Source organism: Candidatus Babeliales bacterium (assembly GCA_036260945.1).
Lineage (GTDB): Bacteria > Babelota > Babeliae > Babelales > JACPOV01 > JACPOV01.
In genome coordinates this window covers 748,364-806,034 of the sequence record DATALT010000002.1, presented here as the reverse complement: position 1 = coordinate 806,034, position 57,671 = coordinate 748,364, and the positions used below count along the sequence as shown (strand labels likewise).

General features: G+C 39.4%; 55 protein-coding genes (2 of these 55 running past the window's edge). 15 read left to right on the top strand and 40 right to left on the bottom strand.

The annotated features are described in order from the left end of the window. On the bottom strand, nt 1–51 hold the beginning of the coding sequence (locus VHO47_04665; protein ID HEX2978384.1) for a hypothetical protein. Its footprint begins 195 nt before the window's first position; the window shows 51 of its 246 coding nt (coding positions 1–51); the start codon lies at nt 49–51; the stop codon falls past the left edge of the window. A 150-nt stretch (nt 52–201) separates the two neighbouring features. Between VHO47_04665 and VHO47_04660 the strand changes: the two genes are divergently transcribed. Genes VHO47_04660 through VHO47_04650 form a run of 3 tightly spaced genes read left to right on the top strand, consistent with a single transcriptional unit; the run spans nt 202 to nt 4,772 of the window. Next, a complete protein-coding gene (locus VHO47_04660) occupies nt 202–576 on the top strand; it encodes a VOC family protein (GenBank protein ID HEX2978383.1) in 375 nt (124 codons plus the stop codon). A 14-nt stretch (nt 577–590) separates the two neighbouring features. Further along, a complete protein-coding gene (locus VHO47_04655; protein ID HEX2978382.1) occupies nt 591–2,672 on the top strand; it encodes a M3 family metallopeptidase in 2,082 nt (693 codons plus the stop codon). A 15-nt stretch (nt 2,673–2,687) separates the two neighbouring features. Then, nucleotides 2,688–4,772, top strand: coding sequence for a M3 family metallopeptidase (locus VHO47_04650; GenBank protein ID HEX2978381.1), 2,085 nt, complete (start codon nt 2,688–2,690; stop codon nt 4,770–4,772). Nucleotides 4,773–4,825: 53 nt separating this feature from the next. Here the strand turns inward: VHO47_04650 and VHO47_04645 are convergent, their stop codons facing one another. The 7 genes from VHO47_04645 to VHO47_04615 all read right to left on the bottom strand — a co-directional run bounded on the left by VHO47_04645 (nt 4,826) and on the right by VHO47_04615 (nt 8,724). After that, complete coding sequence (locus VHO47_04645; GenBank protein HEX2978380.1) at nt 4,826–5,320, bottom strand: hypothetical protein; 495 nt, start codon at nt 5,318–5,320, stop codon at nt 4,826–4,828. 29 nt (nt 5,321–5,349) lie between these two features. After that, nucleotides 5,350–5,826 carry a hypothetical protein gene (locus VHO47_04640; protein HEX2978379.1) on the bottom strand — a complete coding sequence of 159 codons (477 nt, stop codon included), beginning with the start codon at nt 5,824–5,826 and terminating at the stop codon, nt 5,350–5,352. Continuing rightward, entirely contained in the window at nt 5,823–6,218 is a 396-nt protein-coding gene (locus tag VHO47_04635; GenBank protein HEX2978378.1) for a hypothetical protein, read from the bottom strand. Before VHO47_04635 ends, VHO47_04640 begins: the two co-directional genes overlap by 4 nt. A 29-nt stretch (nt 6,219–6,247) precedes the next feature. Next, a complete protein-coding gene (locus VHO47_04630; GenBank protein ID HEX2978377.1) occupies nt 6,248–6,790 on the bottom strand; it encodes a hypothetical protein in 543 nt (180 codons plus the stop codon). Next, complete coding sequence (locus tag VHO47_04625; protein HEX2978376.1) at nt 6,790–7,287, bottom strand: hypothetical protein; 498 nt, start codon at nt 7,285–7,287, stop codon at nt 6,790–6,792. The genes VHO47_04630 and VHO47_04625 overlap by 1 nt, the downstream gene beginning before the upstream one ends. Nucleotides 7,288–7,408: 121 nt before the next feature. Beyond that, complete coding sequence (locus VHO47_04620; protein ID HEX2978375.1) at nt 7,409–8,134, bottom strand: hypothetical protein; 726 nt, start codon at nt 8,132–8,134, stop codon at nt 7,409–7,411. Nucleotides 8,135–8,142: 8 nt separating this feature from the next. Then, nucleotides 8,143–8,724 carry a hypothetical protein gene (locus VHO47_04615; GenBank protein HEX2978374.1) on the bottom strand — a complete coding sequence of 194 codons (582 nt, stop codon included), beginning with the start codon at nt 8,722–8,724 and terminating at the stop codon, nt 8,143–8,145. A gap of 637 nt (nt 8,725–9,361) precedes the next feature. Here VHO47_04615 and VHO47_04610 point away from each other — a divergent pair. Together VHO47_04610 and VHO47_04605 are read left to right on the top strand one after the other, a co-directional pair. Next, nucleotides 9,362–9,955 (top strand): hypothetical protein, encoded by a 594-nt coding sequence (locus tag VHO47_04610; GenBank protein HEX2978373.1) that lies wholly within the window; start codon nt 9,362–9,364, stop codon nt 9,953–9,955. Continuing rightward, nucleotides 9,939–13,505, top strand: coding sequence for a mechanosensitive ion channel domain-containing protein (locus VHO47_04605; GenBank protein HEX2978372.1), 3,567 nt, complete (start codon nt 9,939–9,941; stop codon nt 13,503–13,505). Before VHO47_04610 ends, VHO47_04605 begins: the two co-directional genes overlap by 17 nt. A gap of 133 nt (nt 13,506–13,638) precedes the next feature. On the opposite strand, the gene VHO47_04600 is transcribed toward VHO47_04605, so the two are convergent. Next, nucleotides 13,639–13,848 (bottom strand): hypothetical protein, encoded by a 210-nt coding sequence (locus VHO47_04600; protein HEX2978371.1) that lies wholly within the window; start codon nt 13,846–13,848, stop codon nt 13,639–13,641. A gap of 218 nt (nt 13,849–14,066) precedes the next feature. Here VHO47_04600 and VHO47_04595 point away from each other — a divergent pair, with 218 nt between their 5' ends. Further along, complete coding sequence (locus tag VHO47_04595; GenBank protein ID HEX2978370.1) at nt 14,067–14,726, top strand: transaldolase family protein; 660 nt, start codon at nt 14,067–14,069, stop codon at nt 14,724–14,726. A gap of 46 nt (nt 14,727–14,772) precedes the next feature. Here the strand turns inward: VHO47_04595 and VHO47_04590 are convergent, their stop codons facing one another. The 5 genes from VHO47_04590 to VHO47_04570 form a co-directional block, all read right to left on the bottom strand. After that, nucleotides 14,773–15,438, bottom strand: coding sequence for a hypothetical protein (locus VHO47_04590; GenBank protein HEX2978369.1), 666 nt, complete (start codon nt 15,436–15,438; stop codon nt 14,773–14,775). A 186-nt stretch (nt 15,439–15,624) separates the two neighbouring features. Then, nucleotides 15,625–16,173, bottom strand: coding sequence for a hypothetical protein (locus VHO47_04585; GenBank protein HEX2978368.1), 549 nt, complete (start codon nt 16,171–16,173; stop codon nt 15,625–15,627). Nucleotides 16,174–16,183: 10 nt separating this feature from the next. Further along, nucleotides 16,184–16,738 carry a hypothetical protein gene (locus VHO47_04580; GenBank protein HEX2978367.1) on the bottom strand — a complete coding sequence of 185 codons (555 nt, stop codon included), beginning with the start codon at nt 16,736–16,738 and terminating at the stop codon, nt 16,184–16,186. Nucleotides 16,739–16,804: 66 nt separating this feature from the next. After that, the gene (locus tag VHO47_04575) at nt 16,805–17,275 is read right to left on the bottom strand and encodes a hypothetical protein (protein ID HEX2978366.1); all 471 of its coding nucleotides are present in this window, start codon (nt 17,273–17,275) and stop codon (nt 16,805–16,807) included. A 112-nt stretch (nt 17,276–17,387) separates the two neighbouring features. After that, nucleotides 17,388–18,017 (bottom strand): hypothetical protein, encoded by a 630-nt coding sequence (locus VHO47_04570; protein ID HEX2978365.1) that lies wholly within the window; start codon nt 18,015–18,017, stop codon nt 17,388–17,390. A 244-nt stretch (nt 18,018–18,261) separates the two neighbouring features. On the opposite strand from VHO47_04570, the gene VHO47_04565 reads away from it, so the two are divergent. Together VHO47_04565 and VHO47_04560 are read left to right on the top strand one after the other, a co-directional pair. Next, nucleotides 18,262–19,266 carry a hypothetical protein gene (locus VHO47_04565; GenBank protein ID HEX2978364.1) on the top strand — a complete coding sequence of 335 codons (1,005 nt, stop codon included), beginning with the start codon at nt 18,262–18,264 and terminating at the stop codon, nt 19,264–19,266. 207 nt (nt 19,267–19,473) lie between these two features. Continuing rightward, on the top strand, nt 19,474–20,622 hold the full coding sequence (locus VHO47_04560; protein ID HEX2978363.1) for a glycosyltransferase: 1,149 nt from the start codon (nt 19,474–19,476) through the stop codon (nt 20,620–20,622). On the opposite strand, the gene VHO47_04555 is transcribed toward VHO47_04560, so the two are convergent. Then, the gene (locus VHO47_04555; GenBank protein HEX2978362.1) at nt 20,582–21,346 is read right to left on the bottom strand and encodes an RsmE family RNA methyltransferase; all 765 of its coding nucleotides are present in this window, start codon (nt 21,344–21,346) and stop codon (nt 20,582–20,584) included. The genes VHO47_04560 and VHO47_04555 overlap by 41 nt on opposite strands. Further along, entirely contained in the window at nt 21,324–22,049 is a 726-nt protein-coding gene (locus tag VHO47_04550) for a hypothetical protein (GenBank protein HEX2978361.1), read from the bottom strand. Before VHO47_04550 ends, VHO47_04555 begins: the two co-directional genes overlap by 23 nt. A 159-nt stretch (nt 22,050–22,208) precedes the next feature. On the opposite strand from VHO47_04550, the gene gpmI reads away from it, so the two are divergent. After that, the gene (gpmI, locus tag VHO47_04545) at nt 22,209–23,729 is read left to right on the top strand and encodes a 2,3-bisphosphoglycerate-independent phosphoglycerate mutase (protein ID HEX2978360.1); all 1,521 of its coding nucleotides are present in this window, start codon (nt 22,209–22,211) and stop codon (nt 23,727–23,729) included. Next, nucleotides 23,719–24,915, top strand: a complete 1,197-nt coding sequence (locus VHO47_04540; GenBank protein ID HEX2978359.1) for an MFS transporter — start codon at nt 23,719–23,721, stop codon at nt 24,913–24,915. Before gpmI ends, VHO47_04540 begins: the two co-directional genes overlap by 11 nt. Before the next feature lie 31 nt (nt 24,916–24,946). Here the strand turns inward: VHO47_04540 and VHO47_04535 are convergent, their stop codons facing one another. The 11 genes from VHO47_04535 to VHO47_04485 form a co-directional block, all read right to left on the bottom strand. Beyond that, nucleotides 24,947–25,675, bottom strand: coding sequence for an HAD-IA family hydrolase (locus VHO47_04535; protein HEX2978358.1), 729 nt, complete (start codon nt 25,673–25,675; stop codon nt 24,947–24,949). Nucleotides 25,676–25,694: 19 nt separating this feature from the next. Beyond that, on the bottom strand, nt 25,695–26,579 hold the full coding sequence (locus tag VHO47_04530) for a hypothetical protein (protein ID HEX2978357.1): 885 nt from the start codon (nt 26,577–26,579) through the stop codon (nt 25,695–25,697). A 54-nt stretch (nt 26,580–26,633) separates the two neighbouring features. Then, complete coding sequence (locus tag VHO47_04525) at nt 26,634–27,200, bottom strand: GNAT family N-acetyltransferase (GenBank protein ID HEX2978356.1); 567 nt, start codon at nt 27,198–27,200, stop codon at nt 26,634–26,636. After that, the gene (truA, locus tag VHO47_04520) at nt 27,193–27,945 is read right to left on the bottom strand and encodes a tRNA pseudouridine(38-40) synthase TruA (GenBank protein ID HEX2978355.1); all 753 of its coding nucleotides are present in this window, start codon (nt 27,943–27,945) and stop codon (nt 27,193–27,195) included. Before truA ends, VHO47_04525 begins: the two co-directional genes overlap by 8 nt. Nucleotides 27,946–27,961: 16 nt before the next feature. Next, nucleotides 27,962–29,752 carry a translational GTPase TypA gene (gene typA, locus VHO47_04515; GenBank protein ID HEX2978354.1) on the bottom strand — a complete coding sequence of 597 codons (1,791 nt, stop codon included), beginning with the start codon at nt 29,750–29,752 and terminating at the stop codon, nt 27,962–27,964. Nucleotides 29,753–29,932: 180 nt separating this feature from the next. After that, complete coding sequence (locus tag VHO47_04510) at nt 29,933–30,697, bottom strand: hypothetical protein (protein HEX2978353.1); 765 nt, start codon at nt 30,695–30,697, stop codon at nt 29,933–29,935. Continuing rightward, nucleotides 30,682–31,140, bottom strand: coding sequence for a hypothetical protein (locus VHO47_04505; protein ID HEX2978352.1), 459 nt, complete (start codon nt 31,138–31,140; stop codon nt 30,682–30,684). Before VHO47_04505 ends, VHO47_04510 begins: the two co-directional genes overlap by 16 nt. 93 nt (nt 31,141–31,233) lie before the next feature. Then, a complete protein-coding gene (locus VHO47_04500) occupies nt 31,234–32,544 on the bottom strand; it encodes a hemolysin family protein (GenBank protein HEX2978351.1) in 1,311 nt (436 codons plus the stop codon). 56 nt (nt 32,545–32,600) lie between these two features. Then, entirely contained in the window at nt 32,601–34,850 is a 2,250-nt protein-coding gene (rpoD, locus tag VHO47_04495; protein HEX2978350.1) for an RNA polymerase sigma factor RpoD, read from the bottom strand. After that, on the bottom strand, nt 34,847–36,643 hold the full coding sequence (dnaG, locus tag VHO47_04490; GenBank protein HEX2978349.1) for a DNA primase: 1,797 nt from the start codon (nt 36,641–36,643) through the stop codon (nt 34,847–34,849). The genes rpoD and dnaG overlap by 4 nt, the downstream gene beginning before the upstream one ends. After that, nucleotides 36,621–37,406, bottom strand: a complete 786-nt coding sequence (locus tag VHO47_04485; GenBank protein HEX2978348.1) for a prolipoprotein diacylglyceryl transferase family protein — start codon at nt 37,404–37,406, stop codon at nt 36,621–36,623. Before VHO47_04485 ends, dnaG begins: the two co-directional genes overlap by 23 nt. Nucleotides 37,407–37,495: 89 nt before the next feature. Here VHO47_04485 and VHO47_04480 point away from each other — a divergent pair, with 89 nt between their 5' ends. Next, nucleotides 37,496–39,361 carry a transketolase gene (locus VHO47_04480; protein ID HEX2978347.1) on the top strand — a complete coding sequence of 622 codons (1,866 nt, stop codon included), beginning with the start codon at nt 37,496–37,498 and terminating at the stop codon, nt 39,359–39,361. 57 nt (nt 39,362–39,418) lie between these two features. Further along, nucleotides 39,419–40,309, top strand: a complete 891-nt coding sequence (locus tag VHO47_04475; protein HEX2978346.1) for a hypothetical protein — start codon at nt 39,419–39,421, stop codon at nt 40,307–40,309. Here the strand turns inward: VHO47_04475 and VHO47_04470 are convergent. Next, nucleotides 40,306–41,298, bottom strand: coding sequence for a hypothetical protein (locus tag VHO47_04470; protein ID HEX2978345.1), 993 nt, complete (start codon nt 41,296–41,298; stop codon nt 40,306–40,308). The two genes, VHO47_04475 and VHO47_04470, sit on opposite strands and share 4 nt — an antisense overlap. A gap of 290 nt (nt 41,299–41,588) precedes the next feature. On the opposite strand from VHO47_04470, the gene VHO47_04465 reads away from it, so the two are divergent. After that, nucleotides 41,589–42,605, top strand: a complete 1,017-nt coding sequence (locus VHO47_04465) for an SPFH domain-containing protein (protein HEX2978344.1) — start codon at nt 41,589–41,591, stop codon at nt 42,603–42,605. Here VHO47_04465 and VHO47_04460 read toward each other — a convergent pair. The 4 genes from VHO47_04460 to VHO47_04445 form a co-directional block, all read right to left on the bottom strand. After that, entirely contained in the window at nt 42,577–42,744 is a 168-nt protein-coding gene (locus VHO47_04460) for a hypothetical protein (protein HEX2978343.1), read from the bottom strand. The genes VHO47_04465 and VHO47_04460 overlap by 29 nt on opposite strands. A 276-nt stretch (nt 42,745–43,020) precedes the next feature. Continuing rightward, nucleotides 43,021–45,054, bottom strand: a complete 2,034-nt coding sequence (locus VHO47_04455; protein HEX2978342.1) for a hypothetical protein — start codon at nt 45,052–45,054, stop codon at nt 43,021–43,023. A gap of 158 nt (nt 45,055–45,212) precedes the next feature. After that, entirely contained in the window at nt 45,213–45,752 is a 540-nt protein-coding gene (locus tag VHO47_04450; protein ID HEX2978341.1) for a hypothetical protein, read from the bottom strand. 53 nt (nt 45,753–45,805) lie between these two features. After that, a complete protein-coding gene (locus VHO47_04445; GenBank protein ID HEX2978340.1) occupies nt 45,806–46,336 on the bottom strand; it encodes a hypothetical protein in 531 nt (176 codons plus the stop codon). A gap of 151 nt (nt 46,337–46,487) precedes the next feature. On the opposite strand from VHO47_04445, the gene VHO47_04440 reads away from it, so the two are divergent. Then, nucleotides 46,488–47,777: an APC family permease gene (locus tag VHO47_04440; GenBank protein ID HEX2978339.1), complete on the top strand. Its 1,290-nt coding sequence runs from the start codon at nt 46,488–46,490 to the stop codon at nt 47,775–47,777. Nucleotides 47,778–47,832: 55 nt separating this feature from the next. On the opposite strand, the gene VHO47_04435 is transcribed toward VHO47_04440, so the two are convergent. The 5 genes from VHO47_04435 to VHO47_04415 all read right to left on the bottom strand — a co-directional run bounded on the left by VHO47_04435 (nt 47,833) and on the right by VHO47_04415 (nt 53,321). Next, complete coding sequence (locus VHO47_04435; protein HEX2978338.1) at nt 47,833–48,555, bottom strand: hypothetical protein; 723 nt, start codon at nt 48,553–48,555, stop codon at nt 47,833–47,835. Further along, nucleotides 48,552–50,405, bottom strand: coding sequence for a tRNA uridine-5-carboxymethylaminomethyl(34) synthesis enzyme MnmG (mnmG, locus tag VHO47_04430; GenBank protein ID HEX2978337.1), 1,854 nt, complete (start codon nt 50,403–50,405; stop codon nt 48,552–48,554). Before mnmG ends, VHO47_04435 begins: the two co-directional genes overlap by 4 nt. 201 nt (nt 50,406–50,606) lie before the next feature. Further along, a complete protein-coding gene (locus tag VHO47_04425) occupies nt 50,607–51,020 on the bottom strand; it encodes a hypothetical protein (GenBank protein ID HEX2978336.1) in 414 nt (137 codons plus the stop codon). Nucleotides 51,021–51,351: 331 nt separating this feature from the next. Beyond that, nucleotides 51,352–51,954, bottom strand: coding sequence for a hypothetical protein (locus VHO47_04420; GenBank protein HEX2978335.1), 603 nt, complete (start codon nt 51,952–51,954; stop codon nt 51,352–51,354). A 38-nt stretch (nt 51,955–51,992) separates the two neighbouring features. After that, a complete protein-coding gene (locus VHO47_04415; GenBank protein ID HEX2978334.1) occupies nt 51,993–53,321 on the bottom strand; it encodes a hypothetical protein in 1,329 nt (442 codons plus the stop codon). A gap of 105 nt (nt 53,322–53,426) precedes the next feature. Between VHO47_04415 and mraY the strand changes: the two genes are divergently transcribed. Then, entirely contained in the window at nt 53,427–54,488 is a 1,062-nt protein-coding gene (gene mraY / locus VHO47_04410) for a phospho-N-acetylmuramoyl-pentapeptide-transferase (protein HEX2978333.1), read from the top strand. Here the strand turns inward: mraY and VHO47_04405 are convergent. The 3 genes from VHO47_04405 to tgt form a co-directional block, all read right to left on the bottom strand. Continuing rightward, on the bottom strand, nt 54,465–55,781 hold the full coding sequence (locus tag VHO47_04405; GenBank protein ID HEX2978332.1) for an amino acid permease: 1,317 nt from the start codon (nt 55,779–55,781) through the stop codon (nt 54,465–54,467). The genes mraY and VHO47_04405 overlap by 24 nt on opposite strands. Before the next feature lie 146 nt (nt 55,782–55,927). After that, the gene (locus VHO47_04400) at nt 55,928–56,668 is read right to left on the bottom strand and encodes an RNA methyltransferase (protein HEX2978331.1); all 741 of its coding nucleotides are present in this window, start codon (nt 56,666–56,668) and stop codon (nt 55,928–55,930) included. A gap of 5 nt (nt 56,669–56,673) precedes the next feature. Then, nucleotides 56,674–57,671: the 3' portion of a tRNA guanosine(34) transglycosylase Tgt gene (gene tgt / locus VHO47_04395; GenBank protein HEX2978330.1), read on the bottom strand. It continues 136 nt past the right edge of the window; 998 of the gene's 1,134 nt are visible here — the last part of the coding sequence; the start codon falls outside the window, past its right edge; the stop codon is at nt 56,674–56,676.

The following is a 57,671-nucleotide window of genomic DNA, read 5'->3' as shown; positions in this document are numbered from 1 at the left end:
TCCAGATGTCCATTCGAGAGTGAGTACTAGGAATAGAAATAACTTCTTCATTAAAGCCTCCTTGTTATTTTTAATATAAGGAATTACGCTCATTGCTTAGATGTGTTTTTCCTTACCATGTATCGTAGCAATTGAGTATGTATGAATAAAATAGTTTTAAGCGCTGGCAACATTGCGGTAATTATTCTTTAGGAGAATCGGATGCTCAAGATATCACCAAAGCCAAACCTTCAGCTCATATATGTGTCTGATATCAAGCGCTCAACAGATTTTTATAAAAAAATTTTTAATTCTGAGCCGATATTTTCTAGCCCTCGTTACGTGGCATTCTCTGCAGGTGGCCCAGCTATATTTGCCATTTGGACTGGGGGAACAACACCAGATGCGTCAGTGCCCCGATTTTCTGAAATAGGAATTATGCTGCCATCAAGCGAAGATGTAGATCGTCTATTTGAGGAATGGCAAAAAAATCATGATATTAAAATTGTCAAAGAACCGTACACAGAAGTTTTTGGGCGTACTTTTCTCGTGAGCGATCCCGATGGCCACATTATTCGAGTGTGTCCTGCTGGTTAAAAAAGGTGATGTTTATGAATAAATTAGTTTTGAGTATTGTTGGTGTTGCAGGAATTATTGGTACTGGGTTATATGCAAAACGCCTTTTTGGAAAATCAGTTGATTACACAAATTTTAGCGCAGAAGATATCCCGACTATTTTTCCGCAAACCGTTGCTTCTTTGGATGAAATGGCCGCATACGCAATACAGAATGCGCATCAAGCGGTTGCCAGAATTTTAGCCATTCCTGATAATAAACGCACTTTTGAAAATACGATCAAAGCACTCGATCGTGCTTCTCGCTACGATTTTTCAATTCCGATGAACATCATGTATGTGGTTAAGTCTACCTACGACGACGCGGCAATGCGTGAAGCATCGCAAAAGCAACTTCTTGAGATGGCAAACATTTCTTTGGATTTATTTGACCAGAATGTGGATCTCTATCGAGCGTGCAAAGCATACTATGATGGTGCTGCTAAATCTGAAAATCTAACAACCGAAGAGCGTTATCTCCTTGATGAATTGATGAAAAGCTTTTCACGAAGTGGCCTTGATAAATCTGAAGAAATACGTAGTCAGATAAAAACTCTCAATAAAGAACTGACGGCGCTTGAGCTTGAATTTGATAAACATATAAATGAAGATAATCGCTTTATCGAAGTTTCGCGCGAAGAACTTGCGGGAATGGATGAAAAATTTATTGATCAGCTGGAAAAGACAGCGCAGGGTAATTATAAATTAACGGTCGATTATCCGATCTATTTTCCCGTTATGGATCATTGTACCGTTGCAACAACAAGAAAAAAATTATGGCGCGAATTCGTAAACCGCGCGCACCCTAAAAATAATCAGGTGCTTCAAACAATAATTCTCAAGCGGCATCAACTTGCCAATTTGCTCGGGTATCAAAGCTATGCTGCATACAATATTGATAATGAAATGGCTCAAACACCAGAGCGTGTTCAGGATTTTTTAAATGACGTTGTTCGGCGCGCGCATCAAAAAGAACAACAAGAATTTGAGCTACTTCGTTCAGATTTACCATCATCTGTAACGCTCAGTAGTAACCAGAAATTTTACCCTTGGGATCGTGCACATTGTCTTGCGACGTTCCAAAAAAAGCATTTCAATCTTGATAAGCGAGAAATAGCTCATTATTTTCCAATGGCCGAAACACTCAAAGGTTTGCTGGATATTTATCGGGCGTTCTTGGGGGTGGAATTCAAGGAATTACCGGCAACAGGTTTATGGTGCACAGATGTACAGCTGATTCAAGTATCATCAAAAGAAGATGGAAGCATATTGGGTTATTTAATCTTGGATTTGTACCCACGGCCCAATAAATATTCTCATGCGTGCGAAATAACGGTTGTGCCAACGCTCAAAAAAAATGATGGCCAGCAACCTGCGCTTGCCGTCGTTCTTGCAAATTTCCCCAAACCATCTAATGATCGGCCGTCATTGCTGGAGCATGGAGATGTTCAAACATTCTTTCATGAGTTTGGTCACGCGATTCACGAAATAATAGGATCAACCAATTTTGCCTCAACGGCGGGAACAAATGTAAAACGAGATTTTGTTGAGCTGCCATCTCAAATGCTTGAGCATTGGTTGTGGGATAAAGATATTTTGAAACAACTCAGTAAGCATTATCAAACGGGTGCGCCACTGCCCGACGAACTCATTGATGCGTTGATTGAGCAAAAGAATTTTGCAAGCGGTCATCATGTTCAGCGGCAAATTTATCTAGCAAATCTTTCTCTAAGTTTATATAATGCAGGCGCTAATGCTGATATTCAGGGACTCACAAAAAGTCTTTCAGAATCAATTCGAAAAAATATTGAATTCGACGATGAAGATAATTTTTGCAGTGCATTCGGCCATCTGACCGGGTATGGAGCACGATATTATGGCTACATGTGGTCCAACGTTTTTGCGCTCGATATGTTTTATCATATTAAAGAACGCGGACTTTTAAATCCTGAAATAGGAAAAAGATATATTCAATGCGTGATTGGTAAAGGTGGGAGCGCAGATCCAAATGAATTATTGCGCGATTTTCTAGGCCGCGAGCCAAACAGCGATGCTTTTTTTAAAGATTTAGGGTTATAGACCGGAGAGGGAAAGATGAAGAAATTATTATTAACCGCTTTAAGCATTGCGCTCATTGCAGGCTCGTATATATTTTTCAGCAAGCATGCGCAAGCGCGTACCGTCGATTATACGAATTTCACAGTCGAAGACATCCCCTATATTTTTCCAAAAACGCCCGGTGAGTTGAACAGCTTAATTAATGATTCTATGCCGAAAATGAAACAAGCAGTTGCCACAATTTTGGCGATTCCTGATAATGATCGTACTTGGGAAAATACCATTTATGCGCTGGAAAAAGCGGGCTATTTTTTTTCAATACCCTCAGCTATTGCTAGCGTTATTAAGTCGACTTCAAGTGATGAAAAAATGCGTGAAACAGCGCGGGAAAAATTGCTTGAGGTGAGCGATTTTTCTATTGATTTACTCGGGCAGAATGTAGAACTTTATAATGCTATAAAGGCGTACTACGAAGGTAATGCAAAAAAAGAGAACTTATCTAAAGATCAGCAGTACTTTCTTGATGAAATGATGAAGGACTATAAACGATCAGGTATTGATAAGCCGTTGGAAATACGTGAGCAAATAAAAAAGATTAATAAAGAGCTGAGCGAGATCTCATTGGCGTTCAGCAAAAACGTTGATGGCTCACAGCGCTCGATAGAAGTGACGCGCGAAGAGCTTGCAGGGTTGGATGATCGATTTATTGAGGGGCTAGAAAAAACTGGGGATAATACGTATAAGTTAACCACCGCTTATCCGATTTATTTTCCTGTTATTGAAAATGCTACGTTAGCTGCTACCAGAGAAAAATTATGGAGAGAGTTTGTTCAGCGTGCATATCCGGAAAATATGGAAGTGCTCAAAAAACTTATCGCTAAACGTGATGAGCTTGCAAAATTACTTGGCTATCAGACGTATGCAGCACTCAACATCGACGGAGAAATGGCAGAAACTCCTGAGCGTGCGCAAGCATTTTTAGATGATCTTGGTAAGCGTGCGCAAGTAAAAGAGGACAAGGAATTTAAACAGCTGAGTTCAGATTTACCAGAATTGGTAAAATTGAGCCCAAACAATAAATTCTATCCTTGGGATCGGGCACACGCGCAAGCTGTGTACGAAAAAAAGCATTTTAATATTGATCAGCGAAAAATTGCGGAATATTTTCCACTCGAAAGCACTATTAAGGGATTGCTAGATATTTATCGAGCATTTTTAGGGGTTGATTTTAAAGAATTGCCAGCAGGAGAGTATTGGGATCCTGAAATTAAGCTTGTTGAAGTTTCTTCAAGAGAAACTGGCGCTATTTTGGGATATTTGCTTTTAGATTTGCATCCCAGATTTAATAAATATTGCCACGCTTGCCAAATGACCGTTATACCAGGATTGATAAGCCCTGAAGGAAAACGTCAACCAGCATTGGCGGTTGTTCTTTCGAATTTTCCAAAAGCAACAGCAACCGAACCATCGCTTTTGGAACTGGATGATGTGCGGACCTTCTTTCATGAGTTTGGCCACGCGCTGCACACTATTTTGGGTGCAACTAAATTACCCTCAACATCTGGCACAAACGTAAAAACCGATTTTGTAGAAATGCCATCGCAAATGCTTGAAGAATGGCTTTGGGATCCAGCAATTCTCAAGCAACTCAGCAAGCATTATAAAACAGGGGCGCCACTACCTGATGAACTTATCAAGACGCTTGTTGAACAAAAGAATTTTTCGTCTGGTGCGGCAAACATGCGCCAAATTTATATAGCAAATCTTGCGCTAAAACTTTTTAGTTCTGGCCCGGATCCTGATATTGAGAACGTAACCAAATCTCTTTTTGAAAAAATGCGCAAATATAGCGAATATTCTCCTGACGATCATTTTGTTGCTGCATTTGGGCATTTAACCGGATACGGTGCCCGCTATTACGGCTATTTATGGTCTAAAGTATTTGCGCTCGACCTATTTAATTATATAAAAGAACGTGGGTTACTCGATTCTGAAGTTGGAAAACGTTACGTTGATAAAGTTTTAGGCAAGGGCGGCAGCGCGGATCCAAATGAATTGCTGAAAGATTTTCTCGGCCGCGAACCGAACAGTAATGCGTTCTTTAAAGATTTGGGATTATAAATAAAAAAAGAGCGTTCTTTTTTGCGAAAGGACGCTCTTTTTTCAAATGGAGGTTATTTTTTTATGAGAATAATCTCGACGGTTTTATCTTCACCGCCCATAAGAGTTTTTTTGGGATCATATTTTGGGTTTTCATAGATCGCAATAACATCACCGCCGGTCGTTCTTGTTGCTTTTCTACGGATCTGAAGATTTGGATCTTTAAGTGAAATAAAATGATAATCAATTTCGCCCAAAATTTTAGATTTTAGTTTTTCCTGTTTTGGATCTAAATAAATTTGCATACTTACTTGAGTGCCAGATTTAAGATTTGATACTTTTGTTGGCAAAATATATTGATATGCGGCAATTGAGTTTGCTTTGGCATCCAATTGTGCTTCCTGCGTTGCTTGGTTTGAAAAGCCGGTACCGAGGAATGCCGAATACTTGTTTGTCAGATCCGTAAAGAACGAATCAAGATCTTTTAAATAATTATTTCTTTCGTTTGCCATGCAATTGAACGATCCAATAAGTGCAAGTGCGAAAAATATTCGAATTTTATTCTTCATAATTATCTCCCCTAGTTTTTTTATTATTTTTAAGGAACAAAACGTACTTCAACAATTTTCCCTTGACCGCCAATCAATTTTGGCGATTGTTCAAACTTAGGATTTTGGTATTGTGCTATTACATCGCCAACTGGTGTCGTTGTTTGGCTGCGCAGCTGAATATGAGAATCTTTTTCTTTCAACTTATTAAAATGTTCATCGATCTCTTTAAGCAACTGAGTTTTAATTTCTGGTGACGAAGTATCCAGGGTTACTGTTGCCAAGAAAACTTGTGCGTCATTGATCCCATAAATGTTCCAATGGTAGGTCGCGATTTTTTCTCCACCCGTTGCCTTTTCTTTTTCTGCTTGCTTAAGCGGTATGCTTCTTTTGCATATTGAAAGGGCGTAACGATTTGAAAGCGACGAGAAAAACTCGTCCGTTTCTTTAAAATAATCGGTATCGTATTTTGCATTCAACATTAAAATACTTGAACTAAGAGCTAATAACGTAATAATTTTCTTCATCTTCCCTGCGCTTGGCCAGGTATTCCGACCGGCCTTTCTTGGTTAATAAGATAAATTGACGCGTATTCTGAACTTCCAGCAGAACTCATATAACCAGGGTTTTTATATTTATCAAGAACCGTTGAACCTGCGGGTGGGTTGCCTCTCGTTGTAAGCCCTAAAACGCCAGGGTATTTTGGCAATAAAGATCTATATGCACGGTGCAGTAAACGCAGATCGTGGCCGTATCTAAAATTGTAATCAAGCACCTCCGCTTGTGCGCGGCCAGCTTCGCTATCTGCCGCTTGAAGTGGAACTCCGGCACCAACCATTGCAGATAATTTAGTACGATAAGAGATTATCGCGAACAAAGATGCTGCCGCGAATAAAGTGACGAGTGCAATGCGCTTCATACTATCCCCTTTTTATCCCCTCTAAAACTTTATTTTCGCGGCGTTACGCTCTGAGTTTGGCCAGCGAGTGTTTTGGTTTTTTCCGCGTTTGGTACAAAATAAATATGCGCGGTTTGCTTATCAGCAGTTTGTAATATTCCTATTTGGCGACCATCTTTTGGTGTGTTATCAATAATCGATCCAGTAGTGATTACGACACCATTAATTTTTTCTAATTTTTCAAAAACTTCTTTTAAAATCGCAGAAGTTACTGGAGGATTGGTGTACACAATCACTTGTGGTAGCCAATTGTTTACCAGCATGTTGATACTTTTTTTATTAATTTTTCCGTTGTCATAATTCGGTTTATCGTATTGCGCTACCCAGGCATAATGCGATACTGTCTTGTTGTTTTCATCTTTTGTTTTCACCGTTTTTACATTTGCAATTGATGAAATTGTTTTATCGATTTCTTCAAGCACTTCATTTCTTGTGCGTTCACGCTCAATGGCGCTTAAAGAAATGTTTAATGTGCAGAGGGCTATAAAAATTATGGTTGATTGGAATACTTTAATGAGCGTTTTGTTATTCATTATTTACTCCATTGCAGATAATATTTATTTTTTCCGTACGGAGATATGAACCAACCGATTGTTTCGGCAGCGGGATTTTCCTGCTTAACTATTTTAAAATGAATGCCGTCTTGTAGTTCTTTGAGGTTGCCCCAAATAACCTGAAGAGCCGCTTCAGCTCTATCTAATTCGGTTCTTGTTATTTGGCCACCACCATTCCAACGTAGCTGTTGGTATTTGTATTTAGGATCGGTAGTTCCTATTTGCATGCTTTGGGGCGTTATAATTTGTCCTAATAACTCCCCCGAATTGTTATTAACGAATGAAAAAGAATAGCGGCCGGGAAATTGTGCTTGCGCGGCTGCAAAAAGATTGTTTACTGCATCAATCAGCTTAGTTCTTTTTTCCGCTAGCGCTTGTTCAGCTATCGATTGCTGTGCGGGTATACCAACTGGTTTAAATAATGCATGCATTGAAAGTGGCATAAGCATTAAAAGTAAAAGAGCTATTTTCTTCATACCATTTCCCCTAGAGAAAGAGGGATTCACTTGCTCGCAAACAGAAGGGCTATCTTTTATGACCTCCCGTCCTAGAGTGCTTGCATTTGAATCCCTTATTTTTCAATTAACCAACAAATGATTAAAAGTTACCTGAGCGTTGGTTGTTAATTATTTCTCTTTTTGCTAGATCAGCATCAAGCGCTTCTTTAGTTGCGCCTTTTTGCTGATTGTTAAGTTCGTCTACTTCTTGTTGAGTTAAGGGACCTTGGTAGGCTTGTGTTGGTCTAGATGCTCTTTTTGCCTTGATCAATCCCATAAGCTTACCTTTTTTCGCTTTTTCACTCGGTGCGAACTCAACTGATATCATATCTAGAGAGCTTCCAGCTTTACCTTTTTTCGAAACCGCTAGATTTTTGAACGATGCAAATTCGGTTCCTAATTGGCGAGTTCCTGCAGACTTACGTACGTTTACGAACTCTGGGTTCTCTTTTTTAAGGTCATTAAAGAACGTCTGTATCTTTTTTATAATTATTTCTTCATCTGAGCCCGGCAATGCAGATTTTCCTTGTTTAAAGCCAACTTCAACTGTTTCTAATTGAGAACCAGCTGCAGCTTTGTTAGCGTTATATTTCGGGTTTTCATACGTAGCTATAATGTTTTTAACTGGTGCTGTACCCGCGCTGCTATGAATAATAATTGTGTTTGGATGTTCTGCTTTTAGACCCTCAAAGAACGTATGTGCACGATTCAAGAAATACGTTTTGTCTCGTGGAATAATTACATTCGTTCTTGCAGGTGCTGCATCAACTAATGCGGTACCGATAACTGCGCTAAAAAGGACAAGCGCCAATAATTGTTTCTTCATTGTTTCTCCTACTTATAATTAATATTAATTGCATGTGGTATATAATATACGTCTACATTACGAGTAATATACGGTGCATCCTGCTCTCCCGCTGTTGCTCGTAAGCCGCCAAGTTTTCCATAAATGTTGTATGCGGGGCTTTCATAGGTTGCCACTTTGTATTGCGCATACGCGGTTGGATTTTGGTAGATTTTGAGCAGATTTGCTGAAATATTTGCTTTAGTGATATCAAAGCCGGACCAACCTGGAAGTGTTGAATAATCAAATTTTCTTAGGTAAATACCATGATCTTCAGATCCTAATTTGCTGAAAAAATTGTCTATGTACGTAAGTACTTCGTTGTAATTAGGATTCAGACCGGTATAGCGAATATCACCGCCGCCGCCAGCTGCAGTGAAAAATTGTGCAGGTCGCGCAACTTCTCCAATGCCACCAACTGAGTTGAGCGGTTCAACTCTTACGAGCGCGCCAAATTTTGCTGGTAATTGTTTCGTAAAGAACTCCTTTACTTGGCCGTCAACCGTAATATCTTTAGCCATTAATGGCATTGCTATTAAAAACGCCACAATTAACATGATAAATTTCTTCATGTCAATCTCCTTTTTTTATCAAAACTTTCTAATTATAGGCATAATACAATTTAATATTACAACTAATAATAATTACAAAGCAATCATTTCCCTAAATTATTTTCTATTTGAAAACCTATCGGGCGGACTATTTTTTATAGCGGTGCGAAAATTGCTGTGAAAGAAATCGTTTAATCTGCTGGTTTGTTACTTTTTTTGCTTTTATAGTCTGAAAGTAGGTTTATTGAAGGATGTTTATTAACGAAGAATTATTAAATTGGCGCTCGTCCCCGAGAGAACGCTTTCCGTTTGTATCAAGGGATGGCGCAACTTGAGTTTATAATTATTTGTAAGCGCCATTTATCCGAAGTCCACAATAAAATTATTTATAAATAGCTTTTTTTATCTTTTTTATCTATTAATGGTGCGATGAAAAATTTTGATTTCTGATGCTTCTATCAAAAACGACCCAGTTGCCGTGATATATTTCTTAATAAGAATAGGATTGTTTTTTTAATTACGCATAATACATGTATTATATTTTATAATATTACAGATAAAAATAATTAATGATTGATAAATTTTACTATTTTTTGCTAGCCATGAATTAACGCCTTAGATAAACTAGAGGGCGTGCAATTACAAGTAAGGCAAACAAATGGGAAAGCACCGTGGAATTATTCTTAAGGCGCATCTGCCAAATGTGCACAAGTGTGTTATCTTTGATCGATTGATTGGCAAATTGGATGGTACTGCTCCAAAAGGGTTGCAGAATTTGGCGCCAGGTTTTTTGATAAGTTATTATCGAACTGCTCAAGGCCCTCTTTATAAACTCGAAGAGATCGAATTAGTTGTGGTTCCGGTTTCTATGTCCCACGAAACAATCTTTTTTTTGCATCATGTACTGGAACTTTGTTACTACTTTATGCCACACGAATCGAGTAACGAATCTCTTTTTTGCTTGCTGGAATTTTTATTGCATGCTGCCGATTATATAACGTATTCTTGGTTTAAAAAAATATTTTTATTAAGATTTTTTATCAGTGTTGGAATGTATCCTGAGGACGAAATGTTGCATACTGAACGCATTCAGGAGTTGATAAACGGGCCCATCATACTCCAAGACCATATGCTTGATTCCCATACTAACCAAGCATTAACCGAGTGGTTGCGTGATTGTGTTGCGTTGCATCCTCAGAGGCATCTTTTTAAAACTTTAGCCATAGGAAGTAAATATGCGCTTTTGGAATAATCAAAAAAAAGGACGAGATGGAGCTCCCTACGCTCTGTTGATATTGGTAACGAGTGTTTCAATAATTAATGCTAGTTTATTGGATAGCCCTGCGGGAAAATTTTTCAGTGCGGGTCGCGATGAACAAGAGCAGCTTCTTGAGCATGTAAAAGGAGAAGATAAAAAGTGGAAGCCTGCAAATCAAGAGCAGCAAAAAAAGATAGCGAATCAGTTAGAGCTGACCGATCGCGCTTTGGTAGAGGTAAAGAACGCTCAGCGTGCAGCTCAAGGTAAAGATGCGGATTTCTTTAATAAAAAGATTTCATCGCTCAATGAAATCCATCAAGCTCTTTTTAACATGCAGCTTGTACGTAAAGAAATTACCGCCGATCTTGAAGCGCATATCAAAGCGCTTGAAGATCATAAAAAAGACCCAGCCTTTAAATCTTTAATTATTGAGCCGCGCGCATTTTATAATTTTGATGCACTGCGCAGTGCAAACCAAAAAGTGGTGTATCAAGAAGATGCGGTTGCTCAGCTTGCCACGCAGAAAAACGATGCGCTCGTAGAGCTTGATAACCGCAAAAAGAAAGCGGCTCTTGCGCAAAAGGAGTACCAAGAAAAGAAGCGAGCCCAAGAAGATTTTGGCAGCAAGACGGTTACTCTTTATAAAGAGTTTAATTTTGCGCAGCGTGGCGAGCTCCTTGATTTAACTGAGCGTTTTGCGAACTATGAAAAGCAGGTAGCAGACCTTAAAGTTATTGAAATGGTGCGCAAAATTTCTCTCATTAATACGAAAATTTTTCTTGAAAATGAAAAATTAAAAATATTAAAAGAGAACCTTAATAAAATAAAAGGTGCATTTCGTGTCTCCGATACGGAAGTGATTGCGGCTCGGGAAAAAATTGAAAAAAGCAAAACCGAAGCGCTCGAAGCAAAAGATAAACTGTATCAAGAAATTAAATCGCTGACTGCAGAGCGTGAACGGTTAAAAAGAGAACTTGATTTATTAAGTCGTCGCTATGCGGTGAGCGAACGGGATATTGCTTCGTGGAGTATTACCAATAAAACGCCAGAAGGGTATAGTGCGATTACTGAGATAGGCTCCAAAAACGCACAAATCCAGCTTATTGATAGAAAAATAGAATATTTGCATGCGCAGATCGATCTAGAAGACGCAAATTTTAAGCGGCAAGAGATCAGCTCCGCTATTCTTTCCATGTGGCAACAAGTAACCCAGCGTCGTTTCAAATCGAGTGACGAAATTGGAGCGTTTGTTAAACGCTTTAAGGAACAAAGTGCTGAAACGCAGCGTGAATTAGCGTTACTTAACGATAAACGAAATGCTACGACGAATTTATTGAATTTGCAAAACAAAGAAGCTGCAAATCTCAAAGCATTTATTCAAGAAGTACAAAACGAGCAAGATCTGGTTTTCAAGCGTTATCCAACGCGCTATACCGCCATTGTTGAACGTCTTGCAGATTCTGAAAAAGTAATTGCAGAGCAGATAGAAAACACGAGCAGATTGATTGAAGTTGAATCAAATCTTATTGCAACGCTTGATGAAACAAACAAAGAATTAAACTTTGTACTCGGAGAGTTGGAAGCAAAAAGTATTTGGCAGCGATCTGAATACGCGATTTCTTGGCGCGGGCTGACTAATTTCTTTCCCGATCTGAATGTTTTTTTCAAAGATGTTCAGCAGTTGGCGCAAAATGCGATGAGTAAAGTTGGGTGGAAATCGTTTGTCGCTTCGTTTACCGATTTATTGCAGCGCCCACTTTTAGTGCTGATGCTGATTGGTTGCGCATTTTTACTCGTACTTCTCTATAATTACTTGCGTCGTTTGATCGCAATCATTCGCGGATGGCTTTTGGCCGCAACGCCAATTCATAAAATTGTTTTTTATTTAGCACGTATTTCTGGGATGATTCTTTTTTGCATAGAAAAGCATTTCCTGCCGCTTTTTATATGGTCGGTGTTCTTTGTCGCTTTCTCTCAGGATTTTATTACCGATCTTTTCTTGAAGGTTATTTTTTATTTAGTTTCTATCCCATTCTTTTTGTATGTTGCCACGCGCTCAGTTCGTTTTGTTATCGGATTAAATCGTACGCAAAACTATCCGCTTTTTGGTAAGTCTTTTGAGCCTCGCTTTGCATCGGTTGCCTATATTTTTTCATACGTTTCAATTATTGTACTTTTATTTCGTGAAGCATTTATTGCGGCAACCATCCATAAATCTGAATTGCCTACGATTCTTTTAGCCACCTACTCTCTCTTTTTGCGTATTTTAGTAATTTTTGCGATTGGCAGAAAAGAGGTGGTAACGTTTATTTCGCGCCAAGGTACTATTGGTGCTTGGATCTCGAAATATATAAATACGTATTATTATTTATTGCTCGCGGCTATCGTGGGGATCATGATTATTAGTGATCCGTATGTTGGGGGTTATGGCAATTTGATCTCCTATATTTTATGGGGCGCGATCGGAACGGTTGTACTTGCAAAGCTCGTGATGATTGCAAATCTTTACATTAGACGCTTTTTATCTGCCGCCTATTTTGCAGCGGATGATGAATCGACTCATGAACGGTTTGCCTATGCAAAAACGTTGTATGGTCTTTCTGTGATTGCGCTTTTTATTGTGACGCTTTGTTTTGCAGTTGTTGTTGCAACGCGCATTTGGATGATTCCATTTTCATGGAACGATGTTTCTCAAGCACTTAATTTTCAACTTTTTGATACCGGTGTGGATAAAACAACGGGGCAACTCATTTATTTCACGCCTCTTAAATTATTCGTGGTGCTTTCATTTATCGCTGGTGGATTTGTACTCGCGCTTCTCATTAATCGATTTGTGCTCAAATTAATTTTTGATCTATTGCCGGTTGATTTGGGAGTGCAAAATACGGTTACAAGTATTTTACGCTATCTTATTATTGTTATAGCGATTTATTTTGGTTTTCAATGGGGCGGCCTTGGCACGCTACTTCTAGCAATTGGTGTTGTAATCGGTTCGATTGGTTACATTGTTAAAGAACCAATTGGTGACTTTATTTCGTATTTCATTATTTTAGTACAGCGCCCGATTCAGGTGGGCGATTATATTATGATCGATGCCGATTATGAAGGTGTGGTACGAAAAATTACCCCTCGTTCAATTATTATGCGTCGACGCGATAGTTATACGATCATCGTTCCTAATTCTATGATTTTAAGTAGGCCAATTAATAATTGGAACTATGCGCGCAATTTCATAGGGTTTGATGATATCGATTTTACGGTACCGTTCGATACCGATCCGGTAAAAGTTAAATCGTTAATTTTGCATGTTCTGGAAAATAATCCTGATGTACTCAAAAGCCCGCGCCCGGTAGTGCGCTTGAACGATTTTGATGAAAACGGTTTTAGATTCAAAGTACGCGGATTTGTGAGCGATGTGAATATTATGCGTAAATGGGATATTGCCAGTGATGTTCGATTGGGGCTGACAAAACTATTTAGAGAGCACAATATTAAGATGGCCGTGCCAACACGCGTTATTATTACTAAACAAGAAACGAACTAAATTAACTTCTGCTGCTTGTACTCAAGTGAAAGGTACAAGCAGCAGATTGGTTGAGCGTCTAGATTATCTCTAGCTATAGATATAGAAAAATGAAGAGATCTAGGAGCGAAGTGCGTTAGAGCAATTGTCCCCGTTAGCGTTTTTTGAATAATTTTTTCAAGCGCTCAGGTAATTCTAATTTTATTGCGCCGATTACGAGCATCGCAAATGCGCTGATGATGAGAATTGCATTGAACCAAGCGGTGAAAATGTTAAGTGTATAGAGTAAAAGTACGACGCCGAGGGTAAATAAAATAATACCTTGGGTAGTGGTATCCAGTTTACTGAATTTGAATTGTGCCATGGAAGTTGTCTCCTTTTTTTGACAAATAAATGACCTATAAATGTTACCATAAACAAGGCACTTGAAGCTCTGCAAGAATTTTTAATCTGCTCACATGACTTTCAGTCATGATTGTGGGGGAAAAAGAGATCTAGCTTTCTTGACGTCAATAATAATCTGGGGCGATACTGTTGATAGATCAGTTGGAATTTGTGGGGATAAAACAGGAAAAAAAATATATGAAGATATTTCTCGATACGGCTGATATAGGATTAATTCGCCAATGGGCAACAACTGGCCTTATTGATGGCGTTACCACTAATCCATCGCATTTATCAAAAGCTGGCGGTAATCCGCGGCAAACAGTGAATGAGATTTGTGCATTGCTTCCTGCTGGGGAAATTTCGGTAGAAATTACCGAAAAAGAACCAAAAAAAGTTTATGAACAAGCTCATCAAATCGCAAAATTGCATAAAAATATTCTTGTAAAAGTGCCTTGCCACAAAGATTATTATGCGGTCATCAAAAAATTAGTGGAAGATAGATTGCGTGTGAATGTAACGCTTGTTTTCACCCTTGAGCAAGCTCTTTTTATGTGCAAACTTGGCGTTGCCTATATTTCGCCGTTTATCGGAAGATGGGATGATATCGATGTACGCGGAAGCGATCTTCTTTTTGAAATTGGCGATATGCTTGATTGCTACGATTATCAAACCGGTTTGCTTGCAGCATCGCTTCGTTCTGTGCGGCATCTTCATGAAGCAATTGCGGCCGGCTCAGATGCAGCGACACTCCCTGTTGTAGTGCTAGAACAAGCGAGCAGTCATTTACTTACAGATCGCGGCATTCAACTATTTGATGCGGATTGGAAAAAGCTAAATATTGATAAGTTTCCATAAAAAAAGAGGCATCTTTTCTTAGATGCCTCATACCGTAATGATAAATTTATCGTGTAAAATATTCAATTGCTTTTTTTGTCCCAAGAGCCATTAATCCTGATACGCAGCAAACACCAAACGTTTTCAAATAAGCGTGAGAACTTACGCCAACTTGAGCGGTGTGCGATGTTACGGCGGTGGGAGTTGAATAAATATACTTATCATCATTATTTACTGAGTAAGATATATTTAAGTGTGAATCAGCTTTAAAAATATAAGGGAAGAAAGAGGTCACTCTATCTTCAGGCACCGTTAACGAGACGGGATTTTTCATTTCCTGAGCTTTAAACTGTTGTGAGTGCTCATTGTGACCGATATAGAATTGATTTGCGATTGTTGTTTTTTGTGTATTAATCTGATCTAGGGTAATAGCGCTTAAGTGTATTGGCGTTTTTTTTACATCCTGCTCGAAAGCTTGATAATTATTGCTTGCAGTACGTCTTATTTGTTCTTGTATATCTTGTGGTGCTAGGGGAGCATTTTCTTGGTTGTATTTGTTAATCAAATAAGAATAAACGTTAGTTTGAAGCCAGTTAAAGCCAACTAGAGCTGCTCCCACGCCAGTTCCTAAAGCGAATGTTGATACATCGCTGGCCGCATTAGATTTCGAGCTTATTGCTAGGTGCAACGTTAGCAGCATAAGCATTATCGCTAATTTTTTAGATTTAAACATAAATTTCTCCTCGATAACTATTGATTTTTGGTGTTATATTAACTAGTTTGCCATAATTGATTTAAATGTCAATCTGAAAAAATAAACCAAAGGGGTAATTTTTTATACATAGGTAGCAATATTGTCGAAGATAAAAAGATTGATTGGTGAACACCGGTTCTTCAGGTGAGTTGAATAAATATAATTCTAGATTTTTTTTGGATGCGATTGCGTTATTCGTGCGCCCATCCATCCGGCAAAAAAACTCAATAATGGAACCGTATAAAAAACAGGTTTTACTTGTGCGGTATGCTTTTTAATCTTTCCCAGATCGATTTTATTCTCCGAAAATAGATTTTCCGCACCTTGAATGGTGTACTCCAAAGTGAGATTATTTTCTATGTAAAACAAAAAAGGGAATTTATATTTTTTGAAGATAATTGTTGATTCAATTGTTTCGCCATTCTTTTTTTTATTTAACTCCTCTGGCTCAATTTGATTTTTAAGCGTGCTTGAAAAGATAGGGCAATATGGTTGTAAATAATCTTTTAATGAATCTTCTTTTTCCAAGATAAAAGGGATTCTTTTTTCATGAACTATTTTTTTTGAAACTTGATGCAAATAACACCATTGCACTCCTACTAAAGTGAGTGCACCGATTCCAGCTGCAGCATACAAATTTTTTTGATCAAATGACTGAATAGCATTTTGAGAAAATAATAAGAGCAATACTAAGATGCCAGAAGAATAATTCATTGTGGTCGATTTATTTTTTATTTAAAAGCGTGAATGCATAACCAGTGCCAAGGGTTATGAGTGCGGTTCCAAAGATGTAAGGATAAATGCTGCCAACTTCAACTGTATGAAAACTCGTATGAGTTTTAATTGCAAATTTTTTACCTCTCTTATCTTTTTTAACTAAATAATCGTTAGTTACTGTATGGCGAGTCGACATGAGGGTTGGAAAGTGAACTCTATCACTGATTAAGTTGTATTGAAATTGCTCTTCCACGCGAGTTTCTTCTGAAGATTTCGCGAATGGTTTGCCCATTACCGTATCATCGATCCCGTTAAACGAGAATGGACTCCAAAGCGTCGAATCGCATAAATCACCAGAGCCGTGCATCTGATTAATTTGTGCGACTTTATCAAGCACCCAATCGCGATGAAAAAGCGAGATAAGCAAGCCGGTCGCTGCCCCGACTGAAAAAAGGCTTATTGTCTTTGAGTCGATCGCATTAATGACCGGTGCACTAATAACTGATGCTGGAATGCAGTAAAGCGACATTATTAAAACTATACGCAATGTACGAATTTTCACTTTGAGGTCTCCTTAAAAGGAAGGGACCGCAATTGAGCGATCCCTTAAATAAAACTCTTAGAAAAATTATTTACCAGGAGAGCGCAGCATTTGCGATCCGATTAGTGCAAATGCGCCAACCGTAAAGAGTGCTTTTGGCAGAGATCCCACTAACGGACCAAATTGTGGCGTAAGTACGTGAATTTCGTCTTCCGAGCCATTTTTACATACAATAAATTTTGACGTTTGAACTTGCCAGGGGAAGAATGAATGATCTTTCGTGGCGCTGGTGACGCTGCCGAGAGTTGCGTAGATAGTTTTAAGTGTGTGCGATCTATCGACATTCTTATTATTTTTTTCACTTTGTATAAATTGTTTTGCTCTATGGCGCTGATATGCAGTAAATCCAATTCCAAAAACGATGCCAGCGGTGGCAGCAATTTTTTTTGCATTCGAGAAAGAATCAGCGCTAAACCCATATTGTTGCTCTGCGATCGATTCGTGTATCGGCAAAGTAAGAACCATTAAGAGCGCCGAGATGCGCATAAAGTTTTTCATAAAAATCTCTCATTAAAAATTGTTAAAGCCGATTCAGTATAGCAATCTGTAACAATTTTTAAATAAATACATGCGTTTACTAGAAACTGTTAAACAAGCGTTAGCTTTTCATTTATTTACCCATTAAACGTACCGCTTGTTGGCATAATAATCCCAATCCAATAGATGCTTGAATTAAAACCGCCGCTTTCCATCCGTTGACTTTGAATTTTGAATCGTGCAATGAAACGCGGTTTTGTCCATAATCTTCTATGGCGCTTGCATCACTGTCTTCACCCTGTGAATTTGACTTTATTAATAGTTGCGCGGGATCTTTTTCACTTACTGTAATGTATAGATTTTCAACAACAAATGGATGACATAGCGATCTTGTTATATGAGTGAGGCAACCCGGAACGAACTTGCGTTTTTCTGTTTGGATTCGTTCCACTTGAGGTTTCCAGCGGTATTCGCGGTTAGGATTTTTTGCTAATGATGCTAAGTTCTTCGCTTCAAACATTTCTTCAATTTTTTTTGGTACAGGAACTGTGCCTTTTCCTTCATGTTGTTTAATAAGGTGTTTATTTTCTGCGACTTCTTTTTTGCAAGAATAATATTTATATCCCAGATATCCTAAATAGCCCAAAGTTCCAGCACCCAATGCAATTTTTTGTGCTGTAGTTTGGTTTTCAAAATTGAGAAGTTTTGCTTGCAATGGTTGTGCAATGAGCGCAATTACCAAAAAAGCTTTAATTGTACGCATTTTTTTTCTCCTTCATTTGTTTTTCGCTATTCAAACTACATCATTTTTATTCATTATAGCGATAGAAGAATTTTTGTTTTTCCTGTTTCTCTTTTACAGATAAATTTTTCACGCATACCTTAAAAAATGCGGAAAAATAAGGTTAATAAGCACAAATGATAAAATTAATTGCGTTGTTTTAATTGCAAATAGTAAAATAATCATAAGTATACATGCGCGAAGTGCGCAAAAAAAGGAGAGTAGGATGAAGAAATTTTTGGCGATAGTGCTCGTAGCAATCATCAGCGTAATGGCTGTTGATATGCTTGATGCTCGCGGTGGTGGTGGCCACGGTGGTGGTGGCCGCGGAGGCGGTGGACGTGGCGGCGGTGGTAGAGGCATGAGTCGCGGTGGCGGTGGTAGATCAATGAGCCGTGGCGGTATGGGGCGCGGTGGCGGACGAGGTATGGCTCGCACTGGTGGAGGCCGCGGGATGGCGCGAACCGGTGGCGGACGCGGAATATCGCGAACTGGCGCTCGAGGTATGGGTCGCGGGGGGGCTCGCGGAATGGGCAGAGGAGCTGCAGGTAGAGGTGCAGGGCGTGGCGCGCGTGGAATGGGTAGAGGCAGGGGTGCTGGTCGTGGCGCACGAGGAAATCGTTCATTTGCGCATCATGGAAATCATGGCTGGCGTAACCACGGTTGGGGCAACGGCTGGTGGGGCGGCTGGGGCTGGGGTTGGGGCCTTTCTCCATGGGCATGGGGATGGGGCGCAGGACTTCTCGGTTTAGGCGCATTAGCACTTTGGTATGATTACGCAATTCCTCAACAAGCGGTTAGTGTTGTGTACAACGATTACTATCCATATTGGGGATACGATTTAGTTGATGAAGAAATAGAGCCAGGAATGGATCCAATGGCGTTGGATCAGCTTGCACAAGATAAAAAATGGGATGACGTTCAAACACAATTGAAAAAACTTCGTGATGATTATGGTCAGCATATGGATGCTTTACATACTCAATATGATGCAATTGCAGATAAAAACAGTGCGCAAGCGCAAAAACTCAAAGGCCAAATAGATAAGCTTGATGACCGAATTTCAAAAGTACAATTGCACTTATCAGGTTTACAAAAAAATATGCCTGCTGATATATCAAGCCAAATAGATCAGAGTGGCATGATGAATGTATCGCAGCCGGCACAAAGAGATAATCCAGCAATGACGATCAAGCAACCCGTAGCAACAACAAGCGGTAGAGCATATTAAAAGAACACACTCTACTCCATCATAAGGGCGAGGCGGGACACTCCACTCGCCCTTCTTTTTACCCCAGAAAAACTTGATCAAGTTTTTCCAGGGACCCCAGTATTTAAAAGAGAGATTTGATTTGTTATTAATTTTTTCTAATTGGCGGTAGAGCGTATTCTAGATACACTGAAATTATATTCGTACATAACCGTACTGGAATAATGCATGCTCGAAGATCAGAGACAATTAAAAATTCTTTTTGTTTCAAATAATTTTAAGCCGTATAGCGGCGGTGTTGTGAGTGCGCTTACAATATTAATTGAAGAATTGATGGGGCGAGGCCATGAAGTTCGGCTCATAACGCTCGATTTTGGTGTTCCATGCAAAGATGAATCGTATGTGATCAGAATTCCATCGGCGATCACTTTCTTACACAAAGGCAATCATATGGCGGTTCCCTGGAGAATTAACGCCTTTATGAAAAAGCTGATAGCAGAATTTCGCCCCGATATAATCCACGTGCATCATCCGTTTCTCTTGGGGGATGTTGCGCAACAATTAGCTTATAAAAATAAGATACCGCTTATATTTACTTATCACACGCAATACGAAGAGTATGCGCATTACGTACCACTTCTACCGCAACCGGTAACGACAAAAACTATCACCTATTTAGTGCAGCGTTTTTGTGCGCGTACCGATCTTCTTATTGCGCCCAGTTCGTCTATAAAAAAACAATTGGAAGATGTCGGCATTAGAAAATCGATCACCGTTATTCCGACTCCAATAAGGGATCATTTCTTTTCAAGCGAGCATGTAAAAAACAATAAAAGGTTTCGAATGCTCACAGTTTCTCGATTTGTTACTGAAAAAAATTTATTTTTCTTGCTCGATACAATGCGATTGCTTGATATCAATAAATTTGAATTAACCTTGATAGGCTACGGATCTTTGTATAATGAATTGCAAAAATATGCATACGGATTTTGTAAATTTAGTCCAAATGAAGTGCGATTTATAGAAAAGCCGGCGCAAGAAATTCTTTCGCATGAATATCGCTCAGCAGATGCGTTTATATTTGCATCAAAAACAGAAACGCAGGGCCTCGTGCTAGCAGAAGCGATGGCAAATGGGTTGCCGGTTATTGCGGTTGATGCTCCCGGCTCGCGCGATATTGTACAATCGATGGTTAATGGATTTTTAGTTGCAAATATCGATGAAATGAAAACAAAACTAGAAACCTTAGCGTCCGATAACCATTTGCATCAAAAACTATCGCAAGGAGCAGTTCAAACTGCACAAAATTATCGTGCAGAAAAATGCATTGCTCAGCTTATTGAGCACTATCATCATGTGTTAAAAGGGAACGAATAGCGCCAACTCCAACGGCAACCGCTTGGGGTGCACGCAAAATGGTAGATGTGAGTTTAGTACAAAAAGCGTTATGTTTTTTGAGTGTTTCTTTTTCAGCTAAAGAAAGATCTGCCTCAGGCCCAAACATTAAACGCAAATGGGTGTGCTTTTGCCCATGCAATGTTTTTATCGTTTGAGAAAGGTGCTCTCCTTGGGCGTCAAAAAAAATAAACGGTTCTTTTTTTGTGCTTTGCAAAAGTTCATTGAACGCTTTTGGCGCTTTGAGACCAGCAAGCGTAAAATGTTTTGCTTGCTCAGATGCAGCGATAATAATTTTTTCTAATCGCTCTTGTTCTTTTGCACCGCCCCATGCCCGCTGCGTTTTTTCGGTTATCATTAATTGGATTTCATTTGCTCCACATTCCACAGCATTGTATATCGCTTCTTCGAGCGCTTCTCGCTTTAAGACGGGAATAAGCACCGTAATCGTTGGGGTGAGTTGAATGTTTTCTTGAGTATCTAAAACTTGTACGGTAATGGAATGTTTATCTACAGCGGTAAGTATAACGATGCTACGAAGTTCTTTATCAAATAAGATAAATTCATCATTCTTTTCAAAGCGAAGAACGCGAACAACTCGATGAATCATCAATTCATCGGTAATGATGAATGAAGATTTTGCATGCCGCTGTGCATGGGGATAATAAAGAGCAAAAAAATGTTTATCGGTTGTAATTTTTTTCATATGAACGATTTGGCGAAAAATAAGCTTTTACATTGTTGAGAGAGCTATCCAGAAAATCAGCTAATAAATAATAATGGTAAAGTGCGAGCGCGTATGCTTGCCGAGCATAATCGGTATAGGTAGCTCCGCTGCGTTTAATAACTGCCGGAATTTCATCCGGATACGCTTCAAATTCTGAGTATGGGGCTTGGATTTGTCCAGTGCCCGTGCCGGTTTCGGTTGGCTCTGGATCTTCAGGGTCTTGAGCGGCATTTGTTGATTGGCTTTGCATAGCAAGAGTCACTGCATCATCAATTAAAGAAGCGATAGTTTCCAACGATACAATGATCGCGTCTTCAAATTCCAAAGAATTATCAAGAGAAACCGCTATATTCGCTGTATTTTTGGAAAATTCTATAGAAAGAATGATCTGATTGGATTCATTATCGGATCGGTGCGTTAGGCGATTGCATGTATTTTCCCGAGGTGAACGAGCATAGAAATCCCACAATGCACAACTTGTTGAGCATTGCTCACGCGCAATGTTAACGCTTTCTGTGTTTAATGCATTAGGCTCAAGTACGCAGATGCATGGTTCTTGCGTTGCACGATCTTTAAGGCGAATAATACAAATGTTATCGCGATCCAGTTCATCGAACTCCATCACATCGTTTGCAGCGCATGCGGTAAAAAAAGATAAAGCAATAAACAAGAGGTGCATCATCGTATATCCTTCCACAGTTTATTATTTCAAAATTGGCTTGAATAAAAAAAGAATTAATAGCTTCCAAACTTCCGACTATTGGCATTAGATTTAATCGGAAAGTACGCTATCGGTTGAGCGGAGTGTACCATATATAAAAAAAAGAAACGAGAGCTTGATATGGAAAAAAAAACCTTAGTTTTAGTGATACTGGATGGATTTGGGCGCAGTGAACAAACAAACGGAAATGCGATAGCGCATGCAGAAAAACCTTTTTTTCAAATGGCTCTCGAAAAGTATCCGCATACATTGCTTGCCGCATCGGGAAACGCGGTTGGTTTGGCCAAAGGTCGGATTGGTAACTCGGAAGTTGGGCATCTTACGATCGGAGCCGGTAGACGTATTGAAAGCGATGCGGTGCGGATCGATACTGCAATCAAGAACGGTAAGTTTTTTTCAAATAAAATGCTCGTTAAGGCACTCAGAAAAATCAATAAAAAAAATAAGCTCCATATAATTGGATTAGTTTCAAATGGCAGAGTTCATAGCGATATTAAGCATCTTTATGCGCTTCTAAAAGCAGCAAAAGAAAATAATATTGAGCGAGTAGTTATTCATGCAATTCTTGATGGCCGCGATGTTCCCCAACGATCTGCTGAATATTTTTTAAATGAATTAGAGATATGGTGCAAAAAAAATGGCATTGGAACGATAGGTTCTCTGCATGGCAGATTTTATGCGATGGATAGAGATCAGCATTGGGATAGAACCGAGCAAAGTTATAAAATATTAACGGAGCCTCAAGAGATTCAATTTGAATCATGGCGCGCGGCTCTTGAATATTATTACGCAGAAAATATTTCTGATGAATTTGTACCGCCCACGCAACTCAAAGCGATGCGTACTATTGAACCGGATGATGGTCTTATTTTTTTCAATTTTAGGCCAGATCGCGCGCGCCAATTAACAGAACCTTTTGTTGCTCAATCGTTTTCTCATTTTTCTCGATCACGCGTATCACTTTCATTTTTTATAACGATGACGCAGTATGATAAACATAATGATACGCCATTTTTGTTTGAGCAGCTCGAAGTAAAAAACACCTTAAAAGAAGTATTGAGCGCGAGCGGAAAAAAGACGTGTGCATTAGCAGAAACTGAAAAATATGCGCACATTACCTATTTTTTTAATGGGCTCAAAGAAGAAAAATTAACCAACGAAATGCGCGTGCTCATCCCATCGCTGGGTTATCGCAGTTACGCTGACGCTCCGTGTATGTCCGCACCCGAAATTACAAAAAGAGCTTTGGAAGTATTGCAAGAAAACAAGTACGACTTTTTTTTAATAAATTATGCAAATGCTGATATGGTGGGTCATTCAGGAGATTTTAACGCGACGGTTAAAGCGATCGAGTGCCTCGATGATCAATTAAAAAAACTATGGGAAGGTGTGAAAAAGGCTCATGGAATTCTTTGCATCACTGGCGACCACGGGAATGCAGAGCAAATGATCGATCCCGAAACAGGCCATGAACAAACATCGCATACAACAAATCCTGTTTACTTTATTGCAATGAACGCTGAAAAAGAAAAAATAGATGTTTCTTGCCTTAAAGAATTAGCAGACATTGCGCCATGGATACTTAATCAAATGCACATTCGATTACCAAAAGAGATGGAGAGGAAAAAGATTGAAGATTAAGCACTCTTGGTTGAATAGAACTATTGTTGGATTTGGATTAACAAGCTTTTTTAGTGATTTTTGTTTCGAAATGACGACCCCCATTTTGCCGTTGTTTATTGAGCAACTCGTTGGTCCCGGTTATGGAGCGTTCGCGTTAGGAATTATAGAAGGGTTGTCAAACGGCTTGGCATCGATTACAAGAGTGTTATCTGGGCGCCTTGCAGATACAGTTGCTCATTACAAACCCTATCTGATTGCTGGTTACGGCATCATGCCTATTTTTGTAGGTTTGATCGGAACAGCATCGTCCGTGTGGAATGTTCTATTTTATAAAACGATTGCGTGGCTCTTTAAGGCTATGCGTGAGCCAATTCGAGATACATGGCTTTCAAAAATCGTCACATCGAAATATTATGGGCGAGCGTTTGGTTTTAATAGGGCCCTCGATAGCGCTGGGGCGATTGTAGGGCCACTACTGACATATTTTATCGTGAACAAAGTTTCATTCAGAACGATTTTTTTTATTGCAATTATTCCAGGTATTTTTTCATTATTTGCGCTCCTCGTTTTTACACGCGAAATAAAAGAGAACGAGCGAATGCGTAAATCTCCTCAACCGTGGCTGAAAGAAATAGATCAACTGCCGCCAGATTTTAAATATTTCCTTTGGGTTGTGCTTCTTTTTGGTCTTGGTAATTTTAACCAAACGCTTTTAATTTATCGCGTTCAAAAGCAGTATATGGTGATGAAAAGTTCATCAATTATTGCAAGTGGTTGGGTAATTCTATTCTATGTTTTTTTTAACATTATTCGATCATTATGCGAGTTCAGTATTGGGTCATTAAGCGATTTTGTGAATCGAAAAAAGTTATTGGCTATTTTTGGGTTCGGCGCATTCGGCCTAACAAGCATGTGCCTTATTTTTGAGCCGACGCAGGTATCACTATGGTTTCTTCTTTTTGGAATTGCGGGATTGAGCTCAGGAACGGTTAAAGCACTTAAAAAGGCGCATGCAGCAACCCTACTTCCAGAAGATGTGCGCGGAACTGGTTTCGGTATTCTGCAAGCGATAGATGGCGTTGGCGATTTTATTTCAAGTGCACTTGTTGGGGGTCTTTGGAATTTATTTTCGCCAGCAATTGGTTTTACGTATGCTGCGTGCTTAAGTTTTTGTGCGATGATTCTGTTATTGGCAAAAAAATAGCAACTACTTATAAATTATTAATTGCATAGTTCTAAATTAGTTGCGCCAGAGCTAATAATTCAGATTTTTCACTTATCATAAAATCTGGTTTTTTAATTGTGAGTTTTTCTGCGGTGCATAATCCCCAGGTGACAGCGGCACATCTAATGCTATTTTCTTTTGCCGCATCTATATCGCGGGTTTCATCCCCGATGTAAATAATATCAGACGCTTTCAGATTATGATCTTTTAATAGTTGATGGAGAATTTTTCCTTTGCCGAACAAGCTATTGCCGCCATGAATTAAATCAAAATAATCAAGATTGTGGTGCGCAAGAAATTGTTTAACATTTTCTGTTGAATTTGTGGTTACAATCCCTAGTTTTATTCCTTGAGAATGTAATTGCGAAAAAATTGAAAGGAGGTTATCAAACGGTTTAATAGATGTCATTTGGGTGCTTATTTCTTTACGAATTGCGTTAACAACAAGCGGTAATTTAATAAAGGAAATCTCAAAAGCTTGAAGCAATTCTGCACTATCTTTGCCGATTAAAGAATTAAGATTGTCTATTTTTTTGTAACCATAGTAAGAAGCATTATTATTAAGAGCTTGAAAGAGAGCTGGGAGAGAATCTGCGATGGTTCCATCGAAATCAAAAATAAGCATTTTTGTTCCCTCGGCAAATTTTGGGCCTGTTTGCTTATGATTAAAATAAAAAATACAACCAATTGTGCTCAGAATAACGACTGTAGAAAGAATCATTTTTTTAATCGAGTACATAACCGTACAAGCTCCCTATTTAATGTAAAGCTGGCCCTGCAAATTTCCACACAAGATTGACCGCTCCAAAATAGGTGAATTTATTTTGTATTCCGTTTTGATTCTGAGCTGGCACGAACCCGCAGCCGACTTGTAAAATGAAGCGCTGGTTAGAAAACCAGAGCGAGGGAATAATTGAAATTACGTTTCCGCCAGTATTTGGATCTATCATACGGTGAATTTTATCTTTGAATGAATAAAGCCCAAAAAATTCGACCAACCAATTTAGAATCCATTTATCAGATCTATATGCAATATTTTTTCCCAATCCAAACTGATATACAATCTCGTTCCCAATTTTTGTGCCTTTGTGACTTGTTGTTATAAGTGCACCGTGAGAAGTGTAGATGTACCATTGCTCGCGGACTGTTCCCACTGTCGCGCCAAAAAAGAATGACGGCGAGCCAAATGCGCGAGGTAGTTTTAACACAGGGCCGGTGGGCATAAAGAGAGTTGCAACGACAGTAAAATAATCGCTTGATCTATAGTTTCGTTTAAAATAGGGGGCATATTCATATTGAATGAACATATCTTCAATACCCGATGCGCGATTATTATTGACTTTATATTGAGGTGAAGATTCAATTAGCACAAAAATTGATGAACTATTATTAATTCCGTAAAGAATTCCTGAATTAATTTCGGTGAATTGTTCATGTTTCTTTCCAATGAACGGAATGAACATTAATCCGAGCAAATCACCACGCTGAAAAACATTTTGGCCAAATCCATAGAGTGGACCTGGGCGCTGCGAAGTTGGAAGTGCAAGATTTCCTTGCTTAATTTGGTCATTTGCTTGAAGAGCACTTACTGTTGCCCATAAAAAATAAGAACTGAGAAAACAAAAAAAAATATTTTTTTTCATCTTATGAATGCTTTTCATTACCGCTACCATTTTTTTGTGATTTACGCCGATAGTTTATACCTCATATTGGAAATAAACAAATCCATCTTCATCCCGACTTGTTTCTTTAAACCCGAAACGTGTGTAAAGCTTGATTCCAGGTGCATTGTTCGTACGTGTTACGAGGCGAATTTTTTGTGCGCCGCGTGATTTTAGATCATCAACCGCCAATTGTAGCAATTTATATCCATATCCTTTGGAACGGAAATTTTTATCTACAGCTACGAAGATAATACGTCCAATATAGAGCGATAATTTATGGTATGCAGTAAATCCAACAGGTTTTCCGTTTTCATAAATTACTTTTATCGTAAGATCACCAATATTCTCTGCGCTTTTTGATGATGCGCGATAATGCATCATATATTCGGGAGAAAAATCGGTTGAATATTCACTTACCAGCCAGTACCAATCGTTCTTGAAAATATCTAGAATGAACGATTTATCTCTATTTTCATCAAAATCTAAAATTTCAATTTTTGATTTTGCAACATAGTGATGAACTGCAATTATGCCGCCGCCAACCATAACTGAAATTGCTAGAGCAAAAGCGAGCAGGCGACTACGAGTGAATTTACTCATGAGATCCTTCATTATATTCAATGTGAGCGAGCATTAATCCATGAGCCGGCGCATTTGGAAGCGTATGCTCAGGGTTTTTCGCATTCAATATTTCTTCGATATATCTTATTGATAACTCAGGTCGCGATGAAACTTCAAGTGCTGCGCCAACCATTCTACGAATCATATACCGCAAAAATTTAGGGCCACGAACTTTAATCCGATAAACACCGAATCTTTTTATATAGTCGACCGAAATCTCATCTACTGTGCGTATGGTTGTTGGTTGTTCACCGCTGCAAAATGAACGGAAATCATGCGTCCCTACAAAAATTTGCAAAGCATCGTTTAACTTTTTTAGATCGATTTCATGCCGCATCCAAAATCCATAGCGCGCAGCAAATGGCAGTGGACGATGCAGAAAAAAATGATACCAATATTCTTTTTGTTTAACGTTTGCCTGAGGGTGGAATGATGTTGGCGCATATTCGATTGAACGAATAAGCAAATCGTTGGGCAACTTGTTATTCCAAGCCCGTTCAAGCGCATAAGGTTCTATTGAAAGTTCAGAATCAAAAATAACAACTTGCCCAAGTGCATGCACTCCAGCATCAGTGCGCGATGCGCCGATGACAGAAATTGGCCGAAAAAAAACTTCTTTAAATTTTTTTTCAAGCACATTACTAACGGCAGAGTTATTAGGCTGCTGTTGCCAACCTGAATACGCAGTGCCATCATATGCTAAAATAAATTTGTAGCGTGCCATGAAAAAATGATAAACGTTATTTTCGCATTGAAGCGCGTAATGCTTTTTTGCGCAATCTAATATGATGCGGTGTTACTTCGATCAATTCATCAGGTTGAATCCATTCCATGCAGCGTTCAAGCTCCATGAAGCGCGCTGGAGTAATCTTAATAAGATCATCAGATCCTGATGCGCGCATGTTTGTTAACTTTTTCGCTTTACATGGATTGACATCCATATCATTATCGCGGCTGTTTTCACCAACGATCATGCCTTCATAAATTTCGTCAGTAGGGCTGACAAAAAGCGTGCCCCGATCTTGTAAGTTATCGAGTGCATACGCAGTTGCAACGCCGTTATCCATCGAAACCATTGCACCTTTAGTGCGGCCAGGGATATCACCCTTGTACGGTTGATAGCCATGGAATTGAGTTGTGAATAAGCCGGTTCCGCGCGTATCGGTTAAGAACTGCGAACGGAATCCAAGAAGCCCGCGTGCTGGAATTTCAAACTCCATACGCAAGCGGCCGTTGTGCTGCTGAATAAGATTTTTAAGCTCAGCTTTCTTTTTGCCCAAGCGTTCCATAATGATCCCCTGGTATTCAGGATCAATATCGATAACAACGTATTCGATCGGTTCGCATTTTTCGCCATCGATCGTTTTATAGATAACTTCAGGCGCAGAAAGTTGGAATTCGAAGCCTTCGCGGCGCATATTTTCAAATAAAATGCCCAAGTGCAGTTGGCCGCGTCCTGAAACTTTAAAGGTTTCGGGCGAATCTGTTGGCTCAACGCGCAATGCGACGTTAATTTTTAGCTCTTTTTCAAGGCGATCTTTGATTTGGCGAGAGGTTAGAAGTTTTCCATCTCTGCCGCTAAATGGGGAATCGTTTACCGAAACGAAGACAGATAAGGTCGGTTCATCGATAGAAACGTATGGGTATGGGTGCGGCTGATCAAGCTGGCAAAGAGTCATACCAATAGTTACGGGTTCGTTAAATCCAGTTACTGCCACGATTTGGCCGTAGCTTACTTCCGGTGTTTCTTTTCTTTGAAGACCATGGAATGTATAAATTTTTGTAATTCTTGTTGGCTTGCTGATCGTAGTATCTTTGCAGCAAACAATATCTTGGCCAACTTTCATCGAACCACTGAAAACCCGCCCGATAGCAACAATTCCCAGGAAGTCTGAATAATCTAAGCTGGTAACAAGCATTTGCAAGTAATCGGCATACGGTTTTGGAGCCGGAACGTTTTTGATAATTGCATCAAAAAGAGGGTTCATATCGCCTGAGCGAGCCGATTTGTCGTAACCAGCAAAACCGAGCTTAGATGAACCATAAAGCAATGGAAAATCAAGTTGGGAAGAATCGGTGGCTAAATCGAGAAACAGATCGTGCACCGCATTTTCGGTGTGATCAATATTTGCATCGGGACGGTCAATTTTATTGATAAGAACGATCGGCTTCAGGTTCAGTTCAAGCGCTTTACGCAAAACGAAACGGGTTCCTGGAAGAACACCCTCAGCTGCATCTACGAGAAGTAAAAAGCCTTCAACCATTTGCAATGTACGCTCAACCTCACCACCAAAGTCGGTATGTCCTGGGGTATCAACGATATTGATATTGTAATCGTTATAATAGATACCGGTTTGTTTTGCCAAAATGGTAATACCACGTTCTTTTTCAATGGCGTTTGAGTCCATAACGCGGTCCGTTTGCATGTCGGTCAAAGTGCCCGATTGGCGCAAGAGTTTATCAACCAGGGTAGTTTTACCATGGTCAACGTGAGCAATAATTGCAATATTACGAATTTTTGAAGCTGACATAATCGTTGTGTTCTTATGTAAAAAAAGGGTAAAAAATGAGTTTTTTGATTCTATTTATAATTGTAAATTGATCTTAAGAAATTGTCTAGCGGGCGTTTTTCGGCCAACCCGTAAAGTGGCAATTTTTAGATAGTTTTTAATTCTGAAGTTTGAAATAGTGGGATTGCGCAAGTATTTTGATCATAGATTCTTTTTTTGAAAGACTGTGACCGTTCCTATTAGCAACAGAGCACAATAGCAGAGAATGTAGGTTGTAGCAAAAAATAATTGTGAATAATTTATTGGTAGCTCATACATCACGTTCGATTGAATGTTAAGAAGATCCAAATCTGGCATTAAATAATAAAATGCAAAGCAAGCAGCGCGCGCAATCCCAGTTGTTTTTTGTTCGATTATCACGATCCAAGAATGATTAAGAAGGCAAATCAGATATGATCCCAGAAGTGCTGCATAGCACCAATAAAGTGAAAGAAGTGTGCTCCAAAAATATGCAAAAGAAATAAGAAATACTCCTTCAAGAGCGTGTGCACAAAATACGGGCCATAAGTAAAAAAACCAAACATTCGTTTGATGATGTAAAAAAAGAATTGATGCCAAAAAAAATAGAAACGCAGTGGCAATCATCAGCATACATAATGCGCCAAAAGCACCAATGATGAATTCAGCCCGCGAGCATCCACTCGTTAAAAACCAATGATAAAAATGAGTGTGCTCTAGCCGGTGCAAATAATTCAATACAAAAATAAGAACAAACAAGATTGAAAAAAGATGATAAGCGCCGCAGCAAAAATCTATAAGCACTTTCGTATGCCCGCTCACAATAAGCGTTGTTAAAAAATAACCTATCAAATATAGTGATGTGCATACGGCAGATGCAAATGAAGTAATTCTATGGTGCCACATATCGTTGAGCGTGTACTGAATACTTACTAACGTTGGATGCATACGATATTTTTTTTGCCGCAAACAACAACCGGCTCGGGGAGCGTTTGTGCAAGATCCTCGATTTGCTCAATTAATTGTTCTATTGCTTTTTTTCTATCGTGAGCCGATAGTGATCGTGTGGAAAATTCATGGGCAAGCGAAGCGACATTATTAAAAATATTGCCCACATGAAGATGCATTTGATCTTTATTTTCTCGTTCAAGAATCGCTCTTCCAATATTTGCTATAATGCACAGTAAGTGCCGAAGCCAATTGGGCTTTGGTTTTTGCACCATTTGATCATCGATGTGTTCGATAATTTCGCGCTGTTCATTTTCATTATAAAGTGGAACGGGAAAATACATCACTGGCCGTTCACTGAGTGAATGAGAAGCGCGCGAGGCGGTATAATTTTTTGAAGAGAAAAAGCAGCAAGCGATCAATACAACGTAATGTATCTTCATTCTCCAGCTCCTGAGCCAAAACTATTTTATGCTGCAGAAAGACTAAAAAAATGATCGCAAAACAGTCAACTTTTTTAAATATACACCAGCAAATTATTTTTTTGGGGCGTTCGTTTTTTCGTGCGTTACCAGAACTTGAGAAACTCGTCGAGGGCTCGCTTTCTGAACTTGGAAAGTATACGATTTATAAACAATCGATTCACCTTTTTTAGGTAAATGCTGTAATTGGTAAGTTAAAAACCCGCCGAGTGTAACGACATCTTCTTCATATTCAAAAGTGATATGCAAAACTTTTGCGAGCGATTCAAGATCGACTGCGCCATCAACAATCCAGCCGCCTTTTTCGTGCGGAATAATTTTTTCTGTAATTGGTTCGTATTCATCGCTAATATCGCCGACGATTTCTTCAAGCACGTCTTCAAGCGTCACCAAGCCGGTAATAATGCCGTGCTCATTAAGAACGATTGCAATATGTTTGCGTTGCTCTCTAAATTCGCGCAGCAATTGATTAATGCGCATCGTATCAGGAACAAAAAGAATTGGGCGAACAAGCTCGGTTAGTGATTTTTCTTCACCTTTGGACATTACCACAAAAACATCTTTTTGGTGAATCATGCCAATAATATTATCTGCTGTCCCATCATAAATAGGAAAGCGAGAGAACTGATATTTTGAAAACGTTTCTACCGCTTTTTTGAGTGGAGTATCTGCGTTGATCATTACGATATCGCTTGCAGGAACCATAATTTCGCGTACCGATTTACTGCCAAGCTTAAAAATACTTTGAAGCATTTCAGTTTTTTCACGCTCCATCAATCCTTTTTCATTAATATAATCGATCAAAAAGCGTACTTCATGTTCAGAAGTAACCGATTCACTCGGCTCCGAAGATCCACCAAAGAAAGCAATGATGCTCGATGAAAATTTAAGGAGAAAAGTTACCAGCGGATAGAAAAGATAGAAAATAAAGTTAGTGAACCACATGGTGGATGGGAGCAATGCTGCACCATGAACTTTGGCCATGTTTTTAGGAATAACTTCCCCAAAAATTAAAATGGCGATCGTAGCAATACCAATTCCAAGCGAAAAGCCAAGGCTACCAGAAAGATTAAGGTGCGCAAAAATCCGCTCCATAACGTTTGTAATTAATGCGGCGGCAGTGACGTTTGCGATATTATTTGCAATTAATATGGTAATAAGAACCTGATGTGGATTCTCTTCGAGTGTTGCCATGAGTGTTCTGTAGCGAGATGAAGTACTGCTTGCAAGTTCTTTAAGCTTAAAAAGACGCAGTGCCGTAATACTCGTTTCAAGGAAAGAAAATATTGCACAAAAAATGAGCGCAATAATAAAACCGATTATTTCGGTATACATTAGATGATCAAAGAGCGAAGGAGGTTCCATAAATCAAAAGGTCCTTAAATTAATACAATTGTTTTCATTACTAAATATGTTGTTTTCTAGTCATTGGGCATATTATCAAAATCTTTATCCAAATTCTCAAACTCTTTATCGAAAAATGTTTGGAGCTTTTTGCTACGAGATGGATGGCGGAGTTTGCGCAATGCCTTGACCTCGATTTGGCGAATACGTTCACGAGTAACGGAAAAATCCTTACCTACTTCTTCGAGCGTATGCTCAGAAGCTACATCGATACCAAAACGCATTTTAATGACTTTTTCTTCACGTGGTGTAAGTGTTTTGAGAACTTCGCGCACACGCTCTTTTAAATCATTACTTGCGACCGTATCTGCAGGAGAGAAATCGTTTTCGTTTTCAATAAAGTCTTTAATGAACGCATCTTCACTATCACCAACGGGTGTTTCAAGAGAGATAGGTTCCTTAGAGATTTTGATAATGTTTTTAATTTTCTTTTCATCAATATTGAGTTCTTTAGCAAGTTCGGCGTGAGATGGTTCGCGGCCGTGTTCTTGGATAAAGACGCGCTTGATTTTATTAATTTTATTAAGCGTTTCAACCATATGTACCGGTACGCGAATTGTACGCGACTGATCTGCTATTGCACGAGTAATTGCTTGGCGAATCCACCAAGTTGCATAGGTAGAAAATTTAAATCCGCGCTCAAAGTCGAATTTTTCAACCGCGCGCATTAAACCGATGTTTCCCTCTTGGATTAAATCTAAGAATGGGAGGCCTTTATTGATATATTTCTTTGCGATGTTTACAACGAGGCGCAAGTTTGCTTTTGCAAGATCATCTTTTGCTCGTTTATCTTTATCAAGGCCGGCTTGGAGCTGATTATAATTTTTCTCAATTTGCTCCTGGCTGATACCCATTTCGCCTTCAACTTTTTTAATCGTTTTAAATCCGCCGCGGATGATGCGCTCAATTTCTTCTCTTTGCGCAATTTGTTCAGCAGAAGGATGTTCAGGATGAGCAAGCGATTTTAAATCGTTTTCAGCGAGCGCTATTTCAGCTTTTTTCTCTTCGATTTTGAGCATCGCTTTTTCAATCCGTTTTGCGAGCTTGCGAATGAGCTTATTAGAGATCTTGATCGTTTGAATGGTTTTGCTGATCTCTTCTTTGTTTTCTTTTACCTTATCAAGCATCTCTTTTTTTTGTGCAGGGTCGGCAAGTTTAGCTCGATAACTGCGATAGATTTGCTCTTCGTTGCCTATTAAGTTTTTTACTTCAAGCAAAATAGAAAGAAGTGCCATTTTTTCTTCTTCAATTTTGGGAAGATTTTCTTGGTCAAACTCAGAGAACTGAATAATATCTTTGAGTGGAAGCGTATTGCGTTGTAATTTATCCGCGATATTTACCAACTCTTTATGAATAAACGGAAATTTTGAAATAGAGGCGATCGCTTCACTTTTGCCAAGCGCAATCTGATCCGCAATTACTTTCTCTGTTTTTTTGTTGAGCAACGGAATTTTACCAATATCACGTAAATAACATTTTACGCCATCGGTCAATTGTGCTGAAGAGGCTGTTTCTTTAACAACTAATTTATCTTCCTCTTCTTCTGCTTCGTCTTCATCTTCTTGGCCAGATTCTTCTTCTTCGGTGTCAATTTCTATTTGTGCATCAAAGGTACCTGGAAGCGCAGCAGGAACAAGTTCATCTTTTGGAAGATCTTCAATATAAGCGTCCGAAACTTCTTCTTGCATGATAAGTTCTACGCCCTCTTGAGGAAGAACGCGCATAAGTTCTGAAAGCTCTTTATCAGAAAGTTGGTAGCGCTGTCTGAACTCAATCAGTTCTTCATAGGTAAGAGCACCAATTTTCTTCCCTTTTTCAAGGATGGTAGAAAATATTTCATCTTTCAGATCAATTTCCGGAGCTGAACTTGGCTTTGCAGGAGCTTTTTTTGTCGGCTTCGCAGGTTGTTTTGCTACCGGTTTAGTTGGCGCGGGAGGAGTTGCTGCAAGGACCGGTTTGACTGCTGGAGCAGTAGGTTTTTTTTCTTGTGGTTTTGCAACTGGAGCTGGCGCAGGTTTTTTTTGAGTAACGGGTGCAGCAGCTTTTTTAATTTTAGGGGCAACGGCAGGTTTTGCTATTTGTTTCTTTTTAGCTTGCGGCTTTTTAGGAGCGGGAGCCGATTTTTTTGCCGGGGCAAGTTTGCTGAGCGCTCGTGCAATAGTACTTGTAGCCGCGCGCAATACTTTTGCGGCAACCGAGCTTTTTTTAACTTGTACGATCTTCTTAGATTTAGAAGATGTTGTCTTTTTGACTGCTTTTTTAATCATATAAGGCCCCTGCTGACAAGTTTTTGTTTCAGCTCTTGAAAATGAGTTAAAATTTTTTGAACGCCCGGTTCGTCGTTTTCTTGCTTTGCTCGATTTAATTTGATTTTAGTATCTGTTACGAACGATTTCCAGTTTTTCTTTTGAAATTGTGTGAGCAAATAATCAAAATTCTCTGGTCCGTCGTATTCATGACACTCAAGAAGCAGCTGACTCATTAATACTTTCTCCTGATCAGATAAATGTTCAAAAAAAAGTGAAAAATCCACCGGTTCGCTTTCTTTTCTTAATAATTGCAGTTTTATCAGAAGATCGCGCACGGGTGGCGTTGCATATTCGGTCAGGTACTCTTCATCTTCGTTTTTTAACAAATTCATGTTATTTATTATAACAGAAAATAATTTTTTTTCCAAGAGAGGTACTTCTTTAAGTGCGATTGCCAGCGAGGATGGGCTATGCCGAGGGGTATCAGATTCTGGCAGACCGTTTGGGGCGCTGGTGCTAGAAAAATTGCCCTGCCGCTGGGCTTCGCTTGCCAATGCTTGAAATGGTATGTCGCAGGTCTTTGCAACCCTCTGGAGCAGAATGTCCTTTTTGAGGGGATCTTCCACTGTTCCTATAATCTGAATAAGCTCGCGAATCGTGTCCATTTTTTCATGGAGGGTTTTGTTAATAAACCCGGAGCCGACCGTATCTACAAAGAAAATGAAAATATCGTGCGCTGCAGCAGCCAACGGGGCTAAGTTCCCGCCCTTGCGCAGGAACGAATCAGGATCTTCTTTTTTAGGCAATTCAATGACGCGCAGCTCCAAATTTACCTGCCAACAAAGCTGGGTTAGGCGCAGCATTGCTTTTTTACCCGCATCATCACCATCGTAAAGAACGAAAACTTGTTGAGCGTATCGAGAAAGCAGCTTTAGTTGTTCTGGGGTGCAGGCGGTTCCAAGCGTAGCTACCGTATTAAGAAAACCGTACTGCGCCATCATGAGGCAGTCCATGTACCCTTCAACTAAATAAACACCATTGTGAGCTTGAATCTCTTTTTTTGCTAAATCGAATCCAAAAAGAAGGGAGCCTTTTGAAAAATAGGGGCTTTCCTTACAATTATAATATTTTGGTCGTTCGTCATTCTGTCTAAAAATTCTTCCGCCAAAACCGCAGCGGCGCCCCATCGGGTCCGCAATAGGGAAAATTATCCGATCTGCAAGCGGAGAATAATACATTCCTTTACTTTCGGAGACGACGTTTGTTGTCAGAAGATCTTGCGCCATAAAATGATGCTGGCGGATCACGTCGATTAAATCTTTAATAGCTTGTGGTGATTGAGGAAAATAACCAATTTTAAATCGCTCAATTGTTTCATCATTTATTGAACGTTGTTTGATGTACGCAAGTGCATCTTTATTTTTTTTTAGCTGTTCGTGGCACCATTGTGCAATTAAATTGCATAGAAGCCAATATCGTTTTTTTTCGTCAGTTTTTTGATGCGCAGCTTCTTTATTATAGCTCAAATATTCTTGCGGTATTTGAATATTATAGCGCTCCGCTAAATACTGCGCCGCTTCCAATTGCGTGCATTGCTCGGCTTTTGCAATGAACGAAATCACATCGCCGCCAGAGTGACATCCAAAGCAATAATAAATTTCTTTATGCGGACTTACGGTAAATGATGCAGTTTTTTCATGATGGAAAGGGCAGTTTCCTTTTAAATAAAGTCCTGCTTTTTTCAAACTTGCATATTCACTGACCACATCAATTATCGAAACATGACCTTTAATGAAATTGAAAAGGCTCATAGTGCTTTCGCTTCATGCCCGCAAGAAGTAATCCAACCGATGTTAGACACATAATCAGAGCAATCCATTGATTAATTGAAAAAAAAGGAAGAAAGGGCATTGGTACAATAATGTGATCTTCTCTAAAGAAATCTACAAAAAACCGCTCTGCTGTTACAAGCGCTACGTACCAAAGTGCGAGCACGCCGGGTGTACGTACCCGTTTTTGCAAAATGGCATAGAGAAAAAGAAAAATAAAAAACAGAAGCGCAGAACTATATAATTGCGATGGATGGCGCATGCATACGTTTCCATACTCATCGGCAATAGAAATGCCGACAAACAATCTGGTTGGCAGGCCAAAGCAACATCCAGCAAAAAAGCATCCTATGCGCGCAATACTTTGCAAGAGCGGTGCATAAAGAGCTGCTAGATCAAGTAACTGCCACTTATCAATTGAGTATTTTTTTAAATACCAAGGAATCACCGCAATCACGCTGAGGATGCTTCCCAAAATTGAAAAACCTCCGTGCCAAAACTCGATAAACTCAAAAGGATGTTCAAAAAGGTGCCAATTAGTGAGCGCAAAAAGAATTTTGCCGCCCACAATTGCAGCAATAATTCCCCGGATCAGCAGCATTATAAAAAGATCGGTCGTTAAAATTTTTTCGCGGCGGGGATCATTGAGTGCTAAAAGGCTAAAAATAATTAACCCAAGCGCAATCATCGCGCCGTACGAGTGAATAGAAATTGGACCGTAAATATGAATGAGTGTTGGGTACATAGATCTTTTAGATAGTAAGCGGTTGGTGTATCTTTACCCAAGTGTATCATAAACGCTGCCATAATGAAGAGAACGATTGGGGATTTAGTATGAATAAAAGCGATCTTATACCATTTTTGCGACATTCCGCGTATCAATTACGGGTCGATTCCCTCCAAGCAACCACGCAAGCCGGCTCAGGACATCCTACCTCTTGTCTTTCAGCTGCAGATATTGTCGCCGTACTCTTTTTTTATGCGATGCATTTCGATCCAAAAAACCATGCAAATCCGAATAACGATAGGTTCATTTTATCTAAAGGGCATGCGGCACCGCTCCTTTATTCGGTTTGGAAAGAATTGGGAGTTCTGAGCGAAAAAGAATTGCTGATGATGCGCAGTTTTGGATCAAAGCTTGAAGGGCACCCTGTTCCTCGTTTTGAATGGGTTGATGCACCCACGGGTTCACTCGGGCAAGGGCTTTCTATAGGGCTTGGAATGGGATTGCGCGCTAAAAAAACAAACCGTTCTTTTTATACGTATGTTTTGATGGGTGATTCCGAAGTAGCAGAAGGATCAGTTTGGGAAGCGGCAGAGTTGGGAAATTTCTATAAGCTCGATAATGTTATTGGTATTATCGATGTTAATCGATTGGGGCAAACTGCAGAAACAATCGAAGGGGATAAATTAGAAGAGCATGCAAAAAAGTGGCGTGCATTCGGATGGAATACCCATAAAATCGATGGTCATTCTATCGATGAAATTATCAAAGCATGCGATACGTCTCGCATTCCAAATGGCCAACCAACTATGATTCTTGCGCACACCTTCAAGGGATATGGCATTAACGAAGTTGAAAATAAGAACGGTTTTCACGGAAAAGCGTTTAAAAAAGATGAGCTTCTTGGTTTATTAGATGAATTGAAAAAAAGATTTGCTGGTGATGTGCAAAAACCAATCTATAGCTGGAAGCCGCAATTGCCAGAAAAATCTAAGCACGTTTCTGAAAATAAAAAAATTAATTTGGAAAAACCTAGATATACAATAGGACAATTAATCGCCACGCGAAAAGCGTTCGGACAAGCGTTAGCTGCAGCAGGAAAACATAACGACAACATCATGAGTTTTGATGCTGAAGTAAAAAACTCAACTTTTGCAGAGATTTTTGAGAAAGATTTTCCTGATAGATTTGTGCAATGTTTTATAGCTGAACAAAATATGGTAGGTATGGCGGTTGGCGCACAAACGCGGGGTGCAGTGCCGTTTGTTTCTACTTTTGGTTGTTTTTTCACGCGTGCATTTGATCAATTACGAATGGCAGCAATAGGAAATTGTCCATTACGGCTCATCGGATCGCATGCCGGCGTTTCAATTGGTCAAGATGGGCCTTCTCAAATGGCGCTTGAGGATATTGCGATGATGCGAAGCTTGCCCGGCTCTATTGTTTTGTATCCATGTGATGCGGTGAGCACTTGGAAACTTGTTGAACTTATGGCAAACCATCACGAATCGATCAGTTATTTAAGAACAACACGCGGAGAAACGCCGGTAATTTATCAAGCAGATGATAAATTCGAAATTGGTGGATGCCGAATCTTAAAGCAAAGCGAAAACGATCAAGCGTGCATTGTTGCTGCAGGAATTACGGTTTTTGAAGCGCTAAAAGCGTACGAAGCTTTAAAGAAAACAGGCGTTTACGTTTCGGTCATCGATCTTTATAGCGTGAAACCATTGGCAGAAGATGTGCTTAAAAAAGTAGGAAAAAAATCTGGTGGGCGTATTATTACCGTTGAAGATCATTATCTTTCGGGCGGTATTGGTGAGGCGGTGTGCTTTGCATTACGCAATGAAGATATCGCTATTGAATGCTTGGCCGTTACTCAACTAGCAAGATCGGGAAAACCTGAAGAACTTTTAGATTTTGAAAAGATCAATGCGATTGCAATTGAGCAATGCGTAAAAAAGCTTATAAAATAAGGCTTATTTGGCTTTGTACCCTAGGTGAGCTATAATTACCCTTAGAGGGATAATTATATGAAAAAAATAAGCATCGTTTTTAGTTTACTTGTTTTAAATTTCTATAGTTTAAAAGCTATGGAAACTAATACGGAAGAAAAATTTGAATTAGACCATGATGTTCTTAGTTTTATCGATCTTGGTAAAAAAATGCTTGAACCTAAGAAAACTTCTGAATCTAAAACAAATAATAGTAGAAAAAAAAGAGTCGTAGAAAAAGAGCCACATGTGCGGATTTATGAGCTGCAGCAAGAAATACGAGCGGCATTAGCTGAAAAGAATTTTAAAGAACCTTCTTTTCTAAAAGATATAGATTCTCTCAAACTTGGGCCTACCAATAATGCAGCGATGATAAATTATCAGAAGGGACTCATCACGGGACAAGAATGTTTGAAGAAAGGATTAGATGATCAATGGGGTTCGCTGTCATCACCTGGGCAGGAACACATTGAAAAGATGATCTCGAATATTAAACATCTTCAAATTGATATGCTGAAAGAACAAGAAAAGAAAAAAAGATTTGAGAATGAGAAAGAGGAATCGAGGAGAGCGCAGGTTCTATTACAACAAAAGGAAGAAATAGAGAGAAAAAAAACTCTACAGTTAATCATTGTGCCAATGCGAATTTCATTTAAAAGCGATCTTGTAAAAGCCGCAAAATTTCACGAACAAAAAGTTAGGCCATACATCGAGCTATTTGAGCGTATCAGTAATAGCGATTTCCACTATAATCAAATGGAAAAAAGGGAAAAAGAAGAAATTAAAGAAATGCTACGCCGCAGCGAATTTTATAAATTAAGAGAGAAACGTATTGTCTATGCCAATTATCCTTTCTTCTGGCGATGTATTTATTTTTCGAGAATTGCAAAATTAGATGAACAACTCAGTGCACATCGGCCATTTGCTTAAAAACGCCGAGGCGTTTCTGCTTCAGAAAATAAAATAGGAATTTTATTTCTCTTCAGCCGCAGAATCATCGGCTCGCAATTTTGTATCGGAAGTGGCACTTGGTCGAGCGTTGCTAAAATATCTGGCAATGCAAGGACGAACGTCGACAATATGAATGAAAGATGGAATGGCCCCACTCCATCAAATCGTACTTTTACTTGCAAAAGATTTTCGCATGGTTCAAATTTGCGTCCAGAAAAAAGTGGAATGCTTGAACGTTGAGGATCATCGATATGGTATCCAAAACGTTGCATGTCGCCGATCTGAATCATATCGTAGGTAGAATAGAGCGAATAGATTTTTTTAAAATAACGTGATTTTACATATTGAGCTGTCTCAACCTGAACAGGAACGGCAAGCATCACCAATTTGTCGATAATAATCGGATCTTGTGGATCGTTTACAACTTCTAAATTGAGCGCTACGTTGCCACCGTGGCTATGTGTTATCAAACAGATGGCCGGCTGTGCCCCATATTTTTCACGGTAAGCTGCACATATTTTTTTTAAATCTCGCAGCAAAGATCGCGCAGCATTAATTCTTGCACGAGAACTTAAAACACCTGTCCAACTTAAAATATAAAAATGTTCGTGGTTAAATTCGCAAGGGGCGGCTTTGCATAGTCGATTAACGATCAACTTTCTATAAAGATAGTCGTTTGGTAGATCGGAAGCTAAATAAACGCCTTCTTCTTGGGCTGTCATACTTTTAAACATTTTATTGAACCAGAAATGGGTTCCATGTACCCAAACAGTAATGCGAGGTGCGGTTGGTTGGGCGATAGGCAGATCAATAACGTCACTTTTTGAACTTGTTGCTATAACATCTTGCGTTGCAGATGGTTCTTCTTTGAGATGCATTTTATCTCTGCTAGTTTCACATCCGGAGAATGAAAGTGAAAGAAGTGCGGCGATAAGAAGATGTGTAGATAAAAGGTTTTTATTGCTCATTAAAGCACCTTTACAGTTATATTCACACTTCAAGTTTAGCCGATCGAGGAGCAAAGGACAAAGGGTTTTGCTTGCCGATTTAATCGGCCAGAAAGCATTTGTGCGAGAATCTGAGTGGAAAAGTATCGATGTTTCCAACCTCTTTTGCTGTATTTCTCCCATTCCGCTTTTTTCACAACTATAAAAATATGAAAATGACTCGGATTGCTTTCTTGCTTTGTTTCTTTATACTGAAAAATGCCTATTGCCTCGGTAAATCCAATAGTTTTTTTACACCGAAGGGGATCATCATGGTTCTAAAACATTTCATGTCTGGCGAGATTGCAGTTTTTGGTTTTCTCATTCTCATTTTTTCTATCATAGGACTCGCTTTTTTTCTTTTTAAAACGCTGTTTTTAGTCAAACAAGCTGAAGTTGTCATTGTGGAGCGTTTGGGCAAGTTCCATAAAATTCTGGGACCTGGAATGCATATTCTTATCCCTTTTATTGATGAGCCTCGCGAAGTGCTTTGGAGCTTTTTAGTTCCTGATGATCGCGGTCGTTTTCCGGTGCGCATTACGCGCGTTTTCACTCGAATAGATTTGCGTGAATCGGTATACGATTTTCCAAAGCAAAGCGTTATTACAAAAGATAACGTCATGATGGAAATTAGTGCGTTGCTTTACTATCAGATCACCGATCCGGAATTAGCTGTTTATGGCGTAATGAATTTGCCTGAAGCGATAGAAAAACTCACGCAAACAACGTTACGTAATCTCGTTGGTTCGCTTGATCTTGATGAGTCACTTGTTTCTCGAGATAAAATTAACGAGAAACTGCAGCATATTCTCGATGATGCGACGCATAAATGGGGCGTCAAAATAAACCGAGTAGAATTGCAGGAAGTTAATCCGCCAGAAGATATCAGGCAGGCTATGGAAAAGCAGATGCGCGCTGAGCGAGATCGCCGTGCTCGGATTTTAGAAGCGGAAGGTATGAAGCAAGCGCTTATTACCGAAGCTGAAGGAATTCAAGAATCTACGATTTTGAAGGCAACAGGGGATGCGCAATCTGCAGTGATTGCAGCGCAAGGAGAGGCGGAAGCTCGCCTTAAATTAATGAACGCAGACGTTCAGTCGGTTCAACTTATTGCAGCTCAATTGCCACAATCCGATCCGCTTGCCTATTTAATTGCAATGAATTATATAAAATCGTTGCAAGAGCTGACCAAAGGTAAAAACGATAAACTTGTGGTTGTTCCTTATGAAGCCAGTTCATTAATGGGTTCTTTTGCATCAATCAAAACTTTGTTTGAGCAACGGTCGTAACCGGCTCGGTAGAAAATTCGAATGCTTTTTCTGGTTGATTCTTTGCATTGATTCTTATTGCAAGTGGCTCGATAAGAGCAATGAAAAAAAGAACAACCAGTTTAAGCACGATCCATAACGTGCCATTACTATGCTTCATAGCAAAACTCCCTTCTGAAGAAGTACACATAAAAATAAATGAGAAATTAAAATCGAATTAGTTTGATGACCGGTCGGGCCAAAAATAAGCTTCAATGGAGCGACACTGGGGGCTGCTGCTAAAATAATGAAGATGGGAAAAAAAGAAATTTATTGAGTTGGCTGTTATAGTACTCATCGTACAGCGCTCGGTGTTCATGATGGTCTCCTTGTCGTCCAAATATAACGAAGTTACTGTACTTAATAATGAGTTTGGTGCGCAAGAGTTCTGCGTATTCTAATTTTGATTTTCTGATCGAGCAGCTTCGAGTGATTTTGCGAGGTTTTCTACCACCGTTTTAGTTTCCAGATTTGTTGTTTCAAGGTTGTACCATATTTTATTTTCAGGATCTCGTTCTTGCGCCAACCGAGAAAATTTATTCAGCCAAATACCATCATGATCTTTCATCATCTGGCCAACGAGTTCAAAATCTTCAATTTTTTTAAATTTTGAGAGAAGAATAACGGGCAAATGCATAAGATGGGTGTCTTGTTTTTCCAGTTCTTTTTGATGCTCTCGAAATTCCATATTAAATGTTGCACAAATGAGTGGCTCTGTGGGACTGCTTAATCCTTTACTGAGCCCTTGATAGAACCAACTATTAGGTAAATTAATATTGTATGCGCCGATAAGTGCGTTGGGTAATCTTTTTTTAATATGCGTGCGCAATAGTGAGCCGATTATCGTTGCTTCTTGCCTTAATGTAGCAAAATATTCATCCATTTTATTTGTTTTAAGCAAATAACGAACGCGCTCGCTAATCGTAGCGGCCGATTCATTATTTTCCAGAGGATGTTTTTTCGTGTAGAGTCGCCATGCGGTTGTTGAAAAATCCATCGTTGGCAAAAATTGCCCCGTTTGATTTTGTGCATGATACATTTCTAAATCAAGAAAAACCCCCGCAAGCGGTACGCCATTGCCAATGTTTTTTTCCCATTCATCTACAAATCTATCAAACACGGTTAAAAACTCTGGCTTCCAAAAATGTTCAATATCAAATGGACTCGGTATGTTTTCGTAACACTCGCCATACATATCGCATGCAGGATCGCGCTGCGGAATGCCGCGCAAATTGCTGGTTAAATTGGCACCCATAAAAAACAGCGGTAATGGTTTGCTGGTTAAGGTTTCTCTCTTTTTCATAGCTTGAGTGAACCGCTTTATTGAATCAAGAAAAGCCTGTTTTTTTTCTTTTTGGCCTGCAGAGTTTGCCAAAAAGACTTCGGGTAGGAGCTCAAACCACATGAGATTAATTCCCGCATTAGAAATATCATCCACAGCTTCTTGCTCTTTTCCATCGTATGGTTCAAGATTCATCCAGGCGCATACGATTCCCTCGTTTTTAAAACGATGGTAAGCAGGACTCAAAATTCTTTTGAAACGTTCTTCGAGAGAATCTCGATGTTGTGATTGAAGAATAGGCTCGTTTTTTGTGGCACCCACAGCTTGCCTTAATGTGCTGTAGATTTGTGCATTCAATGCGGTTCTGAGTTTTTTATCCATTGGTGTTAACTTAAATGGCTCTTTAATTTCAGTTGTTTGAATCATATTCATGCTTGTCAGAAAAATCGTATTGCCCGTTTTTTCATTACGTATCTTTATTCCTAAAGGATAAAGCGGACTGAGCGGAGCTATTTTTTGGACCGATTTCGGGAGCAGTTCTGCCAAAAGTTCCGGAGCGGCAGGGTAAGAAGAACCAGCTTGTAAAGGTGCCTGTGCGCGTTTATCGAGCAGAGCAGTGCGATAATGCTGACTTTTACTTTCATCGGAACGGACAAAGTGATTAATAAAGTGAGAAACGTAGCGCCGGTTTTCCGGAGTTTTATTTTCTAGGAGTTGCAATTTTTCAAGCAGTTGTTCTGTTATGCTCGCAACCAGCACGGGATTTCCCGTAACGGGTATTATTAAACCAATGAGACTGTTTTTTTTTGTTTTGAGATGATCAATAAGCATATAGAGATGTCGCAGCATTGGCGTTTGAACACTATTTTGTTTAGTCAAATCCCGAGCAGTTGCACTGTAAAAAGACGGATCCAAAACGAGCCATATTGCATTATGATGAGCAATATCTGATGGGGTTACATTGTACGCCTGTTTAAAAACTGGTTCAAATCCAGCGGTTGCTAGCGCATCAAGTGTTTTTTTAAAATTAATGCGATCATTATTTCCTGTTTCAATAATGAGAATAGAACGTTTTTGCTCAACGGCGTGAAGAAATACCATGCTTGCAAGTGATATAATGCATAAGAAAAATAAACTTCTTTTTTTCATAATTGAACACCCATCGAGTAGTTCAAAAAATTATTAGTTCATATTTATTATGAATATATAGATAAATATTTCAATTTTGCAATAAAACATTATTTTTAAAAACAAAATGGTGTCATTTTGCAAATTTATTTTTCTGAGATAATCGCCTGGGAGCTCTTTTAGTTCTGCCCATGCGTCGTATGATGCTCAATTACTTCTTCGGGAAACGCATGTTTTTTTAGAAGTGCACTGAAGTTTTTACTTAGTTCTTCAAGTTCTGCATGTGTTTTTGAAGGCGCTTTATTCACATGATTAATTTCATCAACGATAGCATCCATTTCTTTTTTATAGAATTTAAATTCCGCATCCATTCTTTCTAATATGCTGCCTATTTGGGCAAATTTGCTGTATTGCATTTCCATGAATCGGTTATTCTGCTCATCAAGCAATAGAAAAAATTGTCTTGCACATCGGCAAATGATGAACGAGGCAAGCTCGTTTTCCGGTTTTTCAACGTTTGGGCTCGCGCAATGCGTTGCGATAATCTCTGAAAGGTTTTTGTAAAATTTATCACAATGTTCAACGAGATTAACTTTGTGCTCTATTGCTTTTGCTTGAATATTGGCTTCAAGGCCAATTAAAAGAGTTTTATCTACATGTGCAAATGAGGGCGACCCATAAAAAGCAATGCAAACGAGTAAAAGAAAACGATGATTCACGTGTAATCCTTCCTTTATTGTCACTCAAAGTTAAATAATTTTTCAGGCTCATGTTAGCAATTTGTAAGATTGTAAGTAAGTATTGGTGAGTAAATAGTTTTTTGATCGTATAATTCAACCTCTACTTTAACATTCGATTGATCTAATTCGGTCAAATTTTTTACAAAAGACTCTATTGAGTGGCACTCGGTATTAGTTTCAATAAGATAGGTTGCATAGTTATGCATCGCGAGTCCTGCCCATAATGCGGCTGCAGGTACGCAAATAAAAATTGCAAGAGCTCGAGCGGGAAGTTGATGCCGGGTTATTTTTTCAGGAAAGAGATAACGCGTTCCTTGGTAAGCACCATAGCCTGCCAGCATCGCGACAAAAATTGATGAGATATTTTTCTTGAGCGCTGAAATAAAAGAGGCTGAAGCTTCTTGAGGTTTCACAATGAAATGATGCTCAAGAAATGCCCATTGGCGCCCGAGGAACAATTTCTGCTCAGTTGCGCCATGCGAGTGAATCAACGGCGACCATCCGATAAGGATTAGTAATCCCGCCACGAGATTTTTTTTAGGTATAAAGCATCCGAAAAACATAATTTTTTCTCCTAGGTAATCCCTGCGAAAGGCCAATAATGCAAGCCTAGTCAAACAAGCCCAAAGTTGCAAAGTGTGTACAACTTCAAGTTTATAAGCTAAACTCAATATCTGTTTTTTTATTTTTTTACTACCTAAACGAGTGGGTATCATGAAACAACACAAAATTTCGTTGTTCACCGCCATTTTGCTGAATCTTAATATTATGATCGGATCCGGTATCCTGATCGGCCCTGGTAGCATGGCTGCAATCGCCGGAAACGCAAGTTATTTGGCTTGGATTATGGTGGCCCTTATTTTCTTACCTATTGTTCTGAGTACGGTACAATTAAGCCGTATGTTTCCAGGAGCGGGGGGATTCTATCTTTACGCTAAAGAAGGCCTCAATCGAACGGCAGGTTTTGCCAGTGGTTGGCTTTATATCGTTGGGTATACGTTTGCGCTTGTCGTCGAATTTATGGCATTGAGAAAAACATTGACCGTTATGATGGGATCAAATTGGCTCACCGACCATACTTTTGCGTTTGATTTACTTATCATCGGCAGTACCACTTTCTTAAATCTTATGAGCCTTAAATCGCTCGGTAGATTGCTCAATGGGTTAACCATTACTAAAATTATTCCACTTATTGCGGGTATTCTTGTTTTGCCTTTCGTATTTAAACCGCAAACATTAGCAGTAAGCAGCCAAGAATTAGCGCTTGTTCCGTTTGCTATGCCAATGGCCATATTTGGTTATTTCGGATTTGAATATTGCGCAAGCATTAGCCATTTGATTGAAGATAGCAAAAAAAATGCACCGAGAGCTATTTTGATTGGTTTTGTTTTGACGACCCTTATTTATACGCTGTTTAACTTCAGTGTGATTAATATAATGGGAGTTCAAAAACTTTCAGAATTGGGTGCGCCTGCATTTGGAGATTTTGTTGCATGGCCGATTCCAGCGATAGCAGTTTTGTTGAGTTTCCTTATTTCAATCGCCTCGGTTCTTGCAATTTTTGCGGGCGCAAACGGAATGATGAATGGCAATTCAATTTTGCTCCATTCAATGGCTGAAGAAAAACTTTTCTATTTTTCTCCAATGCTTTCTCGCTTAAGTAAACGTGGTCGCCCTTGGGTTGCTACCGTTTTACAAGGGCTTGTTGCGTTTTTTTTGGTGCGCCATATTACCAATATCGATTATGCTTTTAGCCTTTGCAATCTTGGTATCTTCACTGCGTTCCTTTTGCCTTTTATCTCGCTCTTGAAAATACAATTGAGCAGTGAAAAAAAATCGATGGCTTCAATTTTAGTTACCATTGCTGCGATTATTGCAGTCTTAGGGCTTGCAATCTATAGCTTCTATAATTTTGGCAGCACGATGCACGAGCGCTTAGTTGGCATGATACCACTCTTTGCGGCTCTTTTTGCTGGCGGATTATTGTTGCAGCGTAAATATTAAGAAAGTAAGTATTGAAAATACACCAGATGCTTGAGTGCGCCTGGTGTATTTTTTTTTATTTGGCTGGAATAATTTTTATATTTGGTTGCGATTTCCATGAGAAATCGAGTTCAAAAGCATCACCTGCAGGAAGAGTAAACTCAGCTTTTTTTGTATCTTTGTAGTATCCGTTTGCAAAATTAAAAATGTATTCAAATTTAACCGCATTGTTTTCGACAGGAACCGAAGCGGTTACTCCTTGCTTAACTTCGTTGCCGTTAATTTTTAAAACAAAATCTGGCGTGTGTTTTCCTGTCCAATGATGATACGTGATCATGTCTTTAGTGATCGAATTTTTTATCTGAACCGTGCGTCCTTTTTTTTCTTTTTGCGCAATCACCGGTTCTTTTTTTTGCTCAGACATGATTACCGGGGCAGCAATCGGTTTCTCAACTACAATCGGCTCAGGTTGGCCTGTTTCTTTTTTTATTGCGTAGGGGTTTACGTAGCCGCTCTTTTTCTTTTCTGGGGCTTTGTTGTCTTTGTTTGGGGTATTGCCGGCCGGTTTTTTTGCCGCATCTTTAGTGCAACTCTTTTTTTCAATAGTTTCTGATGCGGGCGATGTTGTTTTTTTCTGAGGACTGGCTACTTTTTTTGCTTCTTCTTTGATTATCGGTTTTGTTGATATCTTTTTTGTGGGCGATGCCGCCGTTGATTCTTCAACTATTATCGAATCGCCGCCGAACGAAATAGCTGAAACTGACGATAAAACAAATAAAAGTTGGGCTAATTTTTTCATTGTACTTCCTCTAAACATGAATCTTTTTTTGCTTTTATTTTACTATGCTCTCTGATTTTAAAAATAAGTACCGCGATTGCTGCAGGAGTCATTCCTGGAATAAGCGAAGCGGCTGCGATATTTTTTGGTTTATGTTTTCTTAATTTCTCTTGTAATTCTTTTGATAGACCGGCAATAAGTGTAACATCAAGCGATTCAGGAATTTCAAGATCTTGCATATGTAGCGCTTTTTCCATTTCCTTAAGATCGCGCTTTAAATACGGTTCGTAGCGCACTTCTGCCCATACTGCTAATGCAGCACGATTGTTTAAAGCATTATTCGTTATCTCATGAATTCGTTCGATATTTGTTTCATCTCGGCCCAATAATTTCAATAAATCATCATTGTTTTTTCCGGAACGAATATCGCGGACTACTTGCGCAACGAGTGCTTGCTCTTGTTTGATTTCATCATAAAACGATTTATTAATGAGCCCTAAATTGTAGCTCGTTTGCGCAAGCCGATAAAAAACATTATCTTGCCGCAAAGAAAGGCGGCGTTCCGCGCGCGACGTAAACATGCGATAGGGTTCATCAACGCCGAGTGTTACTAAATCGTCTATCATTACGCCAATATATCCTTCTTGGCGTGATAGGATGAAAGGTTTTTGCCCTGTAGCTTTCAAGTGTGCGTTAATTCCCGCAATAATTCCTTGCCCGGCAGCTTCTTCGTATCCAGTTGTGCCATTAATTTGGCCAGCTAAAAACAAACCGGAAACATGCTTAACTTCAAGTGAGCTACTGAGTTGATCTGGCAAAACAAAATCGTATTCAACTGCATAACCAGGGCGCACAATGACCGCATTTTCAAATCCGGGAATCGTACGCACGTATTGTTTTTGCACTTCGAGCGGCAAAGAGGTGGAAATACCGTTAGGGTACACTTCTTCACTTGAAGCACTTTCTGGTTCTACAAAAACATGATGCGAAGTTTTGGTACCAAAGCGAGCAATTTTATCTTCGATTGATGGGCAATAGCGCGGGCCAATACCTTTGATGTTACCGCTATACATCGGCGAAAGATGTAAATTTTTTCTTATAATCTCGTGAGTTTTTTCGTTTGTGTGCGTAATGTAGCATGCATGAGAGCTGGTGACGGTTTGGGGTTTGAACTCAAATAGATAGTCCAAATTATCAGGCTCTTGCATGGTCATTTTTGAAAAATCGAGGCTTGAACGCAATAAGCGGGGAGGAGTTCCGGTTTTTAAGCGGCCAATTTTGATTCCCAAATTTGCTAAAAAATGAGAAAGATGAGGCACCGATTCGTCACCTTGGCGCCCGGCTGAATAATTTGTTTGGCCAATATGGATAAGGCCATTTAAGAAGGTGCCGGTTGTGAGAATAACCGAACGAGCGGTATACTCTGCTCCTTCGCGAGTTTTTATGCCGCATACTTCATTCTTTTCATTAAGGATCAGATTTTCAACCATTCCCATCATAAGGGTCAGGTTTTCTGTATGTTCAAGTGTTTGTTTACTTAATTTATTATAGGCGTGTTTATCGATTTGAAGGCGAAGCCCTTGAACGGCCGGGCCTTTACTGGTATTAAGCATGCGGGCTTGTAGATAGGTTTGCGTGCACAATTTGGGCATTAAACCGCCAAGCGCGCTAATCTCAAAAACAATGTGCCCTTTTCCAACGCCGCCAATCGCCGGATTGCAGGGCATAAATCCTATGCGATCGAGATTGAGGGTTATCATCAGTGTGCGTGATCCCAAGCGAGCAGATGCGTAAGCAGCCTCAATTCCTGCGTGGCCGCCTCCTACAACAATGACGTCAAAATCGTACGATAAAGAATGATCGATGCTCATTTGTTTTCTATCCACCAGCGCCAGTTAAATCGGTTAGTAAAAAAGCGAGGGCTTTTTTATAGGCCCTCGCAGCTTAGTTTACCGAATTATGATACTGATAGCAATTGTGGCAAGCTATCGTTTTAATAAAAATTTCTCAGGAATTTTACTAAAAAGATCACTTTTAGATTGGGATAAATGTAACCTCCATTTCCCCAAGTCTTAGTTTCTTTTAATGAGGGATACAACGTATCCAGTGTATCGCTTAAATCTATCTAGCAGCCAACGATAATCTTTCAGAGTATTTAAGGCAGCTATCGGATTCTTCGTACCCTTGATACTTTCAAGACGGACAATCAAGTTATCGATATAGGCATCTTTATCAGGAACCGGCTGATCGATAAGAGTTTTTACCGTTTCTCGATGTTCTTGGATCATTTTAATAAGTTCATCGACGAATTCTCTGAACGATTTTTGTTGCTGTGCATAGGCTTCCAGGATTTGGACCGCTTTATCCACAGGGTTGACGTGTGATTGAGCCGCGTTATCAGCTGAAACGGTAGCTACGCAAAGCGCAGGCGCCGCAATCAGACCAATAGTTATAAGGCAAGAGGCTCTCAGTGAGGTATATTTCATATGTTCTCCATAATAGAGTTTTTGTTTTACTTTACTACTCCTGCTAGCCACAATCTCCAGATTAGTCGATTGAGTCGATATGTCAAAGGGGGTGGGTGGTGAGAATGTTCAGCCATTTTTTATAATAAACGTATGAATATGTCATTTTCTCGGTTCAGAATCGCTTTTGGTGATACAGGAAACGTGAAAAAATGAGCGTTTGGGCAAGCCTGTTGATTCAGTGAGAATAGGGGTTGGTAAACAAAATGCGCCAATTAATTTCAAAATGAAAATCAATTGGCGCATGGATAATTAAATTCTTAAAGTTGAGAAGCTAAAAATGTGGCTGTTTTTATGCTGCTTTTCGAGATTTCCACCATACAAATGCTTTTGTTGCTGCCCAGATACTTCCAATTGCTAGCGCGCCAAAAGCAAATCCATAGGCCTGAGATTTTCTTTTCTCGTGAGTAACATGTAGGTCTGTGAAAGCAATCTTTTTATTCAGCGCATGATCGGCGTTATAATGAGCTGAGCAATCGATTATTAATTGTTCATTTTTAAGGTTTGATTGTTCCAATAAAGAAAGCAAATTTTCCATAGGTTCAATGAGATACGCTGGGCCTGTATCGTGTGTATCTTTCGGGACTTTATCAAAAGTAAGTATAATTCCATTTTTTTCAAAAACAGAATGATTTTCATCGATAATTTCTTCTGTTTTATAAGAAGTAGTGCCACGCTTGCCATTAGTACTTTGAATTTTTTCGTTCACTGTCTTGCGATAGCTGGCGATAGCCGGTTGGTACTTTTCGAGTAGTAGATCCAGCTTATTTCCAGGAGTTAAATTATCCCAAGGAATTCCTGTTTTTATTGCTGGAATTGATTTGTTTTTCGTTTCCATTCCAAAGGCAAAATTGTGAATAACCAATGAAGTAAAGATAAGTACATGATATTTCATATAGATTCGCGTCCCTAAATTAAAAAACTATTAAAGAATTATTTTTTATATTTCCACCAGACAAAAGTGCCAATCAAAGTACAAACCGTTGTTGCACTCGCTGCGCCGACTAGAAAGCCATTTCTGCGGCTGCTTGGAGAAACCCCTTTTTTTAGAGATTCGTTAGTGGCTGCCAAGGTTGATATTACTCTATCCAGATCTTTAATGGTTTTTGTATGTGCTTCTTCTATTTCTTTTATTTTAAGATCATGAATCGCAATTTCCATATACTTACTTGCATCTGAAAATTTCTCATAATTTTTTTGTCTTGAAATTAATTGGTCTTCTTTTTCATAATATGCATTTTCCCATTTTTTTACTGCGTTCTTAAAATCACCTAGAATCTTGTAGGTTGATCTTTTTGGGGCTGAATACTTATATTTTTCTATTTTTTCATTTTCTTCTAATTCATTATCATCGATAAGTGGAGTAAAGTCTGGCTCAATTTGGCCATCGCTATTTATAGCTTTATCGTGAAAAACGAGCAAGGGGTTACTAACAAAATCTCTCAAAAGTGCTGGTGGAACGCGAAGTCCCTTATGTTGTAATTTGAAGAATTCGTCATAAAAATCGCTCTCTTCAACTTTATGTTTTTTCTTAATACTTAGCAGAATATCCTTTTCTGCCGGAGTACGGTCTTCAATCGGCCGGGCCAAGATAATTGCTGCTTTTTCATAATTTTCCTTCTCTTCTTTTTCCGATGGCGAAAGAGCGTGGGCTGAAACGCTTTTTAATTGTTTTTTTCGATCTTTCCATTTTTGAATATCATCTTCAATTTTTTCTAAATATTTGGTTGCCACAGCCATTCGATTCCATGCTGCGAGCTCAATCCATTTTTGCTTTTTTTGTTTAACATCTGAATGTAGCCATGCATTCCATCCCGCCCAATCTTTACGCAGAAGTGCGTTTTTTAGTTCCAACTCATTGATTCTTTTAGAAATTCGTTTTTCATTAGAAACGTTTTTCATCTCTTCTTCAGAAAGTGTAATAGGCGGTGTTGCCGGGACTGCTGTGCTTTTACGCTCGACCTTGTCTTTTTTTACGAAAATAGAGTCAGCTACAGATTTTGGCGATAATGGCCTTGGAGAAATAACTTTTTTTGTAGCCTCCTGTGCGACACTAGCGCCACTAGAATTACGCGAAGTCTTCGATGCCTCTTGCAGAATACCTCCTTCGGTATAGGTCGGATGTGGATTTTCGCCAGAGCTCTTTTCTGTTAAAACAGCTGGATCATCATAAATTGTCTTCGGATCGTTAATTTTTTTTTCAACGTGTGCTGCATTTATAGTAAAAATTATCGCAAAAAAAATGATGAATAAAAATTTCATATATGCCCCTTATTAATTTTGCAACTAAAGTTCACAGATAGTGAATTGCGTATTATTCTAACTGATAGTAAAAAAAATTGAATATTACATTCGTCAGGATTTCAAATGCTGTATTATTTATCCATGTATTTTAAAGCAACATCTTCATTTTGGAACGTGTTGCATTATGTGAGCTTTCGCGCAATGGCAGCTTTGTTAACTTCACTTTGTTTTTCTTTTTTGTTCGGCGAATTTTTTATTGAAACATCAAAAAAATTTTTTAGATCAAAAGCGCGAGAATGGACTCCTGAGCGGCATAAAGAGAAAGATGATATGCCAACGATGGGCGGTGTGTTTATTCTATTCGTTGTGTTGGCGACGGTTTTGCTCTGGGCTCCTATTTTGCATTATCAAATACTCATTATGATTTTTGGCTTGGTTGGTTTTGGTGTGATTGGTGCTTGGGATGATTGGTTAAAAATTAAAACGCGCAAAGGCATTTCATCGCGCATGAAATTTTTATCGCAATGCGTAGTTGCTGCATGTTGCGCAATTTCTATGTTTCTCAACGGCGTTTCCACTTCGATTAGTTTTCCATTTTTTAAATCTCTTAATCCAAACATCGGAATATTTTTTATTTTGTGGGCGACGTTTATCATGGTTGGAGCGAGCAATGCAGTAAATTTAACCGATGGACTCGATGGGCTTGCAATAGGTTCTCTTATTCCTAATTTTGCCACCTTTTCGTTAATTTGCTATGCAGCTGGCCATTATATGTTCGCTAACTATTTGCATATTCCATTTGCAGGAACTGCAGAATTGGCAGTGGTTGGCGCAGCGCTCGTGGGCGCCTCGATTGGCTTTTTGTGGTACAATGCCTATCCTGCGCAAATTTTCATGGGAGATGTTGGATCGTTAGCCCTGGGGGGTGCACTTGCGTTAATGGCGCTCATGGCAAAGCAAGAATTGCTTTTGTGCATTGCGGGAGGCTTGTTTGTTGTTGAGGCGTTATCGGTGATGATGCAAGTTTATTCGTACCGTTATCGCGGTAAGCGAATATTTAAAATGGCGCCAATTCATCATCATTTTGAGCTGCTTGGTTGGCAAGAAGCAAAAATTACGATTCGCTTTGGCATCATTTCACTTATTTTGTGCTTGATCGCGTTAATGACGCTTAAGATTCGCTGAGCCAGAAAGAGCTGTTGCTGCATAAAGTATCATGCCAAGCGCTATTAATATGCCAAAGAATCCAAGATAGATAATTCCGCTCGAGATGAAATTGCGAATGCAGCTACCAAGAAGCAAGAGGCAGCTTCCTATAGCGGCCCATGCAACAAAGGGATTTGAGCTAAGTGATTCGTGGCGGTGCGCTTTAATAAGCCCAAGCACGCTGCATGCATACGCAATGGTGCATCCTAAAACGCTAATTTGCTGCAATGTTACTTGATGACCTGCGGTGAGCAATAAATAGCCTGCGCAAATTGCACTTTCAGCAAGTACGCACATAAATGGCACCTGATAATTATTAAGCGAAGTGAAGAACTTTGCAAAGGGGATATGTTTAAATTGGGCGAGCGTATACAAGTTCCATGAGTTACTAAATAAAATGCCATAGCTTCCACCGAGTGCGGATGAGGCGCCGGCGATATAAAATAATTTTAACAAAACCGCTTTGAAAGCACCGGCTGATGGTATAATTTCATTAAGAACTACTTTAAAAATGCCTAAAAAATTAGGTAGTTGCGTGAGCCCTTCGCCAATAGTCGCAAACATGAGCAGTTGGTAAAGCACGGTTAGAAAAACTACGATCCCAAAAGAGTACAAGATGGATTTCGGGCCATTTTTTTCAGCATCTTCGATCGAATTACTAATCGAGCATGCTACTTCGAAACCAACAAATGCGTAAAGCACGAGTGGGATGGTGGATGGGATTCCTGCCCATAACATACTATCGACTGGAATATGCCATTTTGAGAATAATGCCAAGCAACTTAAGATTGCAAAAATAATTGGTGTGAATTTGCAAAAGATAAAACCGTACGTAATGCGCGTGCCGGTTTTAATATTGAACATATTGAGCCATGTAAACAGCCCGAGAATTGCAAAGTCAATTGGCAATGAAGGTATTGAATCCAAAGCGGGAATAATTACTTTCATGGTTGAAGTAAAAATATGGATGAGCAACGCTGCGGATGCTAATTTTCCAACAAAGTACGACCATGCGCTTAAAAAGCCAACCGCTGGATGAATATCGGTTGCAGCATACGCATAAAATCCGCCTGATGGATGGCGATTCAACGTTGCTGCGATAGAAAAAATGAGGGGAAGCATTAAAAGTGCTACCGTAATATAGCTTGCAAAGCCTAGAAATCCTGCGATTACCGCTAAATTTACCGTATTGATCAGCACGCCAGTGCCAAACATAACGTTTATATTAATGAGTATTGCATCGAGCAATGAAAGTTTTTGCGTTTGTGCCATGGAAATTGCAACCTTTGGTGACAAAAAAAAGCGGTGAAGCTGGAAATTTTCTACTTATGAGTGTAGAAAGTATCAATAAATTGGGCAAGTCGTGGTAGCGCGTGATCGTTCAGTTTTCTCATAAAATTTGATGAGCAAATTGAATTTTATAAAAATCCAAGGTACATCGCAATCGAACCTGCAATGGCAGCATTTAAACTTTCAGTTCCGCCCGGCATTGAGAGAGTGATAAGTTCATCACATGCAGATAAATATTCTTCTGGGATGCCATGCGCTTCACTGCCTATCATTAATAAACTATTTTCAGCTAATTTGTGCATCGGTTTGCCGTCTTGAACTACCAATCCAAAAAGTTGCATATCTTTTTTGCGCGTGAGAAATTCTGGCCACGTACATTGGAAAATATTTACTAATCCGATCGCGCCAGCAGTCGCTTGAATTACTTTCGGATTAAAAGGATCAACCCCTTCAAGAACCACGACTGTTTTTTTCCCTATTGCTGCGCAGGTGCGGATTAAGGTGCCCATATTTCCAGGATCTGAAATGCCGGACAATACAATTCCTGAACTTAGTGGTTCATTTTTCGCGTGTTGCGGAATCTCAAAAACACCCAAAATGCCGCTCGGTGAACTGCTCGGGCTTATTTTGTTCAGTACAGCGTCGGAAACGACCGTAATTTTTTCATCCGGCGCAACTTCGTGCGCTTGCATCAGCATAAAATGCGTTGAAATAAGTTCCACTAAATGCATTTTGCTTTTCAGAAGCGTGCTAACAGTGCGTATACCTTCAGCGATAAATTTTTGTTGATGTTTGCGTTCGCTTGCCTCGTGCGCGAGGCGAACAAGATCTTTTATGTGATCATTTTGTAAAGAAAGAATTTCTCTCATTGATTTTATATTTCGTCGTTAAGAATGCGTTGTCGATACTGTGCCATAAGTTGGACCATGAAATGAAGATTATGAATGGTGGCAAGAATATGGCCAGTAACTTCATGCGCTTTAAAAAGATGATGTACGTATGAACGGGTGTACGTTGTGCACGTTAAGCAGGTGCAGTTTTTATCAATCGGCTCAAACGATTGTTTATTTTCATTTTTTTCAATTTTTACAAAGCCATTAAACGTAAACAATAATCCGTGGCGTGCGCATTTAGTTGGATGAGAACTATCAAACGTATCTATTCCTAAAGGGACTGCAGCTTCAAGCGAAGGTAGATCGCCAATCCCGAGCAAATGGTTTGGTTTATCAACAGGAATTTCAGGCATGAGATGTGTCAGCATTTCAATCATTTCGATGCGGGATTTTCCTAAGCTACCCCCGATAGCAAAGCCATCAAATGCTAAATTGGTTAAATATTGGGCACTTTCCTTGCGCATTTCCGGATTAATGCCGCCATGGATCACTGCATACATTGCCTGATTATTTGCGTGTTTAAGATGATAATCAAGAGATCGTTTTTCCCAGCGATGGGTACGCGCGAGCGATTTTTTCAGAACGGTTGGATCAATATGATAGGGAGGCAATTCATCAAAAGGAATAATGATATCGGCCCCAAGCTCTTTTTGCGCTTGCACCGAGGTTTCGGGCGTGAGTAAAACGGCAGCACCGTCCCGATAGGAGCGAAAGAGAACGCCCTCTTCATCGATTTTAATCACAGAATTGGTTAATTTTTTTTGGCCCTTACTTTTCAGCTCATCTTTTACGCCGCCATATGCCAAACTAAATACTTGAAATCCGCCAGAATCGGTAATGAGCGGCTGGCGACGGTTCATGAATTTATGCAAACCGCCCGCCTTGGCAACCGTATCGGTACCAGGATGGAGCATTAAGTGATAGGTATTGCAAAACATCAGCTGAAGGCCAATATCATCCACCGTTTTGCTATCGAGAG

Coding starts and splice junctions, on each gene's coding strand:
- VHO47_04415 (HEX2978334.1), bottom strand. CDS start 53,321: ATGAAATTTTTATTCATCATTTTTTTTGCGATAATTTTTACTATAAAT.
- VHO47_04510 (HEX2978353.1), bottom strand. CDS start 30,697: ATGCATCCAACGTTAGTAAGTATTCAGTACACGCTCAACGATATGTGG.
- gpmI (HEX2978360.1), top strand. CDS start 22,209: ATGGAAAAAAAAACCTTAGTTTTAGTGATACTGGATGGATTTGGGCGC.
- VHO47_04605 (HEX2978372.1), top strand. CDS start 9,939: ATGCGCTTTTGGAATAATCAAAAAAAAGGACGAGATGGAGCTCCCTAC.
- VHO47_04550 (HEX2978361.1), bottom strand. CDS start 22,049: ATGATGCACCTCTTGTTTATTGCTTTATCTTTTTTTACCGCATGCGCT.
- VHO47_04560 (HEX2978363.1), top strand. CDS start 19,474: ATGCTCGAAGATCAGAGACAATTAAAAATTCTTTTTGTTTCAAATAAT.
- VHO47_04480 (HEX2978347.1), top strand. CDS start 37,496: ATGAATAAAAGCGATCTTATACCATTTTTGCGACATTCCGCGTATCAA.
- VHO47_04635 (HEX2978378.1), bottom strand. CDS start 6,218: ATGAAGCGCATTGCACTCGTCACTTTATTCGCGGCAGCATCTTTGTTC.
- VHO47_04460 (HEX2978343.1), bottom strand. CDS start 42,744: ATGAAGCATAGTAATGGCACGTTATGGATCGTGCTTAAACTGGTTGTT.
- mraY (HEX2978333.1), top strand. CDS start 53,427: ATGCTGTATTATTTATCCATGTATTTTAAAGCAACATCTTCATTTTGG.
- VHO47_04400 (HEX2978331.1), bottom strand. CDS start 56,668: ATGAGAGAAATTCTTTCTTTACAAAATGATCACATAAAAGATCTTGTT.
- truA (HEX2978355.1), bottom strand. CDS start 27,945: ATGGCACGCTACAAATTTATTTTAGCATATGATGGCACTGCGTATTCA.
- VHO47_04465 (HEX2978344.1), top strand. CDS start 41,589: ATGGTTCTAAAACATTTCATGTCTGGCGAGATTGCAGTTTTTGGTTTT.
- VHO47_04660 (HEX2978383.1), top strand. CDS start 202: ATGCTCAAGATATCACCAAAGCCAAACCTTCAGCTCATATATGTGTCT.
- VHO47_04640 (HEX2978379.1), bottom strand. CDS start 5,826: ATGAAGAAAATTATTACGTTATTAGCTCTTAGTTCAAGTATTTTAATG.
- VHO47_04425 (HEX2978336.1), bottom strand. CDS start 51,020: ATGAAATATACCTCACTGAGAGCCTCTTGCCTTATAACTATTGGTCTG.
- VHO47_04435 (HEX2978338.1), bottom strand. CDS start 48,555: ATGAAAAAATTAGCCCAACTTTTATTTGTTTTATCGTCAGTTTCAGCT.
- VHO47_04405 (HEX2978332.1), bottom strand. CDS start 55,781: ATGGCACAAACGCAAAAACTTTCATTGCTCGATGCAATACTCATTAAT.
- VHO47_04655 (HEX2978382.1), top strand. CDS start 591: ATGAATAAATTAGTTTTGAGTATTGTTGGTGTTGCAGGAATTATTGGT.
- mnmG (HEX2978337.1), bottom strand. CDS start 50,405: ATGAGCATCGATCATTCTTTATCGTACGATTTTGACGTCATTGTTGTA.
- VHO47_04585 (HEX2978368.1), bottom strand. CDS start 16,173: ATGAATTATTCTTCTGGCATCTTAGTATTGCTCTTATTATTTTCTCAA.
- VHO47_04645 (HEX2978380.1), bottom strand. CDS start 5,320: ATGAAGAATAAAATTCGAATATTTTTCGCACTTGCACTTATTGGATCG.
- VHO47_04440 (HEX2978339.1), top strand. CDS start 46,488: ATGAAACAACACAAAATTTCGTTGTTCACCGCCATTTTGCTGAATCTT.
- VHO47_04500 (HEX2978351.1), bottom strand. CDS start 32,544: ATGGAACCTCCTTCGCTCTTTGATCATCTAATGTATACCGAAATAATC.
- VHO47_04600 (HEX2978371.1), bottom strand. CDS start 13,848: ATGGCACAATTCAAATTCAGTAAACTGGATACCACTACCCAAGGTATT.
- VHO47_04455 (HEX2978342.1), bottom strand. CDS start 45,054: ATGAAAAAAAGAAGTTTATTTTTCTTATGCATTATATCACTTGCAAGC.
- VHO47_04470 (HEX2978345.1), bottom strand. CDS start 41,298: ATGAGCAATAAAAACCTTTTATCTACACATCTTCTTATCGCCGCACTT.
- VHO47_04625 (HEX2978376.1), bottom strand. CDS start 7,287: ATGAAGAAAATAGCTCTTTTACTTTTAATGCTTATGCCACTTTCAATG.
- VHO47_04485 (HEX2978348.1), bottom strand. CDS start 37,406: ATGTACCCAACACTCATTCATATTTACGGTCCAATTTCTATTCACTCG.
- typA (HEX2978354.1), bottom strand. CDS start 29,752: ATGTCAGCTTCAAAAATTCGTAATATTGCAATTATTGCTCACGTTGAC.
- VHO47_04615 (HEX2978374.1), bottom strand. CDS start 8,724: ATGAAGAAATTTATCATGTTAATTGTGGCGTTTTTAATAGCAATGCCA.
- VHO47_04535 (HEX2978358.1), bottom strand. CDS start 25,675: ATGTACTCGATTAAAAAAATGATTCTTTCTACAGTCGTTATTCTGAGC.
- VHO47_04420 (HEX2978335.1), bottom strand. CDS start 51,954: ATGAAATATCATGTACTTATCTTTACTTCATTGGTTATTCACAATTTT.
- VHO47_04530 (HEX2978357.1), bottom strand. CDS start 26,579: ATGAAAAAAAATATTTTTTTTTGTTTTCTCAGTTCTTATTTTTTATGG.
- dnaG (HEX2978349.1), bottom strand. CDS start 36,643: ATGAGCCTTTTCAATTTCATTAAAGGTCATGTTTCGATAATTGATGTG.
- VHO47_04505 (HEX2978352.1), bottom strand. CDS start 31,140: ATGAAGATACATTACGTTGTATTGATCGCTTGCTGCTTTTTCTCTTCA.
- VHO47_04610 (HEX2978373.1), top strand. CDS start 9,362: ATGGGAAAGCACCGTGGAATTATTCTTAAGGCGCATCTGCCAAATGTG.
- VHO47_04570 (HEX2978365.1), bottom strand. CDS start 18,017: ATGCGTACAATTAAAGCTTTTTTGGTAATTGCGCTCATTGCACAACCA.
- VHO47_04620 (HEX2978375.1), bottom strand. CDS start 8,134: ATGAAGAAACAATTATTGGCGCTTGTCCTTTTTAGCGCAGTTATCGGT.
- VHO47_04525 (HEX2978356.1), bottom strand. CDS start 27,200: ATGAGTAAATTCACTCGTAGTCGCCTGCTCGCTTTTGCTCTAGCAATT.
- VHO47_04475 (HEX2978346.1), top strand. CDS start 39,419: ATGAAAAAAATAAGCATCGTTTTTAGTTTACTTGTTTTAAATTTCTAT.
- VHO47_04590 (HEX2978369.1), bottom strand. CDS start 15,438: ATGTTTAAATCTAAAAAATTAGCGATAATGCTTATGCTGCTAACGTTG.
- VHO47_04575 (HEX2978366.1), bottom strand. CDS start 17,275: ATGAAAAACTTTATGCGCATCTCGGCGCTCTTAATGGTTCTTACTTTG.
- VHO47_04650 (HEX2978381.1), top strand. CDS start 2,688: ATGAAGAAATTATTATTAACCGCTTTAAGCATTGCGCTCATTGCAGGC.
- VHO47_04595 (HEX2978370.1), top strand. CDS start 14,067: ATGAAGATATTTCTCGATACGGCTGATATAGGATTAATTCGCCAATGG.
- VHO47_04445 (HEX2978340.1), bottom strand. CDS start 46,336: ATGTTTTTCGGATGCTTTATACCTAAAAAAAATCTCGTGGCGGGATTA.
- VHO47_04565 (HEX2978364.1), top strand. CDS start 18,262: ATGAAGAAATTTTTGGCGATAGTGCTCGTAGCAATCATCAGCGTAATG.
- VHO47_04555 (HEX2978362.1), bottom strand. CDS start 21,346: ATGAAAAAAATTACAACCGATAAACATTTTTTTGCTCTTTATTATCCC.
- VHO47_04630 (HEX2978377.1), bottom strand. CDS start 6,790: ATGAATAACAAAACGCTCATTAAAGTATTCCAATCAACCATAATTTTT.
- rpoD (HEX2978350.1), bottom strand. CDS start 34,850: ATGATTAAAAAAGCAGTCAAAAAGACAACATCTTCTAAATCTAAGAAG.